Source organism: Mycobacterium sp. (assembly GCF_025965855.1).
In the GTDB taxonomy this organism is placed as follows: Bacteria; Actinomycetota; Actinomycetes; order Mycobacteriales; family Mycobacteriaceae; genus Mycobacterium.
Map to the genome: position 1 here is coordinate 1 of NZ_JAOPWB010000131.1, position 52,362 is coordinate 52,362.

Here is a 52,362-nt window from a genome sequence, read left to right on the forward strand (position 1 = left end):
GACCGCCGGTCGCACCCCTCTCGTCGGAGCTTCGGCACTGCACGGCGTATCCGGAACATCGTCCAGAAGCCACTTGGGCTCAACCCTTGGGTCCGGGAAGAGCTGTCCTGACCCGGGGCGTCTCTCGACGTTCGGGGTCAGTGGCCTGTATCCATGCAGACGCCTCACCTACCGAGGTGCTTGCCCGTCCATCTTGCACCGCGACCCATTGCGCGTCAAATTGGTTTACGCAACCATTACGTCGGTTTCTGTTAACCAACGGGTTCTCCGGCACGATCCATCGTCGGCCTATCTGCCGTCGAGGCCTACCCTCAGAACCATGGCCAATACTCTGCAGGCGCCGAAGGTCGCGACGGTGCTCGACCGGATGTACACGGAAACGAAAAATCAGATGTCGAGGTTGCGCGAAAGGCATGGTGATTTCGACCGGCCGATGAGCGCGCAGGAGCGCGCCGACGCCATGAGCGAGTTTTACATCCCGGTGACGCCGGAAGCGGGCCGCCTGCTCTACGCGCTGGTGCGCGCGACCCGGCCGGCAACGGTCGTCGAATTCGGCATGTCTTTCGGAATTTCCGCCGTGCACCTGGCCTCGGCGGTGCGCGACAACGGCACCGGCCGAGTGGTGACCACCGAGCTCAGCGCCACCAAAATCGCCGCGGCCAAGCGGACATTCGCCGAGGCCGGGCTGGACGACGTGATCACCATCCTCGAGGGCGACGCGCTGACCACGCTGGACAACCTCGACGGACCCGTTGATTTCGTCCTGCTCGACGGGTGGAAGGACCTCTACCTGCCGGTGATCGAGCTGCTCGAACCGCGGCTCAAGACGGGCGCGCTGATCGTCGCCGACAACACCAATGCCGCGGACACCCAGCCCTATCTCGACCGCGTGCGCAACCCGGGCAACGGATACGTCAGCTTCAACTTCCTCGTCCGAGAGAGTGACAGCATGGAAATCAGCTGTCGCACAGGCGATTAAGTTCTATCTCAGGGATTCCTCGAGCCACGGCGTCAGCCATTTCACCCCTTCGGGGGTGAGATGGACGCCGTCGCTGCGCACCTTGATGCCGTCGACCTTCGCCGTGTAAACCCCGTCCGGGCATAGCTTTTTGTTCAGGTCGAGGATCTGGACGCCTGCGTGCTGGGTAGCCGTTTTGCGCAGCATGGTATTCCAGAGGTTGACGCGATCGGGTTGGTCCTCCGGATACAAGCGACCGTCCGGCTTCTCACCGCCCCGGCTGTACGGCACGGTCGCCACCACCACACGAACACCGGTGGCGCTCAGGATGTTCAGCGCTCGTTGTAACTCCCCGTTGAGGTACGCGTCGAAGGTCGGATCGCCGATATGGGTCCATTGCCCCTCGTTGACGCGATCGACCGTCTCCCAGCGGCCGATGATCAACAGCGCGACGTCCGGCTGGTCCTGGCCGAGCTGCGCCGACCATCTGATGGGCCAGCCGTCGCATTCCGGTCTCTGTTCAAGGGTTTGGCCGATATACCGATACGGTGTGCCGCGGACCAGGCTGCAGCCGATCACGGTGTGGTCCGGGAACGCGAACCCGGGCGTCTGCGGGAGGTAGTGCATCCAGGTCCACCCGATCGAATCGCCGAACACCGAAACGGTGAAGGGCCGGTGGGGATCGCGGGGTGCGGGGTGGCTGCCGCCCGGCGGCGACGGCGAGACCGCGGCGACCGCCGAGACCCCCGGCGGCAGGCCCTCGCGTAAGCCGGGCCCGGTTCCCACCGGAACCACCAACAGCGTCACCGCGGCGGCGCTGGCCACGGTTGCCGCCGCCAGCGGCAGTAGCGGAACCCGCGCCGGCCGCCACCGGCGGATCGGCTGTTCGATCAGACACCATGACGCCGCGGCAATCGCCACGGTGGCGGCGCACCGGGCGGCGAACAGCGGCAGCCCGGACCATCCGGTGCGTTCACCGTTGAGGGCCAGAAAGATTGGCCAGTGCCACAGATACACGCCGTAGGAGATGTTCCCCAGCCACACCAGGGGACGCAGGGCCAGGATGCGGGCGATGACACCGCGCTGCTCGATCGCCACCGGGGCGACCACGATGACGGACGCGACCGCGACCCCGATCAGCAGACCGTGGCGAAACTCGCCGGCGCCGCCCGTCGCGAAGTGGGTCGCCGCCGCCAGCCCCGCCACGCCCAACAGCGGCAGAAAGCGGGCGACCCGCCGTCCCCACCGGCTGCCGATGAGGCACCAGCCGCGGTTCATCGATGGCCAATCCCTAACCAGCACAGCCGCTGCCGCGGCGCCGGTCAGCAAGGCCTCCGCACGGGTATCGGTGCCGAAATATATCCGGTCCCGCGTGGAGTCGGAGGCCAGGACGATGGCGACGGCCGCGGAGCCCAGCGCGCCCACGGTTGCGATCAAGAATGTGGCGAACCGGACCCCGCCGACGGTGGCCCGCCTGAAGTAGCGCCTGGCCCGCGCAGCCAAGAGAAGCGTCACCGCGATCAGCAGGACCGGCCAGACGAAGTAATACTGCTCCTCCACCCCGAGCGACCAGGTGTGCTGAAGCGGCGACGGTGGGGCGCCTTGGGTGAAATAGTCCGTCTTCTGGGCCACGAACCGCCAGTTCGCGACCCACAGGAATGCGGCGATCGCGTCGTTGCGTAACCCGGTGAGTGACTGGCTGGGGAGAAGTTCGCGCGCCGCGCCCACGGCAAGCACCATCAACACCAAGGCCGGCAGCAGCCGTCGCGCCCGGCGGATCCAAAAGCCGGTCAGCCCAATGCGACCGGTGCGCTGGAGCTCGTCCAGCAGCAGCGAGGTGATAAGGAATCCGCTGAGGACGAAGAAGATGTCGACGCCGATGAACCCGCCGCCCACGCCGGGGATGCCGCCATGCCCGACGAGCACCAGCGTGACCGCGATCGCGCGAAGCCCGTCCAGCGCCGGAATGCCGCTGCGCCGTTCCGGTTGATCCCAGATTGCGAGCCGGCCGGCGCGGCGCACCGGGGCGACCCACCGCGGCCGCCGAGCGGAACGCACCGGTGCGGGGGACCTCCCGCCCGGCTCAGTGTCCGCTGTTAAGGCGCCAGGACCACCCTGTCGCCCGGCGCCATGGTTGATGCCGATACGTCGCTGCCCCTCCTCTTGATCGCAGCAAGCCTAATTGCGACGCTGCCGGATCTCAGACAGGACACGCCAAGACACGCGAAGACACGCAACGGTTTTCCCGGTTGCGGCGGCCCCCATTTCGGGCTATGCCGGTCCGCCCGGGTTCGCCTGCGCGGGGGCCAGTCCGAGTTCGTCGAGCACCTCGGCGGTGTCGGCGCCCAGCTCCGGCGCCGGACCGGCGACTCGACCCGGTGTGCGGGAGAACCAGGTCGGCACGCCCGGGAACCGCACCGGGCCGTTCGGCGTTTCCACGGTCTCGAAGAAGCCGACGGCGTTGAGGTGCTCGTCGTCGAACAGGGTCGCCGGACTGGACAGCGACGCGGCGGGAATCTCCAGTTCGCGCAACAATTCGAGCCACTCCCTGGTGGTGCGCTGCGCCAGCGTCTCGGCCAGCAACGCGTACACGGTGTCGATTTGGCGCGCCCGCCGTTCGAGCGTGGCATACAGATCGCTGGCCCACGGGGGCCGTACGGCCTCCATGAACGCGGCCCAATGCTTGTCGTTGTAGATCAGCGCCGCGATGTAGCCGTCGCTGGTGCGGTACGGCCGGCGGTTGGGAGCCACGGTGCGGGGATAGACCGCGGGGCCCAGCGGCGGATCGAACATGGCGCCGTTGGCATGCTCGACCAGCATGAACGACGCCATCGTCTCGAACATGCCGACTTCCACCTCTTGGCCTTCGCCGGTGCGCTCGCGGTGGAACAACGCCATCATGGTGGCGTAGAGCGCCGTGAGCCCGGCGACCTTGTCGGCCAATATCGTCCCGACGTAATTGGGCTCACCGGTCAACTGCTCTTGCACGAAGGGCAGCCCGCACGCGGCCTGGATGGTGTCGTCATAGGCGGGCAGATCGCCGTTCGGCCCGCGCCGGCTGTACCCGTAACAGTTGGTGTAGACGATGGCCGGGTTGATCGCCGCCACGTCGTCGTAGCTGAATCCAAGCCGCGCGACCGCCTTCGCCCGCATCGAGTGGATGAAGACGTCGGCCTGTTCGATCAGCGCGCGCAAGACGGACTTGCCCGAGTCGGACCGCAGGTCGACGGTAATGCCCCGCTTGCCGCGGTTGACGTTGACGAACACGCCGCTCATGCCGCGGACCGGGCCGACCGAGATGTACCGCGTGTCGTCGCCTTGCGGGGGTTCGACCTTGATCACGTCGGCGCCCATGTCGGCCATGATCTGGGTGCAGTAGGGTCCCATCACCATCGCGGTGAGGTCGACGACGCGCACCCCCGCCAGCGGGCCGGACCGCTCGCTGGACCCGCGACTAAGCATGATGCGCGCCTTCCTTCCGTGCGGCCGTCTCGAAGCTGTACCGGATGTGGTCGGCATGCCCATCGGGGACCACCGGAAACACCAGCGGCGCATCGAGATAACGGACGGCATCGATCTGCTCGGCCACGTCTTCGATGGACCACGACGGGCGATGCGCGCCAGGCGTTTCGGCGACCACGGCCCTGGCCACCCGGCCGGCGATGGCAATCAGCATCTCGCCGGTCACGGGGCAGGTTTCGTGCGCCAGCAACCCCACCACCGGAGCCACGAGCTCGGGGTCCATCGGGGGATATGCCGAAATATCCAGGCCCTCAGCCATTCTAGTCACGGCCGACGGGATGATGACGTTGCAGCGCACGCCATCCGCGGCACCCTCCAGCGCGATGACGTTGGACAGGCCGATCAGGCCCGCCTTGGCGGCGGCATAGTTTGCGACACCGTGGTTGCCGTACAAGCCGCCGATCGACGAGGTCAACACGACGCGACCGTAGTGCGCGTCGCACATCAGCGGGAACGCGGGCCGCACGACGTGGAAGGCGCCGCGCAGATGCACGTCGATGACGGCATCGAAGTCCTCGTAGCTCATTTCCTTCAGCGACCCTCGCCGCACGTTGCCGGCGTTGTGGATGAGGATGTCGATCCGTCCGTAGTGGTCGAGGGCCGCTCCGACGATGGCCCGGCCGCCCTCGGCCGTCGCGACCGACTCGCCGCATGCGACCGCGTCGCCGCCGGCCGCCCGGATCTCGGCTACCACCTGTTGCGCGGGACCGGCATCCGTACCGGTCCCCGTGAGCGCGCCACCGGTGTCGTTGACCACGACCTTGGCACCGCGGGATGCCAGCAGCAGGGCGTAGGCCCGTCCGAGGCCCCGGCCCGCGCCGGTCACCACGGCCACGCGGTCGTCGAATCTCAGTTCAGCCATCACGATCCCAGCACCAGGCCACCCAGGTCGCCCTTGTCGCGCCACTCGGCCAACAGGTCGCCGAAGGCGTAAAAGCCCGGGCCATACGGTTCACCCAGGTGTGAGCGGATTCCCTCGCCCTCCTTGAGGCCGGCGCCGCCGCCTTCGTTATTGTAATAGCCCGGCGTGCATTCCAAGTCGAACTGGTTGTTGTCGATCGCGTTGTCCCGGACGGTTTTGCACCATTCGTCCTGCGCCTCCTGGGTGGGTTCGACGGTGGCCGCGCCGCGGGCCAGGGCTTCGGCGATGATGTAGGCGATGTGCTCGCCCTGCAGCTCATAGTTGGCGGCGATGTTGGCGGAGATGCCGACCTGGGTGAAGCCGGTGAAGAACTGATTGGGGAAGCCGCGGCTGGTCATTCCGTGGAGTGTCTTGTATCCGTCGCGCCAGTGGTCGAAGAGGGACAGACCGTCGCGGCCTTCGATCGCATCGATCGAGTAGCGGCGGCTGATCTCGGTGGTGATCTCGAATCCGCTGGCGTAGATGATGCAGTCGACCTCGTACTCAACCCCATTGGCTACCAGGGCCTTTTCCGTGGCATACTCAACGCCCTTTGTCGAGGACACGTCGACCAGCGTCACATTCGGGCGGTTGAAGGTCTGCAGGTAGTCGTCGTTGGTACAGGGCCGCTTGCAGAGGAACCGGTAGTAGGGCTTGAGCGCCTCGGCGGTCTCGGCGTCCTCGACGAGGCTCCCGACGCGGCGCCGCAGCCGCTCCATGACCTTGTAATCTTCCTCCTCCCGGATGGCCATGAACTGCTCCGGCGTCATCGACGCCGGATCATCCAGCGCGAGGACCCGCGACGCGGTGTTGCGGCCGACTTCGGTCCAGAAGTCGCAGACGTAGTCGGGCTGACCGAGCGCCATTCCCTCGAACGTCCAGGCGTGGAAATTGCGCTGCCGTTCCTTTTGCCAGCCGGGCTGCAACGATTTCACCCACTCGAGATCGGTCGGCACGTTGTTGCGCGCGCCCACCGACGATGGCGTGCGCTGAAAGACGTACAGGTGCTTGGCATACCGGCCCAGAAACGGAACGATTTGAATTCCGGTCGCTCCGGTGCCCACGACCGCGACGCGCTTGTCGGCGAGCTTGTCCAGCCCGCCGGAAACGTCACCGCCGGTGTATCCGTAGTCCCAGCGCGACGAGTGAAAGCTGTGGCCCTTGAATTCCTTGATCCCCGGAATCCCAGGCAGTTTCGGCCGGTGGAACGGACCGGAGGCCATCACCACGAACCGCGCCCGGATGTCGTCGCCCCGGTCGGTGCTGACCCGCCAGCGCTTGATCGCCTGGTCCCAGTGCAGTTCGCGGACCTGAGTGGAGAAGATCGCGGAATCGTAGAGCCCGTAGTGCTTCCCGATGCGACGGCAATGGTCGTAGATCTCGGCGCCGTCGGCGAACTTCTTCGACGGGATGAAGTTCAGCTCTTCGAGTAGCGGTACGTAACAGTAGGATTCGTTGTCGCACTGGATGCCCGGGTACCTGTTCCAGTACCAAACACCGCCGAAGTCTCCGCCCAGCTCGATGATCCGGACGTCCTCGACCCCGGCCTTCTTGAGGTAGGCCCCGCACAGCAGGCCGCCGAAGCCACCGCCGAGCACGGCGACGTCGATGTCCTCCGAGATCGGGTCGCGCACCAACGGCGGCGAATGCGGGTCGGTTTCGTAGTACCCGGCGAAGTCGTCGACGAGTTCGACGTACTGCTTGGACCCCTCCGGGCGCAACCGCTTTTGGCGCTCCTGGCGGTACTTTTCGCGGAGCGCCTCGAGATCGACATCGTCCGGCGTCTGCGTCGGCGGGCAATTCGGATCGGTCATGCGTGTCAAGCCAGAGCGTTCTCGGGGAGCGCCGCCGGGTGCAGGGGGGCCGCCATCTTCTGGACCGCGGGTAATACCTCCTTCGCGAACAGCTCCGTGCTCGCCATCGCCTCGGGATAGGGCATCGTGCCGAACTGCGGCACGATCGTCAGCTCGCAGAATGAGCACGCTTCCTGCGCGGCGGCGATCCGGTTGAAGATCTCCTCGGGCGTCCCGATCAGCAGGTTGGAGGCGTGATAGCCGGGGGTCTTGGACGGGCCGGCCTTGGCGTCACCGGTGACCGACGACGCGAGCACGGCGGTCGCGGTGGCTTCCCGGGCCGCATACGCTTCGTATCCCTTGACGCCCTTGAAGTTCGACGCGTCGGCGAATCCGTAGTGCACGGTGACGTCGCGGTTGGCGGTCCAGATCCATTCCTCGGATTCGGCGGGACTCCCGGTGGTGCAGTACATGAACATGACGTTTTTCGGCTGGCAGGGCGGCAGGCCCTCTTCCTTCCGGAAGGTGTTGACCTTCTGCACCTCTCGTCCGGCATCCTCGATCGGCTTGTTGCCGACGAAGAGCGGGACCATGCCGCGTCGCGCCAGGATCTCCAGCGACTCGGCGGTCGACGACGAGCTGTAGATGCGCGAAAAGAGGTCGCGGCTGCGGGGTTCGGGGCGAAGCGACATCTCGGGAACGGTGAAGATCTCCCCTTCGTAGGAGAACCGCTCCCCGGAGAACGCCAGCTGCAGGATGTCGAGGGTTTCGTTGAACCGCTGCCTGCTCTCCTCGCGGGGGACTCCGACGGCGTCGAACTCACCCTTCGAGACTCCGCGGCCGATTCCGATCGTCGTGTACCGGCCGTCGGAGAGGATGTCGAGGTAGGCGATCTGGTGCGCCAGCCGGACGGGATGCCACCACGGCGCGACGACGACGAAGGTGCCGAGGTTGACGCGTTCGGTGCGTCCGGCGAAGTAGCTCAACGCCTGAATCGGGTTGGGAGTCATGCCATACGGGGTCCCACAGTGCTCCGGCATCCAGATGCCGTCGAATCCGAGCGGTTCGGCCAGATCGGCGATCGCGAGCGTGGCCTGGACGCACTCCCAGTCGGGTGTCGCGGGCGGATGGCCGAAGTCCCCGGCCAGCACGCGGTCCCAGTCGTGGGAGTTGTGCGCTCCGAACCCAAGATTGACTTTCATCGATCGAACTCCCTTGCTAGTTCACTCGGAGCACCGGTGCCCATGTATTTGGCGAGGTTGCGGTGCAGGTTGGCGGTGCTTCGCTCCATGTACGGATTGGGCTTGGGGCCGCGGAATCCCAACGATTTCATGCCCTGTTGAACGGCGGCCATGTTGGAAAAGTCCTGCGGCAGCACGCTTCGCCAGCTCGGGTCGCCGGGCGGTGCGTAGACCCACTCGGTCTGCGGCTCTTCACCTTTGGGGTAAAGCTCATAACAGGAGGCTTCGAAGACGCACTTGTCCGGATCGTAGCCGTGGGGCCGCGCGCTGTAGCACAGCGCGGTGGTCAGGCCCTGTCCGATCTGGAAGTTGGGAAATATCTGCCAGGCGGTACCGCTCTTGGCCAGATGTTCCGGGTCTATCGTCGGCCACGTCACGCCGCGCGCGGCGTCGTCGCGGCGTGCCGAGGTCAGCCAGTGCTCGAGCACCTTGTGGGAGGGTGCATCCTCGGGCAACTCGTCGACCAATCGCCGCGCGGCGTCCACCAGTGTCCTGGTGGTGGTGGCGTTGGTTTCCTCCAAGGTGTAGACCTGCATCTCGGCCGTCGAGATGCGCGGGTCGGCACCGGTGCCGAGCCGGATCTTCGATTTCGTCTCTTCCAAGTCCGCGGGCGCGTCGTAGCCGATGTTGCTATGTCTGCCCTGCACCTGCGCCCAGCCACGAAAATTACCGAACTTGTTGAACTGCGGATGCGTGGTGGCGACGTGATAGGTCTCGTTGAAGGCCTCCATGGCGACCTTCCAGTTGCATTCGAAATGCAGCCATTTGCGCCACTTGCAGCGCATGTCCTGCAACCTGAAGGGATCGAGCATGGTGGCGGCGGGCTCGAGGTATTCCCGCAACGGTTCGCACGCCGGATCCATGTTGATCCATACCCAGCCGCCCCAGGTGTCGACGTTGACCGGGCCCAGATGGGTGTTCTCCGGGGTCAGTGCGCCCTGCCAGTCCTGCCGTTCGGGCACGTGGATGCAGGTTCCGTCCTGGTCGTAGGTCCAGCCGTGAAAACCGCACACGAACGACTTCTTATGGCCGCAAGCACTTTTGGCGCCGTCCGGGGTGTCCACCAGGCGACGGCCACGGTGCATGCACACGTTGTGGTGCGCCTTGAGCGTGTCGGGTCCGGTGCGGATCACGACGACGGAATCGTCGAGAATTTCGTAGGTGAGGTAGCTCCCCACCTTCGGCAGATCTTCGACGCGGCCGACCTGCTGCCACACCTTGCGCCATAACCTGTCGCGCTCGGCGCGGACGTATTCCTCGGAGAGGTAAGCCTCCACCGGAATCGCGACCGGCCCGGTCAGCTCCTGAGCCGCGGCCGCGCCGTTCTCCGTCATCGGATCCCTCGCTTTCTACCCGCCCCAGCGCGTTATCGCCGCGCGGAAGGCTTCGTCCTTGAGAAACAGGGAGGTGTTGTCGGCGTCCAGGTGCCCCCATCTGAGGTTCAGGCCGCCGTCCACCAGCAACGTCTGTCCGGTGATGTAGCTCGAGAGGTCCGACAGCAGAAACAGGATGGCGCCGGCCACTTCCTCCGGACAGCCGCGCCGCCCCATCGCGATGGCGCGTCGGTCGCGGTCGGGATCGTCGTCGACATAGGTGCCGGAGGCCGGTGTCTTGGTCACACCGGGGGCCACGGCGTTGACCCGGATGGCGGCCGCGTCCTCGGCCCCGTTCTCGTTGAAGGACAGTTCGAGCGCCATGGTGCGGGTCACCGCGACGATCGCGGCTTTGGCTGTGCCATAGGCGATGTGGAACGGCGCGGTGTTCATCCCGCTGATCGACGAGATCGAAACGATCGAGCCCGGGCGCCGGCGGCGCTTCAGTTCCGCGGCCACCGCCTGGCTCATGAAGAACATCGTCTCCAGGTTGCGGGTGAACAATTCGCGCCAGTCGCTGCGCGTCACACGGGTTGACGGCATCCAGGTTGACGGATCCGCGCCACCGGCGACGTTGACCAAGCCGTGCAGCTCACCCTCGGCCCGCCGCACCGCCTCGATCGTGGCGGACACACCCTCGTCGGTGGAAGCGTCGGCAGCCACGGGCACGATCGGGAGACCGTCGGCCAGCAGGGGCCCCAGGTGCCGATCGAGATTGTCTTGACCGCGGCTCACGGCGACGACGGTCGCGCCCGCCTGGGCAACCATGCGCGTGACCGTCGTACCGATACCGCCGCCGGCGGCACCGGAGACCACGACGATGCGCCCATCGAGCCTGAGAAGATCTCGGTCCATCGATATCAGATAATTGTCCGGACAAGATAATGGTGTGCAGTCATCAGAGAGCATGATTCTCCGCGCATGCCGCGCACGTCAAGGGCGCGCCGAGATTTCCTGGCGGCTATTGTCTGGACTATTGTCGGATTGCTATCGTGCGAGCAGTGATAGCTGGAACCGGATGCCGCTACCCGGCCGCGCGGCAGCCCAGCCTCGCCGAAGGCTGGAGCCTCACGCGGCTCACTCCCCCCAGCCGCCTCTTCGGGGCCAATGGTCTGCGCACCGGTCCCGACGGCCGGGTCTACATCGCGCAGGTGACCGGCAGCCAGATCAGCGCGCTCGACGTGACAACCGGCGGGCTGGACGTCGTCAGCGCCAAGGGCGGGGACATCGTCGGACCCGACGACGTCGCTTTCGACCCGTGCGGCAACCTCTACGCCACCGAGGTCATGGACGGGCGGGTGAGCGTGCGCGACACCGCGGGCCACACCCGCGTGCTGCGCGACGACGTGCCGGCGGCCAACGGCATCACCTTCCATCGTGGCCGCCTGTTCGTCGGCGAGTGCCGCGACGGCGGGCGGCTGCTCGAGCTTGATCCGGTCGGCGGCGCGCCGCGGGTCCTGCTGGACAGTGCGCCGTCGCCCAACGCCATGGAGGTCGGGCCCGACGGCATGTTGTACTTCCCGTTGATGGGGGCCAACGAGATCTGGCGTATCGACCCCGACGGCGGCGAGCCGCAACGCGTCGCCGGCGATCTGGGCGTCCCGGACGCGGTGAAGTTCGATTCCCGCGGCCGCATCGTTTCGACGCAGGTGCATAGCGGCCAGGTGCTGCGCATCGATCCCCGGAGCGGCGAGCGCACCGTGTTGGCAACCCTGAATCCCGGCCTGGACAACCTCACCTTCGTGGGCGAGCGGCTGTTCGTCTCGAATTTCACCGGCGAGATCCGCGAAATCCTCGGCAGCGGCGAGTCCCGGACGGTGCTGCCGGGCGGGCTGAATTGGCCGCTGGATCTGGCGGTGGGCGCCGACGGGAACCTTTACATCGCCGACGGTACGTACTTCTACGCGTTGGGTGGCGATGGCTCGCTGCGGACAGCCGGGATGTTGTTCAGTCCCGGCTATCCTGGCTTCCTCCGGGGTGTGGCGGCCACCGGAGCCGGCGAGTTCGTCGTCACCACATCCAACGGCCAGGTCGCCCGGTATCGGCCGGAGCGCGACGAAAGTGAGGTGTTGGCAGAGGGTTTCGACCAGCTGTACGGCGTGGCGGTTGCTCCCGGCGGCACCATCGTGGCCGCCGAACTCGGCTCGGGGCGGGTGCTGTCGATCCGGCCGGGTTCCCGGGTCGATGTGCTGGCGTCCGGGCTCCGCGACCCCGTCGGCGTGGCAATCGCTCCCGACGGGGCCTGCCTGGTCGCCGAGGCAGCGGCCGGGCGGGTGGCGAGGATAGACGGCGGCGGCGCAAAAGCCACTACAACCTTGGACGGCTTGCAGCGGCCCCAGGGCATCCTCGTGCTCGACGCGCAGCTCTATGTCGTCGACGCCGGCGCCCGGGAACTCGTAGAAATCGACCTCGGCAGCGGGGCGCGGCGCATCATTGCTTCGAACCTGCCGGTGGGCGCGCCCCCCGGCGTGGTCCCCAAGCCGTTGCGCGGAATGCCGCCGTTCTCCGGGCCGCAGGGGCCGTTCGCCGGGATCGCCGCCGGGCCCGACGGCACGCTGTATGTGTCGGCGGACGCCGAGGGCAGCGTGCTGGCGATCCGCCGGGAATCCTGAAGGGGCACAGTGTCAGAGACAAAAGTTGTCGACCACCGCTACCTACAGGTGGCCCGCACCCTGCGGAAAGAGATCGTGGACGGGGTATATCCGGTGGGCTCGCAACTGCCGACCGAACACGAGCTGTGCGAGCGGTTTACCGTCAGCCGCTACACCGTTCGGGAGGCGCTGCGCCGATTGCGCGAGGACAACCTGGTGTCGTCGCGACCGCGAACCGGAACCCTCGTCGTGCCGCGACCGTCGGCGGATTCCTACGTCCAGCACGTCATGTCGATCAACGACCTGCTGGCGTTCGCGACCGGTACGCGCTTCGCGATCGAATCCGTCGCGATGGTCGCGCTCGACGAGGAGCTGGCAGCCCGGACCGGACTCGCGGGCGGCGAGCAGTGGCTGACGGTGCGGGGTTTCCGGCGGGCCGAGGCCGCGCAGCCCGCCGAGCCCGCGTTGTGCCGCACCGAGTACTACATCAACCGGGCGTTTGCCGCGGTCGGCCGGCTGCTGCAGCGCCACGAAGGCCCTATCTTCCCGCTGATCGAGGACCTGTTCGGCCTGAGTATCGTTGAGGTTCATCAAGAAATCGCGGCAGTGCTCATTCCATCGGTGCTGGCGGACGGCCTCGACGTCGAGTCGGGGACGCCGGCGCTGCAGGTGCGACGCACCTACAGGACGTCCGACGGGCAGGTCGCGCAGGTCACGATCAACACCCACCCCGCGTCCCGCTTCCGTCATTCGATGACGATGCGGCGCATGAAAGGCTAGCCGGCACCGCTGCCATGCCGAGACACCACGAACGAAAGCTGATCGGCGGACGTTGGGTTCGTTGGGACGACGAACGCGCCGCCGACGCTTACGCGCGCGGCTGGTGGGTTCCGGGCACGCTGGCCGACTCGCTGCGCGAGGCCGCGCAGCGCACCCCCGAGCGAGTGGCGCTGGTCGACGGGGACCGGCGCCTGGACTGCCAGAGCCTCTGCCAACAGGCGACGGCGCTTGCGCATGCATTGCACTCCCGCATTCCGCCGGGCAGCGTCGTTTCCTTCATGCTGCCCAACTGGCACGAGGCCGCGGTGATCTACCTGGGGGCGACGCTGGCGGGCATGGTGGCCAACCCGATCCTGCCGTCCATGCGGGACCGCGAACTTCGGTTCATCCTCGAAGACGCCGACAGCCGCATCGCTTTCATCCCGGCGCATTTCGGCCGCCACGACTACACCGTGATGCTGGCCCGGGTGACGGCCCAGATCGAATCGCCGCCGGACGTCGTGGTGCTGCGCGGGGATCCCGGAGCCGGCCAGATTCCGTTTACCTCGCTGCTCGCACAACCGACGGCTCCCAGGCCGCTGCCGACGCTGAACCCCGACGCCGTGCGCATGATCCTCTACACCTCCGGCACCACCGGCCGTCCGAAAGGTGTTCTGCACACCCATAATTCGATTCATGCGCTGATCCGCCAGATCCGCGAGCACTGGCTCGTCGAGCGGGGTGATGGATTTCTGGTCGCATCGCCGATCGCTCACATCGGCGGGTCCATCTACGCGTTCGAATGCCCGCTGCTGCTGGGCACGACAGCCGTGCTGATGGATCGCTGGAACGCCGATGAAGGGGTCCAGCTGATGCAAGCCGAGCGGTGCACCCATATGGCGGGCGCGACGCCGTTCTTGGAGCAGCTGCTGGCCGCCGCGCAGCGCGCCGGCACCCGACTACCGGACCTGAGGGTTTTCGTCTGCGGCGGCGCGGCGGTGCCGCCGTCGTTGATCCGCAGGTCTGCAACGTATTTCGAGTCGGTGACCGTGACGCGCGTGTACGGATCGACGGAGGTGCCGGTCACCACGATCGGGTCGCCGCGGGACGTCGATCGCGCCGCCGACACCGACGGGCGCGTCGGCCTGGCCGACATCAGGATCGGTGTCGACGGGGAAATCCTCGCTCGCGGACCCCAGATGTTGGTCGGCTATCAGCACCGCGAAGACGAAGCCGACGCCTTTGACACCTACGGGTACTTCCGCACCGGCGATCTCGCGCGCTGGGTCGACGACGACCACCTCGTCGTCACCGGGCGGGCCAAGGACATCATCGTCCGCAATGGTGAGAACATCTCGCCCAAGGAAGTCGAGGACATCTTGGCGAACCATCCCGGTGTGGCCGAGATCGCCGTCGTCGGGCTGCCCGACGAGCGGACAGGGGAACGGGCGTGCGCCGTCGTCGTGCCGGCGGCCGCACCCGGCCCGGACCCCGGACTTGACGTCGCCGGTTTGCGCGCCTTTCTGGCCGACTCCGGCGTTGCGCGGTTCAAAGCGCCGGAGCAAGTGGTCATTTGGGACGTCCTGCCGAAAAACGACGCGGGTAAGGTGCTGAAGCACCAGATCAAGGCGGCGCTGATGGAAGCCGGCCAGTGAGAAGCGGGCAATGCAGGTGATGCGGGTAGCGATCGTAACCGGGGCAAGCGGCGGGATCGGGTCCGGTTGCGCGGTGAAGCTCGCCGGGATGGGCATGGCGGTGCTGGCGACCGGACGGAGCGAGGACAAGCTCGCCCAAGTCGAGAAAGAGATCGGCGACTCCGATCGGGTGGCCACGCTCGCCCTCGACCTGAGGGGCGACGATGCACCCGAGCGCGTCACCGATCTGGCCGTTGACCGATGGGGACGCATCGACTTCCTGGTCAACATCGCAGGGATCGGCAGTCCCAAGCCGGTGCACCAGACCGACGACGAATCATTGGACCATTTCCTCGATTTGATGCTGCGGGCGCCGTTTCGCCTGATTCGTGAGGTGCTTCCGCACATGCGGCCGGGGTCGGCGATCATCAACGTCACGTCGACATTCGCCGTCGTGGGCGGCCTTAGCGGCGGTGCGTACTCGGCGGCCAAGGGCGGCCTCACGGCGCTGACGACCCACATCGCCTGCCAATACGGGGCGCAGGGAATACGTTGTAACGCGGTAGCCCCCGGGGTTATTCAGACGCCGATGACCGAGCACCGTCTGCGGGACGAGGGCTTCCGCAGGATGAACACCGAGATGACGCCGCATCAGCGCTTGGGCACGGTCGAGGACGTCGCGAGCACCGTGGCGTTCTTGTGCTCGCCCGGGGGTGCCTTCATCAACGGCCAAACCATCGTCGTCGACGGCGGTTGGAGCTCGACGAAGTACCTTTCGGACTTGGGGCTGAACTCGGAGTGGAAGCCGCGCTGAATCAGCCGGATTCGAAGTGGCGCCTGATGCCCGCCAGCATCTCGATGTGCGCCTTGACGGCCTCGCGCGTCGTGACCGTGGCCAGCGGCCGGGGCGCGGCGATCCGTATCCGCTCGGTGATGCGGGTGCCGAGGTCGATCGGCGCAAAGCTCACCGTGCCGCGCAGGCGCACCCCCGGTGACTGATCGGCCTCGGTCAGCACGTCGCCGTCGGTGCGGACGTGCAGCCGCGCGCGATAGGTGATCCGCATCGTCAACGGCCCCAACGGAATCCGATCCGCCACCCGATAGCTCTGCAGGTAGCCCTCCGGCGTTTCGCTGCGCGACGTGGCCTGCACGGACACGATCAGCGGATGCACGAGTTTGATGTTGTCCAGATCCACGTAGAAATCGCGGACGTCGTCGGGCGGAGCGGGTACCTCCTCCGAGAGCGTTCGCTCGGCGCACGCGACCCACCAGCTCATGGCAAGCGACCTCCGTCAGCCCAGGATGAGATGTCCACCGAACTCCGCGAGGATATCGTTTGTGCGCCACCAGATCAGCACGGCGAATACGGCCAGGGCGACGATCGTCACCCCGGCTTGGATCAGGTTCCGCCGTTCCCTCGGAGGGTAAACGTACGCCGCCGCCACCACACTCCCGGTGACGAGCCCGCCCACGTGCGCCTGCCAGCTGATCAAGTGCGAACTGACCACCGGAACGACGAACGTGAAGACCAGGTTGATCCCGATGATCGCGACGACCCAGCGGACGTCGAGGGCCAGCCGCTTTCCGACCACGAACGTGGCGCCGAAGAGCCCGAAAATCGCGCCCGAAGCGCCCGCCGTCGCCGTGCCGAGCGGCGACACCAGGTAGACCAGTACCGATCCACCCAGCCCGCTCAGCGCGTACAGCGCGCCGAATCGCAGTCGGCCCAGCCAGGTTTCGAGCGGTGGGCCCACGACGTACAGCGCCCACATGTTCAGCAGCAGATGGGTTGCGCCGTAGTGCAAGAACGCCGATGTCACCACGCGGTAGAGCTGGCCGTCGGCGACGGCCGGGGGCCACAGGGCGAGCTGCCGTTCCAAATTCCCCGACGCCATCTGAAATACGAACACCAGCACGTTGATCGCGATGAGCGCATACGTGACCACCGGCGCGCCCGATCGCTCCCGCCCGCCGAAGCCTGTCGTGATCGTCCTGGGCTGTCCAATCGTCCGCGCACCCGTCTGGACGCACTCCACACACTGGTGGCCCACCGCGGCGGTGCGCATGCAGTCGCCGCAGATATACCGTTCACAGCGGTTGCAGCGGAGGTAGGTCTGGCGACCGGGATGCCGATAACAGGTCGGGGCCTCAGCCGGGGACTCCGGTGCACTCATCGCACCATTCTCGCCCGCTCGGGATTTTCCAGGCCGCCGTGGTGCCTTACTGTGTTTTCCGTGGGGTCACCGATGTGACTGAGGTCGGCGCGGGCGTGGTCGAGCGCTACCTGGAGTGCCTGGCCGCACACGATTGGGACGGCGTGGCCACCACCATTGCCGACGACGGACTGACCCGGGAGGGCCCGTTCTGTGACGTCGTCGAGGGCAAGCGGCACTACGTCGCCTACCTGCGCAAGGTATGCACCACCCTCAAGGGCCACCGGTTGGAGGTGCAGCGGGTCTCGCACGTGAACTCCCGGCTGTCCTACGTCGAGTTGACCGAGGCGTTTGAGATCGACGGCGTTGGCGCGACGTGGCCCGAATGCATCCTCTTCGAGCGGGCCGACGACGGCCTCATCTCTCGTGTCAGCGTGTTCTTCAAGCAGCGACAGGCCGACACCACCTAGAGCTCTATTCCCTCACCCGAGGAATTGACCTAACGTGTCATTTATGGAGGCAGACGGAACCCCGGAGTCGGTGCCGGTCGAGAAATTGCACTCGGGCGACCCGATCACCGATTGCGGTCAGCGGTACATAGTCCTCGAATCGAAAGCCGTCGGCGATAGTTGCGTGGTTCTCGAACTCGAGTGCAGAGTGGACCACCAGCTGCAGGTCATCGAGAAGTCTTTCGCGGCCGGCTACCAGGTTGACAGGGCGAACCACCGGATTCTGTAGACCGAATTTCCCAAGCCGAATATGCGCGAGTAGCCGGTCGACGGCTACCGCGCATTTGTGTTTTTTGGGCCTGCGCCGTTCGCCCGCCCCTCGAAATAGCTCCTCTGCCAACGCGTTTCAGTGTCACGACACCGCGATCGTGTCGAACCGACGGCACCAAAACCGGCCGGGATGGCCGCCGTCACCACGTTTCTCCGGGTTTCTCGCCCCCTGCGGGTTCGGCAGGTTTGGCCGGCCGCCCACCCGGTAGCCTTTCTGTCAGGAAGCGATTGCACCCCTGGTAACCGAGCGAATCCGACGCGCCCACTCGCTGGTGTTATCGCGCGGCCGTCCATCCGCGCCATATGTGGACAGGCCACTGACACGCCAGGATCATTAGGCGCGGTAGACATGTTTGAAGGGTGACGGAATGAGGATTCCGGGTGTAGCCAGCGTCGTCGCTGGCGCGACCGGCGGAGCCGCGCAGGTAGTACGAGCCGGCGTCTCCACTGCGGCCGGCGCCGCGGGTGCGGTGCAGATGTTCGCCAGCCCCGTGGTCGAGTTGGCCAGCCCGGTGGTTTCGTCGATGGCCCACACGACCGGCCGGGCGATCGGGATAAGCGCTCCGTCCGACCGCTCCCCTCACGGCGTCACGCCGCCGGTGCGCTGGCAGAGCGGGCGGCGAGTGCATCTTGACCTGGATCCGCTGCTGCCGTTCCCCAGCTGGCACGAGCACGCGGCCGTGGTGGAGGAACCGGTTCGCAGGATTCCGGGGGTGGCCGCCGCCCACATCGAGGGCGCGCTTGGCCGGCTCGTGGTCGAACTGGACAGCGATGCCGACAGCGACCGTGTCTTGGACGAGATTCGGGAAACCGTTTGCACCGTGGCCGCAGACCTGGCCTCCACCGGACCCAAGTCGGCATCCCGAACCGCGCCGTTCGCCGATCCGGGCAACCCGTTGGCGATTCTGGTCCCGTTCACCGCGGCGACCATGGATGTCGCGGCCATCGGCGCCGCGGTGACCGGCTGGTTGGGCCGGTTGCCCGTCGCGCCCCGAAGCACGCGCGCCGTGGCCGCCCTGCTCAATCATCAACCGCGGGTGGTCGCCTTCCTGGAGTCGCGGCTGGGCCGCGTCGGCACCGACATCGCGCTGAGCGCTTCGGCGGCCTTGGCCAACGGGCTTACCCAGGCCGTCGGCACGCCACTGCTGGACCTGGCACAACGCAGCCTGCAGATCTCGGAAGCGTCGGCGCACCGTCAGCGCTGGCGGGAGCGCGAGCCGGAGCTGGCCTCACCCAAGCGGCCACAAGCCCCGGTGGTGCCCGTCATCTCGTCCGCCGGCCCCAAGTCGCAGGCCCCGCGGCACAACTGGGCGGCCGCGGCCGCCGGTGAAGTTTCACACGTCATGGTCGGTGGAGCGATCGACGCGGCCATCGACACCGCGAAGGGTTCCATGGCCGGGCCGGTCGAGGAGTACGCCAACCAGGCCGCGAACGCATCGCTGATCGCCGCGGCCGGTGCGTTGCTGGCCGGGGGTGGCACCGAAAACGCCGCGGGCGCACTCCTGGCGGGCGTGCCGAGAGCCGCGCACGTGGGCCGCCAGACATTCGCCGCCGTACTGGGACGCGGCCTTGCCAACGACGGGCAACTGATCCTCGACCCGGGCGCCTTGCGTCGGCTGGATCGCGTGAAGGTGGTCGTCGTCGACGGGGCGGCGCTGCGCGGCGATGCCCGCGCCGTGCTCGAGGCCCGAGGCGACATACCCGGCTGGGATGAGGACCGTGTCTATGAGGTCGCCGACGCCCTCCTGCACGGTGAGGAGGCGCCCGAGCCGGACCCCGACGAGTTACCGGCCACCGGAGCGCACTTGCGATGGGTTCGGGCGCAAGGGCCGTCGGCGGCGCCCGCCCAGGGCCTCGAACATGCCGACCTCGTGGTCGATGGTGAGCGCGTCGGCAGCGTCGACGTGGGGTGGGAGGTCGACCCCTTCGCGATCCCACTGCTGCAGACCGCGCACCGGACCGGGGCCCGGGTGGTGTTGCGCCACGTCGCGGGCACCGAGGATCTGACCGCCAGCGTCGCCGTGAGTCATCCGGCGGGCACGCCGTTGCTGCAGTTGGTACGCGACCTGCGGACCGATCGCGGACCCGTGCTGCTGATCACCGCCGTGCACCGGGACTTCGCGTCGACCGACACGTTGGCGGCCCTCGCCATCGCCGACGTCGGAGTGGCCCTCGACGATCCGCAAGCCGCGACGCCGTGGACCGCCGACGTCATCACCGGCACCGATCTCGCCGCGGCGGTGCGGATTCTGTCGGCCCTCCCGGTGGCCCGGGAAGCCACCGAGTCGTCGGTGCGCCTGGCCAAGGGCGGCAGCACCCTGGCCGGGCTGTTGCTTGTCACCGGCGACCCCCGCACGGTCAACCCGTTGGCCGTGCAGCGCTGGCTCAATCCGGTCAACGCGGCCGCCGCGGCCGCCTTGGTGGCGGGCGCCTTCTCGGCCAGCAGGGTTCTCCGGCTGCCCGATCCCACCCCGCAACCGCTCACCGCGTGGCATGCCCTCGACCCGGAGATCGTCTACTCCCGCTTGACCAGCCGCACGCGCCCCCTGGCCGTCGAGCCCGGCACCGCGCCCTGGCGACAGGTTCTGGACGACCTTTCCTATAGCCCGCTCGTCGCGCCGCTGCGGGGCCCGGCCAGCCGGGTGGTGCGGCTGCTGGGCGCGACGCGGGCCGAGCTTGCGGATCCGCTCACGCCGATCCTGGCCGTGGGAGCGGCGGCCTCGGCGATCGTCGGCAGCAACGTCGACGCGCTGCTGGTCGCCGGCGTCATGACCGCCAACGCGATAGCCGGCGGCGTGCAACGGCTGCGTGCCGAGGCGGCGGTCGCCGAGCTGTTCGCCGAGCAGGACCAGCCCGCCCGCCGCGTAGTCCTCCCCACGGTGGCGACCGCGCGCCGACGGCTCGACGCCGCCCGCTCCACCGAACGGACGGTCACGGTGAGCGCGAAATCGCTGCGCCCCGGCGACATCATCGACCTGGCCGCGCCGGAGGTGGTGCCGGCCGATGCGCGCCTGCTGGTGGCCGACGATCTCGAAGTCGACGAGTCCTTCCTCACCGGTGAGTCGCTGCCGGTGGACAAGCAGGTCGAGCCCGTCGCCGCGGCCGACGCCGACCGCGCCAGCATGCTGTTCGAGGGCAGCACCATCGTGGCCGGGCATGCCCGGGCGATCGTCGTGGCGACCGGCGCCGGAACCGCGGCGCAACGCGCGATTTGGGCGATCGCCGACGTCGAGTCGGCGGCCGGCGTGCAGGCCCGGTTGCGGGAGTTGACCAGCAAGGTGCTGCCGCTGACCCTTGCCGGCGGCGCGGCGGTGACCGGTCTGGCTTTGGCGCACCGCGGGTCGCTGCGTCAAGCGGTCGCAGACGGCGTCGCGATCGCCGTGGCGGCCGTCCCCGAGGGCCTGCCGTTGGTGGCCACCCTGGCCCAGCTCGCCGCCGCTCAGCGGTTGTCGCGGCGGGGGGCCCTGGTGCGCACCCCGCGCGCCGTCGAAGCGCTGGGGCGGGTCGAGACGGTGTGTTTCGACAAGACCGGAACGCTCACCGAGAACCGCCTGCGCCTCGTCAGCGTGGTGCCGCACGGGGCCAGCGCCGACGGCCCCTTCCCCGAACCGGGTGACCCGCAAGCCGCCGAGGTGCTGCGCATCGCCGCGCGCGCGTGCACCCAGCCGCATAACGGGCAGGGGCACGCGCACGCCACCGACGAAGCCATCCTGACCGCCGCCAAATCCCTTGACGGTCAGGGGGATTCGGATTGGACCGTGCTCGCGGAGGTGCCGTTCGAGTCCAGTCGCGGCTACTCCGCTTCGGTCGTCACCCCGACCGCCGGCGCGGGGCAGGCGATGCTGATGGTCAAGGGTGCCCCCGAGGAGATCCTGCCGCGCTGCCGGTTCACCGATCGGGACGGCGACCGGGAGCATGCCGAGTCTTTGGTCTTGCGCCTCGCCGAGCAGGGCCTGCGCGTGCTGGCGGTGGCGCAGCGCCGCTGGGACGGCGGGACCACCGAGGAAGACACCGACGCCGACAAAGTCGACGCCGCCGCGCACGACCTGGAGTTGGTCGGCTACGTCGGGTTGGCGGACACCGCACGCCCATCAGCGCGGCCACTGATCGAGGCGCTGGTGGAGGCCGGGCGCAGAGTCGTGCTGATCACGGGCGACCACCCGGTAACCGCCCGTGCGATCGCGCGTCAACTGGGGCTGCCGTCGGAGGCGCGTGAGGCTACCGGGGCTGAGCTGGCCGCCCTCGACGAGGACAACCGGGCCAAACTCGCCGCCGACGTCCAGGTTTTCGCCCGCGTCAGCCCCGAGCAGAAGGTGCAGATTGTCGCTGCGCTGCAGCGCAGTGGGCAGGCGGTCGCGATGGTCGGCGACGGCGCCAACGACGCCGCCGCGATCCGCATGGCCGACGTCGGCATCGGCGTGAGCGGTCGCGGTTCGTCGGCCGCGCGCGGGGCCGCCGATATCGTCTTGACCGACAACGACCTCGGCGTCCTGCTCGACGCGTTGGTCGAAGGCCGCGGCATGTGGGGCGGTGTGCGCGACGCGGTGAGCATTCTGGTCGGCGGCAACGTCGGTGAGGTGCTCTTCACCATCATCGGGACCGCGTTGGGCACCGGCAGGGCTCCGGTGGGCACGCGCCAACTGCTCCTGGTGAACCTGCTCACCGACATGTTTCCCGCGCTCGCGGTTGCCGTCACCCCGCAATACCCCCAGCCCGACGACCCCGAAAACGGCCGCGCCGGAGCCGATCGCGACGCCGAAGAGATGCAGCGCGCGTTCCAGATTGCGGCGCTGTCCGAACCCTCGCCCTCGCTCGACGCGCCGCTCATGCGCCAGATCGTCACCCGCGGCGCCGTCACGGCCGCCGGGGCGACGGCGGCCTGGGCCATCGGGCGTTGGACTCCGGGCACCGAACGCCGGACGTCCACAATGGGTCTCACCGCGCTGGTGTCGACGCAGCTCGCGCAGACGCTCCTGACCCGCCGCCACAGCCCGCTCGTGGTGGCCACCGCCCTCGGCAGCGCGGGCGTGTTGGTCGCCATCGTCCAGACTCCGGGCGTGAGCCAGTTCTTCGGCTGCACACCCTTGGGGCCGGTCGCCTGGTCCGGCGTGGTCAGCGCGACGGCCGGCGCCACCGCCGTGTCGGTGCTGGCGCCCAACTGGCTGGCGAACAGGGTCGCCGCCCTGGAGCCCAAAGAGAAGCAGTAGGCGACTTCTAGGTCGACAACTCCTTGCGCACCACCTTGCCCGCCTGATTGCGCGGAATGCTGCCGACGATGTTGATGTCTCGCGGCTGTTCGAAGCGGGAAACCTTGCCCTTCAAGTAATCCCGCAGCCCGTCTGGGTCGATGTTGCGCCCGGTCTGCAGGACCACGAAGGCGGCCAGTCGATGACCGAACTGCTCGTCGGGAACGCCGATGACCGCGTTGTCGGCGACGTCGGGGTGCTCGGCGAGTGCGTTCTCGACCGCGCGCGGGTAGACGTTCTCGCCCCCGGAGATGATCATGTCGTCCTCGCGGCCGACGATGTAGAGCCGTCCCGCGTTGTCGAGATAGCCCATGTCGCCCGTGCTGGTCATGCTGTCGACGACGGCCTTTGCTTCCCTGATGTCGGAGCCATCCGCGTAGCCCTCACTCGCCAGCTCGCCGCCGACGAAGATGCGGCCGGTGACGCGCGGGCCGACGGGTCTGTCGTTCTTGTCGAAGATGCGCACCGGGCAGCCGGCGACGGGTTTTCCGACGGTCTCGGGAGCCTCCCGCAGGTCGGCCGGGGTGGCCAGCGAGCCGATGCCGACTTCAGTTGAGCCGTATCCGTTGTAGAGGACGTCGCCGTAGGCATCCATGAACCGCTGCCCGAGGTTGGGATCGAGCCGGTCCCCACTGGAGAGCACCACGCGCAGGTAGGGCAACGGGTTTCGCGCCCGCACCCGCTGCGGCAGATCCAGGATGCGCGCGAGCACGACCGGCACCGCGGTGAAGGCGTCGGCGCGATGCAGCGATGCCTGCGCGAGCACGGCTTCGGCGTCGAAGTGGCGATTCGTCAGGACCGTGCCGCCGAGGGCCACCGTCAGCATCAGCATGCCAAGCCCCAAACCATGAAACATCGGCATCGCCACCGAGATCCGCGACCCGGTCCGCAACCCGGTGCGATCGAGGATCGTCACCCAGACGCCGACGGCCGAACGCAGCTGCGGTGTGCGCGGCACACCCTTGGGCTTGCCGGTCGTGCCGGACGTCAGCAGGACGATCCGGCCGGGCGCGGCCACGTCGGGTCTTGAAGGCCGCCGGCCTTCCCCGGGCGCACCGACGTTCGCCGGGTCGACGAGGAAGACCGATGCGCCCGCCTCCCCGGCGGCCCGCACCCGCTCCGCGAACTCGTCGTCGGCGACCACCGTCGTGATCCGGTGTGCGCTCAACGCGGCGGCCAGCGCGTCGGTGCGGAAATCCGTATTGACGAGCACAACGTCGGCGCCGATCAGCGCGGCGGCGAAGAAGCCCTTGACGAACCCCTGGCCATTGCGGCACATCACCCCGACCGCTTGACCGGGACCGGCCCCACCGCCGGACAACTCCCGGGCAAGGGATTCCGTTTCCGACCGCAGCTCGCGATAGGTGAGGGCGCCGTCGTCATCGATGATTGCGGCCCGGTCGGGCCACCGAGCCGCCGTGACCGCCAGCAGGGTGTAGGGATTCGTGCCGCCGCGGCGCGCCTCGCGAATGAGCCGCACCCCCGCAACCGCGGAAGGCGGGCTGAGCAGTCGGGAGCGCAGCAGCGCCCGGACCGCGGTGGTGACCACGCTGTCCGTCATCGTTGGGCCTCTGGGGTATCGGCGTTGGCGAAGAAGCGCCGGTGCCACAGCCGGGCCGCGTGATCGGCGGGCCCGGCCAGCATTACCGAGGCCAGCTCGGCCGGCCACACCCAGGGCGGTTCGTTGGTGCGGGGCCGCTCGATCACCGCCTTGGCGATCGCGTCGGCGGCCTCGTCCGGGGACAAGCCGGGAAGCCGGCCCAGGATCGGTGTGGGCGCGATCATCCTGGTACGGACCAGCGCGAAATAGACCGACGTGACATCCACACCGTCGGCGTGCAACTCCGGTGCGACGCTGCGCAGCCAGCGGTCGAACGCGCCCTTGGAGGCCTGGTAGGCGCCCCATTGCGGACCCGGTACGACCCGCACCCCGACGCTCGACACGTTCACGATGTGCCCGCCGCCGCGCTCGCGCATCGCCGGGAGCAGGCCCAGCAGCAGCCAGATCGGTCCGAGGTAGTTGATGTCGATGGTGCGCTGGAAGTCATGCGGGCGGTCGTACTGATCATGCAGCGAGCGGCGCAACGACTTACCGGCGTTGCTCACCACGACGTCCACGGGGCCATGGTCCTCGGTGACCTGCTTCGTCAGCTCGCTGACCGCGGACTCGTCGGTGAGGTCGGTCGGGTAGGCAACTGCCCGGCCGCCGCCGGCGTTGATGGCCGCAGCAAGGTCCTCGAGCCTTTCCGCCGACCGGGCGACGACCAGCACCGTCGCTCCTGCGGCGGCCATCTTCCGGGCCGTCGCTTCGCCGATTCCATACGACGCACCGGTCACCAGCACGGTCTTGCCGGAAACGGTGCCGCGCAGCCTATCGGGATCCGAGACCCGCGCCGGGTTGGCCAATCGATCAGCGGCCGCCGCCAAGGCCCCTTCGAAGGCCCTGGCAAAAGGCCGCGCTATCACGTTCACGTTCACTGCCGCATTCACTCCGAATTGCGCGCCGAGAGGCGAGAGGCGGCGCTGGCTCGACCGTGTGCCTCGACTCGGACTATAGTCAGCAGACCACATCGGGGTCCGGGCCCGCGCCCCCGGCTCGGCGTTCCGGGGCTCTCGCGGATCGTCGTCGGCGCACCGCAGCGCCGTCGGCCGGACGTTTTACGGATATGAAATAATTGGCAGGAAAATCACTGTTTAGGCAAGCGATCAGATGGGCACAATTGCGGCATGATTGCACGTCACCTCCCTCGTTTCCTTGGTTCAGCAGTAGTCGCGGCGTCGTGCCTTAGCGCTTCGGTCCTCGCCGCTGCTCTCCCCTCCGCCTCCGCCCAATGTCCGGACGTGCAGGTGGTGTTCGCCCGCGGTACCGGCGAGCCGCCCGGTCTCGGCGCCACCGGGCAGGCGTTCGCCGACAACCTGCGCTCGCGCGTGGGCGCAAAGTCGTTCGACGTCTATCCGGTCAACTACCCCGCCACCCAGGAGTGGGAGACCGGCCTCGACGGCATTAGAGACGCGGGCGCGCATGTGGTTTCGATGGCGCACGACTGCCCCAACACCAAGATGGTGCTCGGCGGCTTTTCCCAAGGCGCGGCAGTAATGGGCTTCGCCACCTCGTCCGCCGTGCCGGATGGCGTCGATCCCGCGACCGTGCCGAAACCCATGGACCCCGCCGTGGCCGACCACGTGTCCTCCGTCGTGCTCTTCGGAATGCCGAACGTCCGGGCGATGAACTTCCTCAACCAGCCTCCGGTCTCGATCGGTCCCCTGTATCAGGCCAAGACCATCAAGGTGTGCGCGCCTGAGGACCCGGTCTGCTCCGACGGCATGAACTTCGCCGCGCACGACACCTATGCGGAAGACGGGGCGATGATCGACAAGGGGGTGGCCTTTGCGGTCAGTCATCTTGGCGAGGGTCCCGGCGGCCCAGCGACGGTCGCCGCTTCTCCAGGTGGCTTCGGCAGCTGACCGTTAGTCCCTGACGAAGCCCTTGTTGCGCATCAGGAGATCCGCCAGGAACCCGTCGTGCGGGATTTCGGGTGCCGCGTAGAACGTCGGGTGGGGTCCGCAGTAAACGTTGGCGACGGTCGGCTCGGCGACCAGGTCGTCGACGAGCCGCTCGTCGCCGGTGATGGCGGTGATCACCAATGAATGCCGCAGCGGTTCGACGCCGGCGCCGCGCGACCACGACGACACCCACACGCACGGGAACGGCAACTCGGTGTTGAGCGTGTCAGTGAGCTGGCCGGAGCCGGGTTCCTCCACCAGGTGCACCGCGGGACGCAGCGCCACACAGCCCTCGAGGCCGTGGCCGACCGGGGCAATCACCTGGTCGGCACCCAGCAGCGGCGTCGTTCCCGCGGCCTTGACGGCCAGATATTTAGCCAGCGCCTCCGCCTTTTCGAGGGGCTGGGTGGGCAGGATGGCGCGCTCGTCCTCGCTGGGCAGCGGCTGGATGGCCGCCAACCGCTCGGCGATCGCATGGGCTAACGGGGCAGGGTCGCCCTCGTAGAGCACCGCGGTGGCGTTGACGCACGCCATTCCGCCCAGGTTGGCGATCGAGTCGACGACGAGGTCGATGTGGTCGCGCCAGTCCTGGTCGGCCGTGATGAGGATCTTCGTGCGGCCGGGGCCGTTCACCATCACCGCGGGATCGTTGGCGTACTTGTCCACCACGTCCTGGCCGCCGTACACCATGGCAAGGTCGGCCGAGCGGATGATCTCGTCGGCGCCGCCATGGTCGGTGGGCAAATAGACCGCGTCTTCGGGACGAAACCCCGCCTGGCGCAGGGCATTCACCAGCCGATGCGCGGTCAACGGCTCGCGGCGCGATGGGCGCACCACCACCCGGTATCCCAGGGCGAGCGCCTGGGGCCACAGGGCATGCACGCCCGGGCCGTTTCCGGCGGCGTGGACGGCGAACACCTCCCCGCGGCGCGCCCAGACCGCACCGCCGCCGCGGATGCGCTCCTCGCGCCAGTCGAGCGCGGCGCCCGCGGGCCGGGCCGGTCGCACCGCATCGAATGCCGAGGCGACGGCGTCCGCAACGCCGCGTGCGCCGGCCCGGGTGACCGCGATCGGCAAGCCGGAAATGCCGCTGGCAAGCCGCACGTACTCCTCGAAGTCCAGTCCGCCGATGACGGTGGTGGCGAAGGCGTCGGCCGCGCCGGCCAGCGCCGCTTCGCGCTGCGCGACCGGCGGCGGGCGGGTTTTCCGCTGCGCGCCGATGGTGCGCGAAACATACAGGGGCGGAACGATACTCAGTTCGGCAACCGCGATGCCGGAGGTGCTCATGACGATCTCGCGGTTGCGGGTGCGATACTCGCCGCCCACACCGAGCGCGTCGATGCGCACCAAATCGGTTGTGAGGCGCACCTGTTGGCGTCCCATGATCAGTAGACGCCTTCGATGACGGCCTCGCCCTCGAAGGTGGTGACCGGCCGCACCTCACTGACGGAATCGCCGAGTTGGCCCGCCGGCCCGGGCATCCGCACGGCCAGGTCCCGCTCCGGGTTGTTGGGTATGAACATGCCCTTGCTGATGTGGTTCATCACCACCTGGCCTTGTTGCCCGTATGGCACTCGTTCCCCGGTGTCGGGGTCGACAACCCAGAACACGACATACGGTGTCCGCGGGTCGAAGACGAACGAGTCGCCATCGGTGGTCCGGGTGACCGCTTGCGAAAGCACCATGGTGCTGCCGAAGGCCATGGTGATCGTCGTGTCGGGGAAGATGTCGCGGAGCAGGTCGAGCGTGTCGGCGTCCACATGGGCACCGCTGAGCAACAGGTAGCGGACCTTGTCATTCACCAGGTCCACCACGCGGTCGTTTCGGGCGATGGCCTCGAGCAGCGGCGGAGTGGTGTGCAGATTGGCGACGTTCTGCGTCTGCAGAATGAACACGGCCTGCTCGATGACGTGGTCGATGTAGGCGGCGACTTCGGCGGCGGCGTTGCGGGCCGCGAGTTTCTTCACCCAGCGGGGGTCGACGTCGATCGGATGGAAGACCGCGCCCAGCCGCTCGGAGACCAAGCGGGAGAAGTAGCCGACGCCGTGGGGCCCGCTCGGCATCAGGCACAGGAAACCCCGGCCCCGGACAAAGCCGCCGGCGGCGAAGTCCTCGGTTTGCCATTCGACGACCTGCGCGATCCAATCCGGCATCTGCACAGTCCGTTTCGGAGCGCCGGTGGTACCGCCGGATTCGAATACCTGGGGCACCGGCGGGGGTGATCCGTAACCGCGCGGAATGAGATCCTCGACCGGCGCGCTGCGCAACTCGTTGACGAGGTTGGGGAACAAGCGTAGGTCGGCAAAGGTGTTGACGTCGGCCAACGGGTTGAAGTTCAGCGTCCGGGCGGTTCGCAACCAGAATGGGGACCCGGTGTCCTCGCCGAAGTGCCACGCCATGGCGGCGCGCAGGTACGCCTCGGGGTCTGCAATCCGAACCGATCGGGGCACGTCCAACAGCGAAAAGTCGCCCATGCCGTCGATCCTGTCGCATTGCTGACCGGCGCGACAACCGTGCGGGAGCGCGCCGGGCATACGGGCGTTGAACGTTGCCCCATGCCGCGGCGAACTCTTTGTGGCCAGCCGGTTTTCAGCTGTCGATTGCTTGGCCGACAGCCGCCGTGATCGCCTCGTTGAAGACGGGATACATGTCGTGATACACGCCGTCGCGTTCGGCGAACCGGAACCCCTTGACGCGCTCGACGAGGATCTCCTCGGCCTGCGGCTGCGTCTGCAGCAGCGTCATCGTTTCGGTGATGTAGTCATCCAGCGGCATCGCGCGGGCATCGAATCCCCGCTCCCCCTGCAGCGCGGTCTGCACCTGCGGCGGGACTATTTCGATCACCTGGACCGCAGTCCCGCGGAGCTGGAAACGCAGCGACTGGGTGTAGGAATGCAGCGCCGCCTTGGTCGCGCAATACGTCGGCGTGAGCGCGCTGGGCATGAAGGCCAGGCCCGACGTGACGTTGACGATCGCCCCCCGCGGCCTCTTCAGCAGCGACGGCAGCAACGCCGCCGTGACCCGGATCGGGCCCAGCAGATTGATGGCGACCGTCAGCTCCGCCACGCTGGGGCCGGTCGTGGTGAGGTCCTCGACGCGCTGCACGCCGGCGTTGTTGATGACGACATTCAGGTCGGGGTAGTGGTCGGTCAGCTCGGTGGCGAACCGGCGGATGTCGGCAGGATCGCCCTGATCCAGCGACAGCACCTGGATGCCCGGGTTGTCCTTCGCCACGGCCTGCAGCGGCTCACGCCGTCGGCCGGCGATAACCACCGTGTTGCCGAGCCGGTGCAACGCCTCGGCCAGGCCGCGACCGATTCCGGTGCCGCCTCCGGTTACCAGCACCGTGTTGCCCGTCAGCTGCATGGCCGCTCCCCTCCTTCGGATTCAGTACCGAATAACCACCGATCTTTTCCCACCCCATCACTTTCGTGCTTTCGGGGACCGATGGGTAGACCCGACGCCAGTTCGAACGACCTCGGGAAGCCAGCCCTGCGCCGGATTCCCGTCGACGCGGGCGTGCCTACCGCGGAGAACTGCACGTGAGAGGGCCGCCGGCGGCGGCGGCGGCGGGCACGCTCCTTATGCGCTGGGCGCATGCAGCCGATACAGATTATTCATTTCACAGATAGGCGAAACTGGCGCAGGGTCGAGGGCGACCGTCCCCGACGACAGTGAGGAAGGCCGATGCGCTACATCGCCTTGGAGGAAGCGTTCTTCATTCCGGAACTGGCTGACCTGCAGCCGGCCCATCAACGACTGATGCAGCTGATGAAACCCGAATTCGCCGACCGGTACCAACGCCGGCTGCCCGATTTCACCGAATACCGGCTGACGGAGATGGACGAGGCCGGCATCGACATGCAGGTCTTGTCGCTGACCTCCCCGGGTGTGCAGGTCGACATCGACGCCGAGCCGGCGCGCGCCAACGCGCGGTTCGCCAACGACTATCTCGCGAAAATCATTGCCCAACATCCCGATCGGTTCCGTGGGTTCGCCGCGCTGCCATTGCAGGACCCCGCCGCCGCGGCGGCGGAGCTGGAGCGCGCCGTCACCCAGGACGGTTTGTGCGGGGCGCTGGTCAACGATTGCATCAGCGGGCCCGGGGGGCGATATTTGGACGCTGCCGAATACGACGAGTTGTGGTCGGCGGTGGAATCCCTCTGCGTACCGCTGTATTTGCACCCCGGAGCGCCACCGGCGGATCATTGGCGCGTCATCGACGGGCGCCCGGAACTTTATGGGGCGACCTGGAGTTGGGCGGCCGAGGTCAGCGGGCACGCGCTGCGGCTTGTGTTCGGCGGCGTGTTCGACCGGCATCGGGGAGCGACGCTGATCCTGGGGCACATGGGCGAATTCCTGCCGTTTCAGCGCAGCCGGCTGGACTCCCGCTACGCCACCCTGGAGATAGAAGCGACCACGACTCCGCTGGAGCGCCCGCCGTCGGCGTACCTCGGCACCAACGTCGTCTTCACCAACAGCGGGGTGTTCTCGCCGGCGGTGATGCTGGGAGCGGTGCTGGAGGTCGGCGCCGACGCGGTGATGTTCTCGGTCGACTACCCCTACGAGTCGTCCCACGAGGCGGTCCAGGGATTCGAGCGGACGACGCTGCAACCCTCCGACCGGGAGAAGATCGCCCACGGCAACGCCGAACGGCTGCTGCGCATCGGTTAAGCCGCATGGTTATGGAGCTTGCGCGGGTCCACGCCCGCGCGGCGCCACGCCTCGGCCGCCCACGGCAGGTAGACGAACCAGAGGGGAAGCCGGTTGACGAGCGGATTGAGCGCGCGCACGACGGCGGCGAACCGCTGGAATCGCTTCTCCTTCTTCACATCCCACTGCAGTTGGCACACCTCGCGCATCTGCGGCGGCAGGGTTCCGACCAGGACCAGGCGGGTGTAGGCGTTGAGCGGCGCGGACACGATCTTCCAGACGGGCCTGGGGATCCAGCGCGGGCCCGGTATCCCTTTCCGGATGTAACCGGTGCCGTACATGACGGTCTTGTGCGGGACGAACCGCTCGAGCATCTCGTCCCAGTACGCGACGAACTCGTCATACGTCTGTGGCTGGCCGCGGTCGCTGACCCCGTAGAGGCTGTACCAGACCTTGCCCTCGTTGAAGATCCGTTCCTTTTCCGCGCCGGACAACCGGCGGATGAACGTGTCGGTGGTGTAGATGACCTGATCGACGAAGGTGGCGTGCGCCCAATAGAACAATTCCGGGTTGAGCGCGTGATACCGAGAGCCGTCGCTGATGGTGCCCTTGATCGGCCTGTGGAAATCGCGGACCTTGCGGCCCCACTCGTGCGGGTCGTCGGAGTAGACGGTCTTCATCAAGGGCGGTGCGGTTCGTTTGGCCCGGCCCAACGTGTCGCTGAAGATCACCGAGTGATCGAGCACGCCCTGGGCGAGTTGCTCGATGCAGTTCTCCACGCCGGCCGTGCGTTGGAACCCAAAGAATTGGGTGCGGTGATCTCCATAAAACTTCCATGTCAACGAGTTGGGCCCGAGCCGCGCGGCGTCAGCCATTTCCGCCGGCCCATCAGTGGGCATGGGCACGGCTTCCCGAACCCCACTGTCGAAACGGGCAGCCGCGTTCGGCTGCGCCAACTGGTCATGCCGGGCGGTCATGCCGGCCTCCTTACGAGCCCTCAAGCTATGAACCAATGACACAAATTAGTTTCTTTGTTCCGAAGCCTAACAACCTGTCGGTGACGTCCGCAAAGCAGGTGAGTGCGACACTGAGTTGGATAGGGGCCGCCAATCATGAAGTCCCAGATGGGCTCGGGCACGCGCGCGCAACGGGCCGAGTCGAACACCGACGTCGACCGCACCATCCTGGACACCGCGCGAACGGTCTTCGAGACCTACGGCGTGCGTCGCGCGAACATCGAAGACGTCGCGGCCCGGGCCGGGGTCAGCCGCAGCACCATCTACCGACGCTTTCCGACCAAGGATGACCTGTTCGAACACGTGGTGCGGCGGGAGGCCGAGCTCTTCTTCGGCACGCTCGACGCGGCCACTACCGGCTGCAACCCACAGGAGGCCGTGATCGAGGCGTTCGCGCTCGGGGTGCGGCTGGTCCAAGACTCTCGCCTCTATTCGCGGATCGTCGAAAGCGAACCCGAGTTGTTCGGAATGTTTTCCCGGTCCCACGTCTTCCCGATTCGCCAATTCGCCGACGGGATCGCGCACACGCTGAGGCGTTGCGGAGCCGACATCCCCGATCCCGACCTGGCCGACATCGCCGACATCCTGCTGCGCGTCGCCCTGGGCATCATCGTGTTTCCCACCGACCGACTCGACACCTCGGACCAGGCGGCCGTCCGCGAATACGCCGCCCGCTACCTGGTCCCGATCATCGGCCGCTAGCAGAGCACGACTTGGCTCCGACATGGCTCCGGCTTGTCGGAGGCCTGCATTAGCCTTTAACGCGTGCCTGGACTTTCTGGGACACCACGAACCCGATACGCCAGTTGCGGGGAAACCGACATCGCCTACCAGGTGTTCGGCGATGGGCCGATCGACCTGCTGCTGCTGCCCGGGCCGTCGATTCCGATCGACTCGGTCGACGCCGAGCCGTCGATGTACCGCTTTCACCGACGGTTGGCGTCTTTCGCCCGCGTGATCCGGCTCGACCAGCGCGGGATCGGGCTGTCGTCGCGCGTGCCCTCGACTGATGTGATCGGGCCGGAATTCTGGGCGAAGGACGTCGTCTCGGTCATGAACGCGGTGGGATGCGAGCGGGCCACGGTCGTGGCGCCGGGCTTCACCGCAATGACCGGGCTCGTGCTGGCGGCCGATTACCCCGAACGAGTGAGCAGCCTGGTGATCATCAACGGCGGGGCCCGCACTCTCTACGCTCCCGACTACCCGATGGGCCTCGAAGTCGACACCACCGATCCATACACGACGATCCTGACCGACCCGGATGCGGTCGATCAAGGCTTCGACATGCTGCGCATCATCGCGCCGAGCGTCGCAGACGACGACGCGTTTCGCGCTTGGTGGGACGCGGCCGGCAACCGCGCCGCCTCGCCCAGCATGGCCCGCGCAATGATCACGACCATCCGGCACGCCGACGTGCGCGACACGCTGCCGCGCATCACCGCCCCGACTCTGATCCTGCATCGCGTCGACTGCGAGTTCACTCCCGTAGGGCATGGTGAATATCTCGCCGAGAACATCGCCGGATCGCACTTCGTGGAGCTACCGGGTGAAGACACCCTCTACTGGGTCGGCAACACGGCTCCGATGCTCGACGAGATCGAAGAGTTCATCACCGGCATGCGGGGCGGTTCCGATGCCGAGCGCCTGCTGACCACGATCGTGTTCACCGACATCGTCGGCTCCACCGAACGGGCCGCCCTGCTCGGCGACGGCCGCTGGCGCGACCTGCTGGACAACCACGACACCATCATTCGACACGAACTGCAGCGGTTCGGCGGACGTGAGGTCAACACCGCCGGCGACGGGTTCGTCGCCACCTTCTCCAGCCCCAGCGCCGCGCTGGCCTGCGCCGACGACATCGTCGACGCGGTGCGTGTGCTGGGCATCGAGGTGCGGGTGGGCATTCACGCCGGCGAGGTCGAGGTGCGCGGCGCCTTGAAAAACGATATCGCCGGCATGGCCGTGCACATCGGTGCGCGGGTGGCGGCGCTTGCCGAAGCCAGCGAGGTGCTGGTGTCCTCGACGGTGCGCGACATCGTCACCGGCTCGCGCTACAGGTTCGCCGACCGCGGCGAGAGCGCGCTCAAAGGCGTGCCGGGTCAGTGGCACCTCTGCGCCCTGGTGCGCGAGCGCGCCACCGTCAGGCGGTAACGAACCCCACATCGGGGACGGTCGAGGCACCCGACGGCTCGGCGTAGGCTGCCAGCAGGGGTGTGTCGGAGCCGGAGCTCGCAAGTCCCCCGCTCGATTCTTACTGCACGGCTTGATTTTTGATCGAAGGAGTACGCGTGACCGACGTGCATGTCTCGTTGCCGCCCGCGCTGCGCCGAGCGCTGGATCTGCTCGCCGATCCGCCGGCGGATCCGGACGTGAGCAAGGGCTACCTGGATCTGCTCGGCGCCGGATCGGCCGAGGACGACGCCGTCCCGAAGAACACGGGCCCCATCCAGGCGGCGTGGGCGTCACCGATCGGGTCGATGTTGTACGACAACGCGCAGGCCCTGTCGCGCAGGCTGATCAGCGCGTGGCAATTGCCCATCGAGTGGTTGAACATCCCGCCGGGCGGTGTGGCGTTGGACGTCGGCTCGGGTCCCGGCAACGTCACCGCGTCGCTGGCACGCGCGGCCGGTCCCGAGGGGCTGGCGCTGGGTGTCGACATCTCCGAGGCCATGCTGGCCCGCGCCGTCCGCAACGAAGCCGGGCCACAGGTCGGCTTTATCAAGGCCGACGCGCAACGACTTCCGCTGCGCGACAACACCGTTGACGCCGTCGTCTCGACGGCCGCGCTGCAGCTGGTTCCGAATCCGGCGACGGCCCTCACCGAGATGGCCCGGGTGCTGCGGCCGGGCGGCCGGCTGGCCATCATGGTCCCCACTGTCGGGCAGGCCGCCAGGTTTTGGCAAAAGCTGCCGAACGTCGGGGCGCACGTGTTCGACGACGACGAGATCGGCGACATCCTGGAAAACAACGGATTCGTCAGCGTGCGGGTCAAGAACTACGGCACGTTCCAGTGGGTGCGCGGCAAAAACGGCTGAGTCTTGAGCGCCTTTCAGTCCCGTTTGAAAGCCGGGTGGCCGCGCGCCAGCAGCGGCAACAGCAGCTCGGGCGGCGCGACCCGGAAGAAGGCCGAGGCCACCCGGTTGACGCGGCCCGGGACGACGACGGCCTTGCCGCCCGCGAGACCGTCGATTCCGGCCTGCGCAACCTTATCGGCGGGAATCCACATCACCCGTGGCAGGGCCGATTCGGCCTCCTCCGTGGAGAAACCGGCCGCCTCGCCGAAGCCGGTATCGACCGGCCCCGGGCACAGCGCGGTCGCGCTGACCCCGGTGCCGCGCAGCTCACCCCGCAGGCTGTGGGTGTAGGACAACACGAACGCCTTGGCGGCGCCGTATGCGGCCTGGCCGGGCAGCGGACCGAAGCCGGCCATCGACGCGACGTTCAACACGGCGCCCCGACCGCGGTCGACCATTCCCGGCAGGAACCGGCTGCACAGGTCCACCACGGCGGCCACATCGACCTCCACGAGATTGACCTCTTGCTCCGGAACGGATTTCGCGACGAGACCGAGCGTCGATAGTCCGGCGTTGTTGACCAGGATGTCCGGAACCAGACCGAGAGCCGCGACGCGGTCCGTCAGGCCCGCCCGCGCGGTCCGATCGGACAGGTCGGCCGGCAGCGGGTGCGCTTGCCGACCCAACCGCCCGGCCAGCGCTTCGAGACGGTCGGCGCTGCGAGCCACCAGCACCACCTGATAGCCGCGCCGAGCGAGTATCCCCGCGAACTGTTCGCCGATTCCGGAGGAGGCGCCGGTGACGATGGCGGCGCGGTCGGTTCCCGGCGGTGGGAGGGCCATGTCAACCGTCACTTGCCTGGGCGAGCACGGCGAGCCGGTCGATCGACTCGCGCAGCATGTCCGACGTGGTCGAGCTTGCCGTGGCGAACCGGGTGCTGTCGGTCAGCTCCGTCCAGTCGTAGGTGTGGGTCACGCTGGTGAGTGTCGCGTTGATCGGGTGGAGTTCCCAGCGCCACAGGTGGCCGGGCGGCTGCTTTTTGGGCTCTGCTGGGCGCCAGGCGATCTTGTTGCCCTCGATGAATTCCACGACGTGGTTCTCCCGCACGGCGCCGTTGGTCAGCGTCGTCTTGAACACGTCACCCGCCTGGTGGACGCGCTGGCCCGCGGCCGACGAGGCGAGGTTGTTGTTGCCGTCCCAGCTCGGCTGGCGAGCGGGATCGGCGATCAGGTCGAAAATCCGCTCGGCGCTCGCCGAGATCACGCGGGTCGCGCTCACGATGCGTTCGGGTTCCATGTCGCCATCCAAACATGCCGGCCGGGGCGGCGTGGAGGTGACTTTCATCAGACGGCTGGGGACCTTCGGCCGTCGCAGCGCCCGTGGGTGGACTGCGATTGTGGCCTTGCCGGGACAACCCGGTGGCCTGTCCGAAGTGCAGCACGCCCACTTTTGGGTGAGGCCCCCACGGCCTGCTTGACCCACCTTCACGAGACGGGGATCTGCCTTCGGACAGGCCATTTACGTCGCGCACAATTGCCGGGTCAGCCCACTCGGAGCGCCTCGACCGGTCCGGATAGCGCGGCCTTGATGTACCGGGTGTCATCGTCGGCCAACACCTCTGCGTCCCCCCGCTCGATGCCGTCGACGATCTGCCGCGCAACCTGGCGCGGGTCGTTCTTCGGCACGTCGAAGCCCGAGGTCATGTCTGTCTCGGTAAAGCTCAGATGCACACCGGTGACCAGGGTGCCCTGCTTTTCGAGCTCGATACGCAACGAGTTCGTCGCGGACCACAAGGCCGCCTTGGAGTCACCGTAGCCGCCAAAGCCGGCCACCCAGGACAGGATCGAAAGGGTGTCGACCAGCGCTCCGCCGCCGTTGTCGGCCAGGATCGGGGCGAACGCCCTGGCGACCCGAAGCGCACCAAAGTAGTTCGTCTCGAACACTGCGCGCACTTCCTCGATGTCGCTCCCGAGCAACTTCGACGCACCGATGATGCCGGCGTTGTTGATGACAATATCGGCGTCGGACGCGGTACTGGCCAGCGCCGCAACCGAGTCCGACTTGGTGACGTCCAGCTCGACACTGACCACCCGAGGGTCCTCGCTGCGCTTGGGCGCCCTCGCCGTGGCGTACACCTTCGCCGCGCCCCGCCGCAGGAACTCGTCCACGATGGCCTTGCCAAGACCGCGCTGGCCGCCGGTTACCACGACCGTCGACCCTTTGATGTTGACCATGATCCGCACTCCTTGACGTAGCTAAAATTGTTTTGTCTCTGTCACCGTAGTTGACCACAGCGACATAGACAAGTATGTTTTGGATATGTCCTCAGGATGGCGTGCATCACAGCGTTACGAGCTCGCCCCGGCCCCCGGTGGGCTGGGCCTGGTTCAGGACTTCCTCAACACGACGGGTATCGAGGGATACGGGCCGGACCTGCTGGACAACGCAGCCGTTGCGGGCGACTGGGCGGACAGCGCGGTGCGGACGTGGTCATCCGTGCGCGGCTTAGAGGTTCAGGCGCCGCCGCTCGGCGACGCGGACGTAGCGAAGCTTCGCGCCCTGCGCGACACGATCGCGGGGCTGGTCACGGGAGAACCACAGACGGAACGAGGTACGGGCGCCGCTTCAGCCTCCTTGACGCTGTCGGAGACCGGCGAAGTACGGCTCGAACCCGCCGGAATCGGCTGGCGTTGGCTGGCATCGGCGGTGTGGGGAGAGATTCTGCTCAGCCAGCGGGACGACACCTGGCGGCGGATCAAGCAGTGCCACAACCCCCGGTGCGCGTCGACGTTTTTCGACCGCTCGAAGAACAACAGCGGGGTGTGGCACGACGTGAAGACGTGCGGCAACGCCGCAAATTTACGGGCTTCGCGGGCCCGCCGACGCGAACGCGACCGCGCGACGCAAAATCGCGGGGGCTAGTTCGGCGCGGAGACCGTCAGCAGCGCTCGACCCCCTTCGGCATGATCCGCCGGTGGGAACCCGCTTGGCGCGGTCCGCTTCTCAGCACCGCCTGCAGGGCGTCACACGCCCGTGCCTTGATCGGTGCGACTACGTCGAGGTTGGTCGGCCTCTGGCTCATCCAGTGCTGCATTGTTGGCACAGTTCCAATCCCTTGTCCATTCGGTCGGTTCGCCGACTCATTGAATTGCACCCCAGCGGTTTTACGGGCGCGCCGCGCCGCGGTAAACGCCGCAAAAAGCCGTCTTGTGGCGTCAGGCACATTCGCGGCGCCGCGACGGGCTCGTCACAACTCATTTCTGAACCGCCGCAGATAACCGAACAGCCGGCGCGCCGGTAGGCCATTCGGCCAGTCGTCGGCGCGGAAGTACGCGCCGGACCCGCCATCAACGAACACCACGCCGCGGCAAAGGAAATCGGCGGGATCTCCGTTCCAGCTTCAGGCGCCCCGACACTGAAACGTTGGCGACGACCCGCCGAGAAACGTCTCCGTGTGTACAGTTTCGCGGTGCCTCCGCGACACGGCTGGCCGTCAGGTCGTGGCGGCGGCGCGCTCGACGTCGAGAAGCTGCTCGCCCCGGCGCTCCGCGTCGTAGGCCTTGCGACCGCCTCGCAGGCCGAACAGCCGTTTCGATATCAGCAGGTAGATCACGGCGGCCACGTTGATCGTGAAGGTGACCAAGCGGGTCATCGTGATGCCCTTGGTGAGGTCATGGACTTCCAGCGGTAAGAAGACCGAGGTGGCCACCACCGCGAAGTACTCGCCCCAGCGCTTGAGCAACCAGAGGCCGACGCCTTCGATGACCTCGATCAGCGCGTAAGCGGCGAGCATCAAGGTCAGCAGGGCCAATGTGGATGGCTTGGTGGCCAGCGCCTTTTCCAGCTCGTGCACGATCGTCATCTGATCGACCTTGAAGCCGGCGGCGCGAAAGATCGGTAGGTCACGGTCCAGGGTGGCCTGGATGGCCCCCCGCGCGCCGCGAAATTTCCACACGGCATACGCCGCCAACGTGATCACCACCGCGCGAAACAGCCGTTCGACCGCCAGCGTACGGATGATGATGGCCTGGCGTAATGCCTTGCCGCGCATGATCATCGGCGCGTCTTCGGCGGGGCCACGGCCATGTGGTTCGCCGAGGATGAATTCACCGCAACGCAGGCAGCGCCAGACTTCGCCCAGCCCGGTGCTGCCGCTGAGCCGGTCGGCGAGGGCTTCCTCGTCCGGCGCGTACGTCACGTGCCCCGCCAGCGCGCAGGTGACCAATTCCCACCGGTTGTTGCCGCGATCTTTGCGCATGGCCGATCATTGAATGCCGGTACCGAATCGCGCAAGAGGGCGCGCACACCGGGGCGTCAGAAGCGCACCTTGCTGCGCCGACGTTGAGCGCTGGGGCTGACTGCGCCGAGCAGTGCGGCGAACTCGGCGACGGCGATCTCGTCGAGGTGATCGACCGCGGCGATGATGTCGGCGCGCAGCGCTTCTCCGCAGAAGGGTTCGGCAAGCCAGTGGAACTTGTCGACGACACGTCCCCAGGACATCGGCCGGGTGGGCGATCCCTCGTAATCGCTCTGCTCGCGGCTGAATTGCCGGCCGTCGCGCGTGACCACGCGCACGCGGGTGGCTGTGCGTTGCGGGTAGTCCGCGGTCAGGTCCGGAGCGGCCTTGACGTCGACCCGCGCGAGCAGGTCCTGAACGTCGCCGCGCACAACCCGTTCGGTCTCGAGCTGCTCGGGACCGACTCCGCCGTCAAGCAGTGCCACCGCGCTGAGGTATTTCAGGTTGTAGTCGGCCTGCTCCTTGGTCCGCGGGTGATCCTTGTCGCCGTAGGCTCCCCCGCCCGCGATGTCGTACGCACCCTGGAAGACCTCAAGGGTCACCCGCGCGACGTCTTCGCCACGCAGGTCATTGTCGCTGCGAATCGCCAAGATCGCGTCGATGATGACCTGCCCGTGAATAAGCGAGCAAAACTGCTTCAGATAGGTCTGCTCGACGCAGGTGAGCGCCCGGTCGGCGGTGTGGAAGTCAATGGGCTGATCGAAGAGTTGCACCAGGCCGTGCGGCCCTTCGAACAGCGACTTGGGGCCGGTGACGCCACGGCCGGCCAACATCGTCGTGTACACGGCGCGCATGCCGGTGATCGCGGGCGAGATGCCCTTCCACTGCGAAACCGGCTCGGTGTGCACGGCCGCGAGGGACACGTTGTCGGCCGCGGCGGCGGCGACGGCGTTGGCGGTCCGCTCGGCGTCCAACCCCAGCAGCTTCGCCGAGCCGGCTGCGACCGAAATCGCCAGCTGCAGCGCGTGATTGAGCCCGCGTGCCATCACGGGAACCTGGGCGCTGAACCGGCACTGGATCTCGTAGGCGACCGCGAGGGCCAGCAGGAAATCCGCTCCGTTGGCGCCGACGTGCTCGGCTACCGACAGGACCGCACCGAAGTTGTCGGCGGGATGGCACAGTCCACCCACCGTCAGATAGGTGTCGAGCAGATCCGGGTAGCGCACCAGGACCGCGTTGAAGAACGCGGCCTGATCGACCGAGGCCCGGCCGCCGCCGACGAGTGTTGCCGTGGGAACACCGCTGAACTGGTCGGCGTGTTCGCGAAGCGTGGCGATCGGCTCACCGTCCAGGGAGCCGACGGCGCAGGCAACGCTGTCCAGCACGTTGCGTTTCAGCAGGGCCAGGGCCGGCCCGCTCAGGTCCGCCGGCTCGGCGCCGACGACGAAGCCGGCGAGATCGTCCACAACGTAGTTGTGCGCCACGGCCTTTCGTCCTTCCGTCGATTCCATCATTGAAGCGCCGCGAAGACGCGCCGTCGAGCGGCCGGAATGAATTTCCTCGGCGACCGCGCCCTGCTAATGCCTCTCCGTCAGGATCCGGTTCGGCGCGGCCATTTGGTGCTGTGCGCTGTCGAGTTGCCGCGCCGCGGTTTTGATGGTGTATCGCCCGGACACGGCGACCATCACCGAGCCGGTCGCGGTCGGGCCGACGTCATCGAAGGCGTGCGCAATTCCGAAGTCGTCCAGCAGGACTCGTTCGTCGGGACCTATCGGATGGGCGAAGTCGAGTGCCTTGGCGACCTGAGCGACGATGCGCACGGCGCGCTTTCCGGTACCCAGCACTCGCTCGATGCGGTACCTGCACACCACTGACCCGTTTGTCAGCACCCAAACACCCTACGGTCACCGTCTATCCGTACGGCTAACCTAGACGGCGCGATCCACCCCGCGCTGTTGCGACTTCGTGATCGCCGCCGTCTCGTCGGTCAGCCTTTTCCCGATTGCCCGGATCTGCGTTGCGCTGAGGGGGCACAGCGGATGCACCGCCACCATCAGGGCGATTTGTTGGCGATGGTCGAAAACCGGTGCGGCGATGGTGGCGACGGGCTGTTTGCGACGACCGGGGTTGTCGTCGGAGAGGAAGCCGATGGTGGTGAACTCGACCAGTAACTGGTCCAGGATGTGCCGGACCGGGGTCGGCATTTCGTTGCTATCCAGCGTCGCGACCGCCTGGACGGCCTGGGCCAGCGCGGGCGTCGTCCAGTCGACGTCGAATCCGCGTTCGCGCGTGTGCTCCAGGACGTGTTCGAGGCGCCGAATGCGATCGGTGTTGTCGCCCGCACCGCGACGGATCCACGCCCGTTGTTCCTCCTCGGTATCCCAGGCCGCAAGCGCCACTCCGAACGGAGGGGAATAGGGGATGCGATCACCTGGTATCCCCGCCGGCTGGGTGGCGGGATCGCCCTCGAAGGCGGTGACCACCAACGAGTCACCGAATCGCTCGACCACCGAACCGGCGTAGCCCACCTCCCGGGAGAGTCGCATCGCCGCGGAACGAGCGGCATGCGCAAGCGGGCGAGCGGTATCGGTCCGCGCCGCCACGACGGCGAGCGCGGGGCCAAGAGCGAAAGTCTTCGAGACGGCGTCTCGGCTGGCCCAGCCGCGGTCGCACAGCGTCTTCAGGATCGCGTGGGCTGTCGCCTGAGTGAGATCGAGCTCGCGCACGATGTCGGAGAATCGCAGCCGCGCGTTCCCGGACCGGGCAAGCAGCTCGACAACGTCGAGCACCCGTGCGGTCGGCGCCGACGGCGATCCGCGAATGTCTTGACTCCTTTGTGGCGGGGTTCATACAGTTACACCGTTCGTTCGAGATCTTATATCGATTATTCGAGAAATTAAACGAGGCTGATGCATTGCGCGCCGTTGTACTGAGGGACGGCCGGCTAGAGGTCCGCGAGACACCGGACCCCGCACCGGGGCCGGGCGAATTGCTGCTCCGGACATTGAGCACCGCGATCTGCGCATCCGATGTGCACTTCATGGACCACCCGGAGCTGGCCGTCGACGACCCGACCGGTCGTTCGCTGTACGACACGGACCGCGACGTCGTGCTCGGGCACGAGTTCGTCGGCGAGGTCATCGGGCATGGACCCGGCTGCACCGACCAGTTTGCGGTCGGTTTGCGGGTGACGGCGATGCCGGTGCGCCTGGTCAACGGCGGCGCCGGCGGCATGCGCATCATCGGTCAGCACCCGGCGGCCCAGGGGAGTTTCGGTGAGCTGCTGGTGGTTTCGGAGGCGGCGGCCAAATCGGTTCCGGGTGACGTCTCCAGCGACGCAATCGCGCTGACCGACGCGTTCGCCGTCGGTGAGTTCTACGTTCGGTCGGCGCAGATCCAACCGGGCGAGATCGCCATCGTCATCGGCGCGGGAGCGATCGGTCTCTCGGCGGTCGCCGCCCTGGCCGGCCGCGGCATCGAACCGATCATCGTGGCCGATTACAAGCCCGACCGCCGCGAACTGGCCCGCGATCGCTTCGGCGCGCACGTCGTCGTCGATCCCGCCGAGAAGTCGGCGTTCGATGCGTTCCGGGAGGTTCGCGCGCAACGCGGATTGCCCGGCCCGGCCGTGGTGTTCGAGTGCGTCGGCGCAGCCGGCTCATCCAGAAGATCGTCGAATCGGCCGAGATGGCCACCCGGATCTATTGCGCGGGCGGCTGGTACACCGGTGACATGCTCGACATCACCACCGCCACTCGCCAAGGCGTCACAATGCAATTCGGCGGGGGTCCGCACCCGCAGGACTGGTACGGAACCCTCGACGCCATCGCGTCGGGACGGCTGGATCCGCCACCGAGCGTGGGCAAGGTCATCGGCTTAGACGAAGTCCCCGACGCGCTCGACCGGGCCCGCAGGTCCGACGGCCCGCCGCGCATCGTGGTTCATCCGAATGGAGATGTCGCATGACCGAACGAGGTGATCGCCAAGACATCTCGGAGTTGCTGGTGCGCTACGCCACCGGGATCGACCGGCGTGACTGGGCACTGTTCAGGACCGTGTTCACCGACGACTGTGAACTCGACTACGGCGAGATCGGCGCGTGGAAAGGCGTCGACGCGGTCACGAGCTTCATGGAACAGGTGCACGCGTTGGCGGGCCACACGATGCACCGGCTGAGCAACCAGGCCGTCACGGTCGACGGGGACAACGCCGCGGCCCGCACGTATATCGACGGACTGATCATGACCGCCGACAACACAGCCGGCGTCAACGCGATCGGTTTCTATGACGACGAGATCATTCGCACCGAAGACGGGTGGCGCATCGCGCGCCGCCGGTACACCCAGGTTCGCCTGAGCACGGTTGGGAACCCCTAAATGACATTCGCCACCAAGTACGGACCGTGGGCGCTGGTCGCCGGCGCTTCCGACGGTCTGGGTGCCGCGTTCGCCGCGGGGCTCGCCGAGCGCGGCGTTAACGTCGTGCTGCTGGCCCGCCGCCAGTCGGTGCTGGATCAGGTTGCGGCAGAGATCAATTCGCGGTCTCCCGTCGAAACACGGACCCTGGCGATCGACCTCGCGGAGCCGGGCGCGGCATCGGCGGTCGCCGCGGCCACGGGCGACCTCGAGATCGGGTTCCTGGTCTATTGCGCCGGTGCCGACCCGAATTACCAACCGTTCCTTGCCAACCCGATCGAGGCCGCCGAGGCGATGGTGCAACGCAACTGCGTGGTGCCGATGCAGCTGTGCCACCACTTCGCTCCCGCCATGGTCGAGCGACGCTGTGGCGGGATCGTCATCTTCGGGTCCGGCGCCGGACTGGCCGGCGGGGCTAACATGGTCGCCTACGGCGCCTCCAAGGCGTTCGACATGGTCTTCGCCGAGGCGTTGTGGGCCGAATTGCACGACAAGGGCGTCGACGTCCTGGGCCTCATTCTCGGCAAGACCGACACACCCGCACTGCGCCAGCTCGAACACAGCCGCGGCCAGATAACCTCGCTCGACGACATGCCACCGGGCTCCGCCACCGTCGACGACGTGATCGCGGAGGCTTTCGACAACCTCACGAACGGCCCGACCTGGTTCGTCGGCGATGTCATGCGTGCTGCCGAGCAACTGACAAGTTCACTGACCCGCAACCGGATCGTCGAGCTCTTCGCGCAGGCCGCGGCCGCGGCGATGGGCCCCCCGGGTTAACCGGTTCGCCGAGTGTGAATTTCGCGACGCGACACGCCGAGCGGCTGTCGCCAGATTCACTCTCGGCACACCGGCAGTCACCGCACCCGACGTCGAGCACCCGCCGGGCCGTGCGGGGAACCTTGGACTCCAGCAGCGCGTCGTAGTGGATGTTGATGTTCCACGGTTGTCCGGCGGAGTGCACCGCCCCGCAGTTAATCGAGCTATCTGTGCATCCGTTGATCGGCCGGTGGCGCAAAACCCGCCGGGTCCGCGGGGCGGGCGGCTCAAAACGCCACCACAACGGCGCGAAAGGTTTGCCAAAGTTTCAGATCAGCCGAACCGAACTTTCCGCATCCGCCGATGTGGCCAGCGAAGACGGAATCCGTTGCGCTGCCGCTTCGCTCACCTATCACGTTGCTGGCCCATGGTTTCGCGGGTAACTTTTGGGAGGCAGGTCGCCACGGCATGCGAGCCGAAACACTTACCAATGATCGGCCCCCCTCCGCGAGTTGAAGGATGACGATGCGCGCCACAGACAGGCCCGCTGCCACGGCGCCGGCGACATCGCGCGCGCGGGCGCTCACCTTGATCCGTTCGGCACTGATCACCGCGATGTTCATCGCCCCGGCGGTGGTGATCCGAATCGTCGGCCTGCATCTGGACCCGGTCGCCGCCCTGCTGGTCTACGGGGCCGCGGTTGTCGCGGCCAGCTTCCTGCTGGCGTGGGCCGCCGAAGCCGCGCAGATCGATGTCTCCGGCGGGCTGGCGATCGCGGTGCTCGCGCTGGTCGCGGTGCTGCCCGAATACGCCGTCGACCTCTACTACGCCTACGTGTCCGGCCACAATCCGGATTACACCCAATACGCCGCCGCCAACATGACCGGGTCCAACCGGTTACTGATGGGGGTGGGCTGGCCGGTCGTGGTGCTGGTCAGCATCGTCGTCGCCCGAAGAGCGGGTGCGGGCAAATCGGCCGGCGTGACGCTGGAGCCGGCCAATCGCGTCGAACTCGGCTTTCTGCTGATCGCCGGCGTGGCCGCATTCGTCATGCCGGCGACCGGGGAAATCCACATGGCGCTGGGGCTGGCGTTGCTGGCCTGGTTCGGCTTTTACCTCTATAAGATCGGCCACGGCGACGTGGAGGAACCAGACCTCATCGGTACCGCCGCCGCGCTCGGAGAGCTACCCGATCGCATTCGGCGCATCGCCGTCATCGGTCTCTTCGCCGCATCGGGCGCCGTGATTCTGCTGTGTGCCAAGCCGTTCGCCGACAATCTGGTCGCGGCGGGTACCGAGTTGGGCATCGACCGGTTCCTGCTTGTCCAGTGGCTTGCCCCGCTGGCCTCCGAGGCTCCCGAGTTCATCATCGCGGTCATCTTCGCCTCCCGCGGCAAGGGCAAGGCGGCGATCGCCACGCTCATCTCCTCCAAGGTCAACCAGTGGACGCTGCTGATCGGCTCGTTGCCCGTGGCCCACCTGCTCGGCGGAGGCGGGTTCTCTCTGGTGCTCGACCCCCGCCAGGTCGAGGAAGTGCTGCTGACAGCCACCCAGACGCTGATGGGGGTCGCGCTGATCCTGGGGCTGCGTTTCGGCCGGGCCGCGGCGTGCACGCTGCTGGGGTTGTTCTTGGTCCAGTTCGCGCTCGTCTCGACGCAGGGGCGGCTGCTGCTGTGCGGTGTCTACACCGCCGTGGCCGTCGTGGGCCTGATCATCAACCGCGGCCACCTGGTTGCCACGTTCCGGGCCCCGTTTGTCGGCAGGGCCATCCGGCGCAGCGGCCACCCCCATCATGCGGAAGACGGTGCCGGCATCCCGACGTAGCTGTGGGGGATGGCTTGTATAGCATCGCGAGTTGACCTATACCGTCTCGGATTTGGAGCGCCGGTGGCTCGCGAAGTGTTGGCCGTATTGGGTGTGGGCGGCATGGGCCACGCGATCGCCCACCGCCTTGGGGCCGGCAAAAAGATTCTGTTGGCCGACAACAACGAGGCAGCACTGGCGTCGGTCGCCGAGGCGCTCTCCGCGGACGGCCACCAGGTCGACAGCCGCCGGGTCGATGTCTCGTCGCCCGAATCGGTCCGCAGGCTCGCTGAACACGCGGCCTCACTCGGCGCCGTCACCCAGGTGGCACACACCGCGGGCCTGTCCCCGTCGCAGGCCTCCGCCGAAGCAATCCTTGCCGTGGACCTTTTGGGCACCGCGCTCGTGCTGGACGCATTCGGAGAAGTCATCGCGCCGGGTGGAGCAGGGGTCATGATCGCCAGCATGGCTGGGCACATGTTTCCGCCGCTGACCTCCGAACAGGAAAAAGCCCTGGCCCACAACCCGCCCGGCGAATTGTTGCATCTAGACTTCATCAGCAAAATCACTGACCCGAATTTTGCCTATCCAATCGCGAAGCAGGCGAACCATATTCGAGTTCGCGCCGCCAGCGCACACTGGGGTCGCCGGGGGGCGCGGGTGAACTCCATCAGCCCGGGCGTCATCTCCACGCCGATGGGACAGCAGGAACTCGCCTCCCCGGTCGGCGAGGGCATGCGCGCGATGATCGCCATGTCCGCGACGGGTCGCATCGGGACGCCGGACGATATCGCCGCGGCCACCGCCTTTCTGCTCGGTCCCAACGCGTCGTTCATCACCGGCACCGACCTGCTCGTAGACGGCGGTGTCATCGCGGCCATCAAGGCCGGCAGCCCGGCCTGAGCGACATCAGACGAGGTAATACAGCTCGGCGTCTCCCGGCGCCGTCAACGGCTCTTTCAGTTTCAGTTCGGCAAGGTTGTTGTGGGCGTATCGCACCGCTTTGAGCGTCGCGGAGTATTCCTCGTCTTCCTCGGGGAAGACGTGCTCCGCAGGGAACCAACTTTGGAATCCAACGTTTTTCAGGAGGGTGAGCGTATCGGTACGCACGCCCGCGAGCAGGATGGTGATGCCGCGCGCAGCCTCTTCCCGGAGGAAATGCTCGATGCGCTCGATGCAGACGACGTCGGGATGGCGTACCCGTTTGAGCCGCAACACCACGAACTGGACGTCGTCATTCGCGATCCGCTGCCTGATCTCCAACAGGTAGCGGTCCAATTCCGGTGCGGCGCCGAAGAACAGCTCGCCTTCCACATCGTAGATGACGATCGAGGGATCCGGCGGATCGCCCGGGATGCGTTCGCGGACAACACGTTCGGGTGTAACGATCAGTTCTTCGGCTTTCAGCTTGGCCGCGCGGGGCACGAACAGCAGAATCGACAGGACCACGCCCAGCAGAACCGATTTGTCCAGATCGATCGCCACTCCCGTGAACGCGGTGACGATCACCAAGCCCGCGTCGTAGCGCGACGCCTTCAGCGTATAGATCAAGCGCTTGAAATCGACGAGCCGCGCGGCCGTGACGAGCAGCAGTCCGGCCAGCGCCGCCTGCGGCACATAACGCAACAGGGGTGCGAACAACAGCAGCGCCGCGGCCGCGGTTGCGGCCGAGACGATCCCGGAGAACCGGGTCCTCGCGCCGGATTGGAAGTTGATCGCCGATCGTGAGAGCGAGCCCGAGCCCGGCAGGCTCTGGAAGAACCCGCCGGTGAGGTTGGCCACGCCTTCGGCCATGATCTGCCGGTTGTAGTCGATCTCCTGTTGGGTTTGGTAGGCGATGGCTTTGGCGATGGACAGCGCCTCGATGATGCCGACGAACGCGATCGCCAGCGCGCCCGTCGACAGCTCCGGCAGCCAGCCGGCGTGGACCTCGGGGATGTGCGGGGTGGGTAGGCTGCGCGGAATCTTTGCGGCCACCGCGACCGCGGTATGGCCGTTGGCACCCGGAACCGACCATCCCGCGAGGTAGGCGATCAGGGCGGTGATGATCAGCACGGCGAGCATGTCGATCTGCGGCCATCCGTAGCGTTGCACCAGCTTGCGCACGACGACAGCCAGGACCACCGCGGCGACGCTGAGTATCAGGGCGCGGTAGTTGATTGCATCGCCGTGGGTCAGGGCGAGCCACACCCGGCGCAAGACCTGCATGTGCCCGTTGCCCTTGTCGCGCACACCCAGCGCATTGCCCAGCTGCCCGACGGCGAGCAGAAGCGCCGCCGCCGCCATGAAGCCGATGATGACCGACTCCGAAATGTAGCGGGTCAGGTTGCCGAGCTTGAACAGGCTGATCACGATCTGGAAGCCGCCGACCAGCACGGCCAGCAGGAACAGCCCTTCGAAGAGTTGGGTGGTGTTCTCCGAATCGATAAAGGCAAGGGCCGAGAAGACCAGCAGCGAGATGGCGCTCGTCGGCCCGTTGATCAAGTGCGACGACGAGCCGAAGATCGACGCGACGATCGTCACGACGATCGCCGAGTAGACCCCGAACCTTGGATCCACGCCGGCGATCAACGCATACGCCATCGCCTGGGGAAACGAGATGGCGGCGACGGTAAGACCGGCGATCAGATCGTGCCGGCCCTTCACCAGGTCGTAATTCAGAACCAAACCCACGTTGCGTTCGGTCTTTCCGCTAAGTCGCCGACGCCGTACCCGGCGGGACCGAGATCGAGTCGAGGATTCCGTTGGTACCGAAGAATTGCTCGCGCGCGTCGCTCCAGTCTTTGGCGATGGCGCCGATCGGGAACAGCGCAAGAGGGGGCAGCCGGTCGACGTGTTTGGCCAGGATCTCCGGCTTGAACGGGCGGTAACCGTATTGCGCCACTTGCTCTTGTGCGGCGTCGGTGAACAAGTAGTTGAGATAGGCCTTGGCGTAGGTCGCCGTCTTCTGATCGGTGACGTTTGCGTCGACCCAGGCCACGGCTGGTTCGGCAAGGATGCTGACCGGTGGATAGACGAGCTGCAATTCGTCTTTGTTGGCGGCGACTTCTCTCAGCGCCTCGTTCTCCCATGTCAGCTGCGCGTCGCCGATCTTCGCCAGAGAGAAGCTGTCACCGGCACTGCGGGCACCGGCGTCGGAGACCGCCACGTGGTGCAACAGCGCCCGCACGTAGTCGGCCGCTTGGGCCTGGCTGCCGCCGCGGGTGGTGACCGAGCCCCAGGCCGCGAGGACGCTCAGCTGGCCGTTGCCCGAGCTGCGCGGGTTCGGTGACACCACCGACACGTCTCCCTTGGTCAGGTCCGGCCAGTCGTGAATCGCTTTGGGATTGCCCTTGCGGACGACAAATACGATGGTCGACGTGTACGGCACCGAATTGTTCGGCAGGCGCCGTTGCCAGTCGGGGGCGATCAGGCCCCGCTTGCTCAGCGTCTCGACGTCGCTGATCAGCGCGAGCGACACGACGCTGGCCTTCTGGCTGCCGTCGAGAACGCTGCGCAGCTGGCGGCCCGAGCCGCCGTGCGACTCCTTGATGTGCAAGTCGATTTCGTTGTGCGCGCGATATTGCGGGATGAACGCCTTGTCGATCGCCGCGTACAACTCGCGGGTCGGGTCGTAGGAGACGTTGAGGATTTCGTTGTGCCCGTGGCCAGGAGCGTTCTTGATCACGATCGCCGTCGCGGCAAGGACGATCGCGACGACACCGACGACGTTGAGCCAGCCAACGCGCAACCGAGGGCGGAAACGCTCGAATGTCGGACGCGCTTTTAGCATCCAGGCGTCCTCTCACGGCAAAACCCCAGACGATTTTCGTCTGGCACCGACAATTTCAAGGATGTTAACGATCGGGCCACTTCGGCACAGCGTTGAGAATCAGCCTGAAGCTAAGTGCAAAAAGGGCGGCCATACCTATGCTGGGCAGATGCCGCAACGGGCGTTGCGTGACCGCCTGATCGAACTGGAAGTACCCGACGAGGATGTGGCGCGCGGTCGGGCGCTGCGCAAGACCGTCCCCCGGCGCGCCCTCGCACAGCTGACTCCCGCAAACCGGTCGGCCACGGAAATCCTCGTTGCCCAAAATGCCGGCCGGCTAAGCGGACTCGTCCCCCTGCGGTTCGCCCGCATGCTCGCCGACCCGTTCTCGTTCTACCGAGGCTCTGCGGCGGTCATGGCCGCCGACCTCGCCGCCGGCCCATCGAGCGGAATCGAAATCATGTGCTGCGGTGACGCTCACGTGTCGAATTTCGGCCTGTACGCCGCGCCGCACCGCTCGATCGTTTTCGATCTGAACGACTTCGACGAGGCCGCGGTGGCGCCCGCGGAGTGGGACGTCAAACGGCTGGTCTCCAGCGCGATCATCGGGGGCCGCCATGCTGGGTACCGCGCCAAAGCCATCCGCCGTTGCGTCGAACGGGCGCTGGTGGGCTACCAGACCAGCCTCGAGGCGATGCTCGAGGAAATGGACGTTCTGGACCGCTACTACCTGCGGGTGGAACCCGAGCACTACACCGGGAAGGTGTCCAAAGGCCTGCAGGCAGTGATCCAGAACACGATGTCCCGGGCACGCACCCGAACGTCGGCGCGTGTCTTCAAGCAGATTACGGAGATTGGGGCCGACGGAACCCCGCGGCTGCGGGAGGCGCCCCCGGTCTTGCAGCACGTTGACGAGGAGACCGAAGCGCCAGTGCTGGAGGCGGTTCAGGAGTATCTGGCCGTAGTGCCGGCTGACGTGGCGCTGCTGCTGTCACACTTTCGCATCACCGATGTCGCGCTGCGCGCAGTGGGCGTCGGCAGCGTCGGAACCCGGTGTTACCTGGTGATCTTGGTCGGCCCCAACGGCACGCCGCTTATCCTGCAGATCAAAGAGGCCGCGCGATCGGTGCTCGAAGAATACGGCGGGTGGACCCAACCGGAGAGCCTCAACGCGGCAGTCGAGGCCAAAGGTCAGGGCGTGCGCGTCATCGATGGCCAGCAAATCCTGCAGGCGATGTCGGATGTGTTCCTCGGGACGACACGCAAGGACGGCCGCGACTACTACGTCCGCCAGTTCCAAGACATGAAGGGCAGCATCGACATCGAAGGCATGTCGGCCGCCACCTTCTCCGAGTACGTCGTCGCCTGTGCGGTGCTGCTGGCGCGCGCGCACTCGCAAAGCGCGAATGCGTCAATCTTGCGCGGTTACGTCGGCACCAGTAACGCCGTGCAGGAAGCGGTCGCCGAGTGGTCGTACGCGTACGCCGACAAGTCTCTCGACGACTTTCATCAGCTGCGCGCGGCGGCCGCGGCCGGCGACATCGAGGTGGCCGACGATCCCACCCGGTAGCGATCGGTGCGGTGCAGCCACTCGCGGGGGCGCAGCCGCCTGGTGCGGCGGGCGTATTCCAGCTCCGTGTAGGGCCATTGGGTCACGATGCGGCCGGTGGGAGAACGGAAGTAGCTGTCGCACTGGGTCCAGACGGTGCGCTCAAGATCCGCGGAAAGCTCGTCGTTGTAACGCCTTTCGGCCTCAGGGCGTACATCGACGTATCCGCCCCGCCGCGCCACCCGGCTGACGGCGCTGGCCACCAGGCGCGCGCCCGCCTCCAGGATGTAGACGATCGAGTTGCCGCCTTGGTTGGTGTTGGGGCCGTACAGCATGAAGAAGTTCGGGAAGCCCGCGACGGCCACCCCCAGGTAGGCGCTCGGGTCCGCGCCCCAGCGCTCGTGCAGCCGCTGACCCCCGATGCCGACCACATCGATGCCCGACAGGTAGCGGGACGTCTCAAATCCGGTGGCCAGCACGATCGCGTCGACGTCGACCAGCCGGCCGCCCGCGGTGAGCACCGACGTCTCGGCGACCTGAGCGATGGGATCGGTGACCAGCTCGACGTTGTCCGCCTGCAACGCCCGGTAATACTCGTCCCCCAGCAGCACCCGCTTGCAGCGGAACGGATAGTCCGGCGTCAGCGCGCGGCGCAGCCGCCCGTCGCCCACGGTGCGTTCCAAAAACGACGTCGCGACGTGCGTGCGCGCG

Annotated in this window: 43 protein-coding genes, 4 pseudogenes and 1 riboswitch; of the genes and pseudogenes, 20 read left to right on the forward strand and 27 right to left on the reverse strand. The window is 67.2% G+C overall.

Annotated elements, in window-relative coordinates; all coding sequences use genetic code 11:
- Nucleotides 1–8: 8 nt before the first annotated feature.
- Nucleotides 9–183, reverse strand: a riboswitch (M-box (ykoK) riboswitch).
- A 136-nt stretch (nucleotides 184–319) separates the two neighbouring features.
- Nucleotides 320–979 carry an O-methyltransferase gene (locus JWP83_RS09850; RefSeq protein WP_297729404.1) on the forward strand — a complete coding sequence of 220 codons (660 nt, stop codon included), beginning with the start codon at nucleotides 320–322 and terminating at the stop codon, nucleotides 977–979.
- A gap of 3 nt (nucleotides 980–982) precedes the next feature.
- Here JWP83_RS09850 and JWP83_RS09855 read toward each other — a convergent pair whose 3' ends face one another.
- The 7 genes from JWP83_RS09855 to JWP83_RS09885 form a co-directional block, all read right to left on the reverse strand.
- Nucleotides 983–3,016: an acyltransferase family protein gene (locus JWP83_RS09855; RefSeq protein ID WP_297729407.1), complete on the reverse strand. Its 2,034-nt coding sequence runs from the start codon at nucleotides 3,014–3,016 to the stop codon at nucleotides 983–985.
- Nucleotides 3,017–3,229: 213 nt separating this feature from the next.
- Complete coding sequence (locus tag JWP83_RS09860) at nucleotides 3,230–4,420, reverse strand: CoA transferase (RefSeq protein WP_297729410.1); 1,191 nt, start codon at nucleotides 4,418–4,420, stop codon at nucleotides 3,230–3,232.
- A complete protein-coding gene (locus tag JWP83_RS09865) occupies nucleotides 4,413–5,342 on the reverse strand; it encodes an SDR family NAD(P)-dependent oxidoreductase (protein WP_297729413.1) in 930 nt (309 codons plus the stop codon). The genes JWP83_RS09860 and JWP83_RS09865 overlap by 8 nt, the downstream gene beginning before the upstream one ends.
- Nucleotides 5,342–7,195, reverse strand: a complete 1,854-nt coding sequence (locus JWP83_RS09870) for an NAD(P)/FAD-dependent oxidoreductase (RefSeq protein WP_297729416.1) — start codon at nucleotides 7,193–7,195, stop codon at nucleotides 5,342–5,344. The genes JWP83_RS09865 and JWP83_RS09870 overlap by 1 nt, the downstream gene beginning before the upstream one ends.
- 5 nt (nucleotides 7,196–7,200) lie before the next feature.
- Nucleotides 7,201–8,376 carry an LLM class flavin-dependent oxidoreductase gene (locus tag JWP83_RS09875; RefSeq protein ID WP_297729419.1) on the reverse strand — a complete coding sequence of 392 codons (1,176 nt, stop codon included), beginning with the start codon at nucleotides 8,374–8,376 and terminating at the stop codon, nucleotides 7,201–7,203.
- Nucleotides 8,373–9,749: an aromatic ring-hydroxylating dioxygenase subunit alpha gene (locus JWP83_RS09880; protein ID WP_297729423.1), complete on the reverse strand. Its 1,377-nt coding sequence runs from the start codon at nucleotides 9,747–9,749 to the stop codon at nucleotides 8,373–8,375. Before JWP83_RS09880 ends, JWP83_RS09875 begins: the two co-directional genes overlap by 4 nt.
- Before the next feature lie 15 nt (nucleotides 9,750–9,764).
- Entirely contained in the window at nucleotides 9,765–10,643 is an 879-nt protein-coding gene (locus JWP83_RS09885) for an SDR family NAD(P)-dependent oxidoreductase (RefSeq protein ID WP_297729426.1), read from the reverse strand.
- Nucleotides 10,644–10,789: 146 nt separating this feature from the next.
- Between JWP83_RS09885 and JWP83_RS09890 the strand changes: the two genes are divergently transcribed.
- From JWP83_RS09890 to JWP83_RS09905, 4 genes are read left to right on the forward strand one after another with little or no spacing between them, the layout of a single operon-like run.
- Nucleotides 10,790–12,400 (forward strand): SMP-30/gluconolactonase/LRE family protein, encoded by a 1,611-nt coding sequence (locus tag JWP83_RS09890; RefSeq protein WP_297729429.1) that lies wholly within the window; start codon nucleotides 10,790–10,792, stop codon nucleotides 12,398–12,400.
- A gap of 9 nt (nucleotides 12,401–12,409) precedes the next feature.
- Entirely contained in the window at nucleotides 12,410–13,159 is a 750-nt protein-coding gene (locus JWP83_RS09895) for a GntR family transcriptional regulator (RefSeq protein ID WP_297729432.1), read from the forward strand.
- Between the two features lie 14 nt (nucleotides 13,160–13,173).
- Nucleotides 13,174–14,793 (forward strand): AMP-binding protein, encoded by a 1,620-nt coding sequence (locus JWP83_RS09900; RefSeq protein ID WP_297729436.1) that lies wholly within the window; start codon nucleotides 13,174–13,176, stop codon nucleotides 14,791–14,793.
- 10 nt (nucleotides 14,794–14,803) lie between these two features.
- A complete protein-coding gene (locus JWP83_RS09905) occupies nucleotides 14,804–15,586 on the forward strand; it encodes an SDR family NAD(P)-dependent oxidoreductase (RefSeq protein ID WP_297729439.1) in 783 nt (260 codons plus the stop codon).
- A gap of 1 nt (nucleotide 15,587) precedes the next feature.
- On the opposite strand, the gene JWP83_RS09910 is transcribed toward JWP83_RS09905, so the two are convergent.
- Together JWP83_RS09910 and JWP83_RS09915 are read right to left on the reverse strand one after the other, a co-directional pair.
- Nucleotides 15,588–16,049: an SRPBCC family protein gene (locus JWP83_RS09910; RefSeq protein ID WP_297729442.1), complete on the reverse strand. Its 462-nt coding sequence runs from the start codon at nucleotides 16,047–16,049 to the stop codon at nucleotides 15,588–15,590.
- A gap of 15 nt (nucleotides 16,050–16,064) precedes the next feature.
- Nucleotides 16,065–16,946, reverse strand: coding sequence for a rhomboid family intramembrane serine protease (locus tag JWP83_RS09915; protein ID WP_297729445.1), 882 nt, complete (start codon nucleotides 16,944–16,946; stop codon nucleotides 16,065–16,067).
- Between the two features lie 74 nt (nucleotides 16,947–17,020).
- Between JWP83_RS09915 and JWP83_RS09920 the strand changes: the two genes are divergently transcribed.
- From JWP83_RS09920 to JWP83_RS09930, 3 genes are all read left to right on the forward strand, one after another.
- Nucleotides 17,021–17,395, forward strand: a complete 375-nt coding sequence (locus JWP83_RS09920) for a nuclear transport factor 2 family protein (protein WP_297729448.1) — start codon at nucleotides 17,021–17,023, stop codon at nucleotides 17,393–17,395.
- Nucleotides 17,396–17,438: 43 nt separating this feature from the next.
- The gene (locus JWP83_RS09925; protein WP_297729451.1) at nucleotides 17,439–17,663 is read left to right on the forward strand and encodes a hypothetical protein; all 225 of its coding nucleotides are present in this window, start codon (nucleotides 17,439–17,441) and stop codon (nucleotides 17,661–17,663) included.
- 409 nt (nucleotides 17,664–18,072) lie between these two features.
- Nucleotides 18,073–22,911, forward strand: coding sequence for a cation-translocating P-type ATPase (locus JWP83_RS09930; RefSeq protein ID WP_297729454.1), 4,839 nt, complete (start codon nucleotides 18,073–18,075; stop codon nucleotides 22,909–22,911).
- A gap of 7 nt (nucleotides 22,912–22,918) precedes the next feature.
- Here JWP83_RS09930 and JWP83_RS09935 read toward each other — a convergent pair whose 3' ends face one another.
- Complete coding sequence (locus JWP83_RS09935; protein ID WP_297729456.1) at nucleotides 22,919–24,511, reverse strand: AMP-binding protein; 1,593 nt, start codon at nucleotides 24,509–24,511, stop codon at nucleotides 22,919–22,921.
- The gene (locus tag JWP83_RS09940) at nucleotides 24,508–25,422 is read right to left on the reverse strand and encodes an SDR family NAD(P)-dependent oxidoreductase (RefSeq protein ID WP_297729524.1); all 915 of its coding nucleotides are present in this window, start codon (nucleotides 25,420–25,422) and stop codon (nucleotides 24,508–24,510) included. The genes JWP83_RS09935 and JWP83_RS09940 overlap by 4 nt, the downstream gene beginning before the upstream one ends.
- Nucleotides 25,423–25,677: 255 nt before the next feature.
- Between JWP83_RS09940 and JWP83_RS09945 the strand changes: the two genes are divergently transcribed.
- Complete coding sequence (locus tag JWP83_RS09945; protein WP_297729459.1) at nucleotides 25,678–26,415, forward strand: cutinase family protein; 738 nt, start codon at nucleotides 25,678–25,680, stop codon at nucleotides 26,413–26,415.
- Nucleotides 26,416–26,418: 3 nt separating this feature from the next.
- Here the strand turns inward: JWP83_RS09945 and JWP83_RS09950 are convergent, their stop codons facing one another.
- The 3 genes from JWP83_RS09950 to JWP83_RS09960 all read right to left on the reverse strand — a co-directional run bounded on the left by JWP83_RS09950 (nucleotide 26,419) and on the right by JWP83_RS09960 (nucleotide 29,820).
- Nucleotides 26,419–27,804, reverse strand: a complete 1,386-nt coding sequence (locus JWP83_RS09950) for an aldehyde dehydrogenase family protein (protein WP_297729527.1) — start codon at nucleotides 27,802–27,804, stop codon at nucleotides 26,419–26,421.
- A 35-nt stretch (nucleotides 27,805–27,839) separates the two neighbouring features.
- The gene (locus JWP83_RS09955) at nucleotides 27,840–28,928 is read right to left on the reverse strand and encodes an AMP-binding protein (RefSeq protein ID WP_297729462.1); all 1,089 of its coding nucleotides are present in this window, start codon (nucleotides 28,926–28,928) and stop codon (nucleotides 27,840–27,842) included.
- A 115-nt stretch (nucleotides 28,929–29,043) separates the two neighbouring features.
- Nucleotides 29,044–29,820, reverse strand: coding sequence for an SDR family oxidoreductase (locus JWP83_RS09960; protein WP_297729466.1), 777 nt, complete (start codon nucleotides 29,818–29,820; stop codon nucleotides 29,044–29,046).
- Between the two features lie 321 nt (nucleotides 29,821–30,141).
- On the opposite strand from JWP83_RS09960, the gene JWP83_RS09965 reads away from it, so the two are divergent.
- Complete coding sequence (locus tag JWP83_RS09965) at nucleotides 30,142–31,128, forward strand: amidohydrolase family protein (protein ID WP_297729469.1); 987 nt, start codon at nucleotides 30,142–30,144, stop codon at nucleotides 31,126–31,128.
- Here the strand turns inward: JWP83_RS09965 and JWP83_RS09970 are convergent.
- Nucleotides 31,125–32,084: an oxygenase MpaB family protein gene (locus tag JWP83_RS09970; protein ID WP_297729471.1), complete on the reverse strand. Its 960-nt coding sequence runs from the start codon at nucleotides 32,082–32,084 to the stop codon at nucleotides 31,125–31,127. The two genes, JWP83_RS09965 and JWP83_RS09970, sit on opposite strands and share 4 nt — an antisense overlap.
- Nucleotides 32,085–32,219: 135 nt before the next feature.
- Here JWP83_RS09970 and JWP83_RS09975 point away from each other — a divergent pair, with 135 nt between their 5' ends.
- The 3 genes from JWP83_RS09975 to JWP83_RS09985 all read left to right on the forward strand — a co-directional run bounded on the left by JWP83_RS09975 (nucleotide 32,220) and on the right by JWP83_RS09985 (nucleotide 35,158).
- Nucleotides 32,220–32,825 (forward strand): TetR/AcrR family transcriptional regulator, encoded by a 606-nt coding sequence (locus tag JWP83_RS09975; protein WP_297729474.1) that lies wholly within the window; start codon nucleotides 32,220–32,222, stop codon nucleotides 32,823–32,825.
- 63 nt (nucleotides 32,826–32,888) lie between these two features.
- Nucleotides 32,889–34,274, forward strand: coding sequence for an adenylate/guanylate cyclase domain-containing protein (locus JWP83_RS09980; RefSeq protein WP_297729477.1), 1,386 nt, complete (start codon nucleotides 32,889–32,891; stop codon nucleotides 34,272–34,274).
- A 137-nt stretch (nucleotides 34,275–34,411) separates the two neighbouring features.
- Nucleotides 34,412–35,158: a methyltransferase domain-containing protein gene (locus JWP83_RS09985; RefSeq protein ID WP_297729480.1), complete on the forward strand. Its 747-nt coding sequence runs from the start codon at nucleotides 34,412–34,414 to the stop codon at nucleotides 35,156–35,158.
- A 14-nt stretch (nucleotides 35,159–35,172) separates the two neighbouring features.
- Here the strand turns inward: JWP83_RS09985 and JWP83_RS09990 are convergent, their stop codons facing one another.
- From JWP83_RS09990 to JWP83_RS10000, 3 genes are all read right to left on the reverse strand, one after another.
- The gene (locus JWP83_RS09990; RefSeq protein WP_297729530.1) at nucleotides 35,173–35,979 is read right to left on the reverse strand and encodes an SDR family oxidoreductase; all 807 of its coding nucleotides are present in this window, start codon (nucleotides 35,977–35,979) and stop codon (nucleotides 35,173–35,175) included.
- 1 nt (nucleotide 35,980) lies between these two features.
- Complete coding sequence (locus JWP83_RS09995) at nucleotides 35,981–36,433, reverse strand: SRPBCC family protein (protein ID WP_297729483.1); 453 nt, start codon at nucleotides 36,431–36,433, stop codon at nucleotides 35,981–35,983.
- Nucleotides 36,434–36,678: 245 nt separating this feature from the next.
- Complete coding sequence (locus JWP83_RS10000) at nucleotides 36,679–37,371, reverse strand: SDR family oxidoreductase (protein WP_297729485.1); 693 nt, start codon at nucleotides 37,369–37,371, stop codon at nucleotides 36,679–36,681.
- A gap of 85 nt (nucleotides 37,372–37,456) precedes the next feature.
- Between JWP83_RS10000 and JWP83_RS10005 the strand changes: the two genes are divergently transcribed.
- On the forward strand, nucleotides 37,457–38,059 hold the full coding sequence (locus tag JWP83_RS10005) for a CGNR zinc finger domain-containing protein (protein WP_297729488.1): 603 nt from the start codon (nucleotides 37,457–37,459) through the stop codon (nucleotides 38,057–38,059).
- A 325-nt stretch (nucleotides 38,060–38,384) separates the two neighbouring features.
- Here JWP83_RS10005 and JWP83_RS10010 read toward each other — a convergent pair.
- The 5 genes and pseudogenes from JWP83_RS10010 to JWP83_RS10030 form a co-directional block, all read right to left on the reverse strand.
- Nucleotides 38,385–38,525: pseudogene (locus JWP83_RS10010) on the reverse strand (NAD-dependent epimerase); the annotation flags it as partial.
- A 105-nt stretch (nucleotides 38,526–38,630) separates the two neighbouring features.
- Complete coding sequence (locus JWP83_RS10015) at nucleotides 38,631–39,395, reverse strand: DUF2127 domain-containing protein (protein WP_297729491.1); 765 nt, start codon at nucleotides 39,393–39,395, stop codon at nucleotides 38,631–38,633.
- 56 nt (nucleotides 39,396–39,451) lie between these two features.
- Nucleotides 39,452–40,840: an MmgE/PrpD family protein gene (locus tag JWP83_RS10020; protein ID WP_367185616.1), complete on the reverse strand. Its 1,389-nt coding sequence runs from the start codon at nucleotides 40,838–40,840 to the stop codon at nucleotides 39,452–39,454.
- Nucleotides 40,841–40,951: 111 nt separating this feature from the next.
- Nucleotides 40,952–41,263, reverse strand: a complete 312-nt coding sequence (locus JWP83_RS10025) for a hypothetical protein (RefSeq protein WP_297729496.1) — start codon at nucleotides 41,261–41,263, stop codon at nucleotides 40,952–40,954.
- Between the two features lie 39 nt (nucleotides 41,264–41,302).
- Nucleotides 41,303–42,163, reverse strand: a complete 861-nt coding sequence (locus tag JWP83_RS10030; RefSeq protein ID WP_297729500.1) for a helix-turn-helix domain-containing protein — start codon at nucleotides 42,161–42,163, stop codon at nucleotides 41,303–41,305.
- A 125-nt stretch (nucleotides 42,164–42,288) separates the two neighbouring features.
- Between JWP83_RS10030 and JWP83_RS10035 the strand changes: the two are divergent.
- From JWP83_RS10035 to JWP83_RS10045, 3 genes and pseudogenes are all read left to right on the forward strand, one after another.
- Nucleotides 42,289–43,340: pseudogene (locus tag JWP83_RS10035) on the forward strand (zinc-binding dehydrogenase).
- Nucleotides 43,337–43,750 carry a nuclear transport factor 2 family protein gene (locus tag JWP83_RS10040; RefSeq protein WP_297729505.1) on the forward strand — a complete coding sequence of 138 codons (414 nt, stop codon included), beginning with the start codon at nucleotides 43,337–43,339 and terminating at the stop codon, nucleotides 43,748–43,750. The pseudogene JWP83_RS10035 and the gene JWP83_RS10040 overlap by 4 nt, the downstream one beginning before the upstream one ends.
- Nucleotides 43,751–44,569: an SDR family NAD(P)-dependent oxidoreductase gene (locus tag JWP83_RS10045; protein WP_297729509.1), complete on the forward strand. Its 819-nt coding sequence runs from the start codon at nucleotides 43,751–43,753 to the stop codon at nucleotides 44,567–44,569.
- 76 nt (nucleotides 44,570–44,645) lie between these two features.
- Here JWP83_RS10045 and JWP83_RS10050 read toward each other — a convergent pair.
- Nucleotides 44,646–44,753, reverse strand: a pseudogene (locus JWP83_RS10050) (SAM-dependent methyltransferase); the annotation flags it as partial.
- Nucleotides 44,754–45,163: 410 nt separating this feature from the next.
- Between JWP83_RS10050 and JWP83_RS10055 the strand changes: the two are divergent.
- Together JWP83_RS10055 and JWP83_RS10060 are read left to right on the forward strand one after the other, a co-directional pair.
- Nucleotides 45,164–46,372 (forward strand): sodium:proton exchanger, encoded by a 1,209-nt coding sequence (locus tag JWP83_RS10055; RefSeq protein ID WP_297729534.1) that lies wholly within the window; start codon nucleotides 45,164–45,166, stop codon nucleotides 46,370–46,372.
- 63 nt (nucleotides 46,373–46,435) lie between these two features.
- Nucleotides 46,436–47,254 carry an SDR family oxidoreductase gene (locus JWP83_RS10060; protein ID WP_297729513.1) on the forward strand — a complete coding sequence of 273 codons (819 nt, stop codon included), beginning with the start codon at nucleotides 46,436–46,438 and terminating at the stop codon, nucleotides 47,252–47,254.
- Nucleotides 47,255–47,260: 6 nt separating this feature from the next.
- Here the strand turns inward: JWP83_RS10060 and JWP83_RS10065 are convergent, their stop codons facing one another.
- Both JWP83_RS10065 and JWP83_RS10070 read right to left on the reverse strand, forming a co-directional pair.
- On the reverse strand, nucleotides 47,261–49,024 hold the full coding sequence (locus JWP83_RS10065) for a SulP family inorganic anion transporter (protein WP_297729516.1): 1,764 nt from the start codon (nucleotides 49,022–49,024) through the stop codon (nucleotides 47,261–47,263).
- Nucleotides 49,025–49,043: 19 nt separating this feature from the next.
- Entirely contained in the window at nucleotides 49,044–50,123 is a 1,080-nt protein-coding gene (locus JWP83_RS10070; RefSeq protein WP_297729519.1) for a sulfate ABC transporter substrate-binding protein, read from the reverse strand.
- A 148-nt stretch (nucleotides 50,124–50,271) separates the two neighbouring features.
- Between JWP83_RS10070 and JWP83_RS10075 the strand changes: the two genes are divergently transcribed.
- Nucleotides 50,272–51,672: a DUF2252 domain-containing protein gene (locus JWP83_RS10075; protein WP_297729521.1), complete on the forward strand. Its 1,401-nt coding sequence runs from the start codon at nucleotides 50,272–50,274 to the stop codon at nucleotides 51,670–51,672.
- Here JWP83_RS10075 and JWP83_RS10080 read toward each other — a convergent pair.
- Nucleotides 51,612–52,362 (reverse strand): annotated as a pseudogene (locus tag JWP83_RS10080) (NAD(P)/FAD-dependent oxidoreductase); the annotation flags it as partial. The gene JWP83_RS10075 and the pseudogene JWP83_RS10080 sit on opposite strands and share 61 nt — an antisense overlap.

Coding starts and splice junctions, on each gene's coding strand:
- JWP83_RS09935 (WP_297729456.1), bottom strand. CDS start 24,511: ATGACGGACAGCGTGGTCACCACCGCGGTCCGGGCGCTGCTGCGCTCC.
- JWP83_RS09965 (WP_297729469.1), top strand. CDS start 30,142: ATGCGCTACATCGCCTTGGAGGAAGCGTTCTTCATTCCGGAACTGGCT.
- JWP83_RS09955 (WP_297729462.1), bottom strand. CDS start 28,928: ATGGGCGACTTTTCGCTGTTGGACGTGCCCCGATCGGTTCGGATTGCA.
- JWP83_RS09975 (WP_297729474.1), top strand. CDS start 32,220: ATGAAGTCCCAGATGGGCTCGGGCACGCGCGCGCAACGGGCCGAGTCG.
- JWP83_RS09925 (WP_297729451.1), top strand. CDS start 17,439: ATGGAGGCAGACGGAACCCCGGAGTCGGTGCCGGTCGAGAAATTGCAC.
- JWP83_RS09900 (WP_297729436.1), top strand. CDS start 13,174: ATGCCGAGACACCACGAACGAAAGCTGATCGGCGGACGTTGGGTTCGT.
- JWP83_RS10045 (WP_297729509.1), top strand. CDS start 43,751: ATGACATTCGCCACCAAGTACGGACCGTGGGCGCTGGTCGCCGGCGCT.
- JWP83_RS09930 (WP_297729454.1), top strand. CDS start 18,073: ATGAGGATTCCGGGTGTAGCCAGCGTCGTCGCTGGCGCGACCGGCGGA.
- JWP83_RS09880 (WP_297729423.1), bottom strand. CDS start 9,749: ATGACGGAGAACGGCGCGGCCGCGGCTCAGGAGCTGACCGGGCCGGTC.
- JWP83_RS09875 (WP_297729419.1), bottom strand. CDS start 8,376: ATGAAAGTCAATCTTGGGTTCGGAGCGCACAACTCCCACGACTGGGAC.
- JWP83_RS09885 (WP_297729426.1), bottom strand. CDS start 10,643: ATGGACCGAGATCTTCTCAGGCTCGATGGGCGCATCGTCGTGGTCTCC.
- JWP83_RS10075 (WP_297729521.1), top strand. CDS start 50,272: ATGCCGCAACGGGCGTTGCGTGACCGCCTGATCGAACTGGAAGTACCC.
- JWP83_RS09870 (WP_297729416.1), bottom strand. CDS start 7,195: ATGACCGATCCGAATTGCCCGCCGACGCAGACGCCGGACGATGTCGAT.
- JWP83_RS09970 (WP_297729471.1), bottom strand. CDS start 32,084: ATGACCGCCCGGCATGACCAGTTGGCGCAGCCGAACGCGGCTGCCCGT.
- JWP83_RS09945 (WP_297729459.1), top strand. CDS start 25,678: ATGATTGCACGTCACCTCCCTCGTTTCCTTGGTTCAGCAGTAGTCGCG.
- JWP83_RS09990 (WP_297729530.1), bottom strand. CDS start 35,979: ATGGCCCTCCCACCGCCGGGAACCGACCGCGCCGCCATCGTCACCGGC.
- JWP83_RS09995 (WP_297729483.1), bottom strand. CDS start 36,433: ATGGAACCCGAACGCATCGTGAGCGCGACCCGCGTGATCTCGGCGAGC.
- JWP83_RS09905 (WP_297729439.1), top strand. CDS start 14,804: ATGCAGGTGATGCGGGTAGCGATCGTAACCGGGGCAAGCGGCGGGATC.
- JWP83_RS10015 (WP_297729491.1), bottom strand. CDS start 39,395: ATGCGCAAAGATCGCGGCAACAACCGGTGGGAATTGGTCACCTGCGCG.
- JWP83_RS09910 (WP_297729442.1), bottom strand. CDS start 16,049: ATGAGCTGGTGGGTCGCGTGCGCCGAGCGAACGCTCTCGGAGGAGGTA.
- JWP83_RS10055 (WP_297729534.1), top strand. CDS start 45,164: ATGTTCATCGCCCCGGCGGTGGTGATCCGAATCGTCGGCCTGCATCTG.
- JWP83_RS10005 (WP_297729488.1), top strand. CDS start 37,457: ATGTCCTCAGGATGGCGTGCATCACAGCGTTACGAGCTCGCCCCGGCC.
- JWP83_RS10040 (WP_297729505.1), top strand. CDS start 43,337: ATGACCGAACGAGGTGATCGCCAAGACATCTCGGAGTTGCTGGTGCGC.
- JWP83_RS09960 (WP_297729466.1), bottom strand. CDS start 29,820: ATGCAGCTGACGGGCAACACGGTGCTGGTAACCGGAGGCGGCACCGGA.
- JWP83_RS09850 (WP_297729404.1), top strand. CDS start 320: ATGGCCAATACTCTGCAGGCGCCGAAGGTCGCGACGGTGCTCGACCGG.
- JWP83_RS10000 (WP_297729485.1), bottom strand. CDS start 37,371: ATGGTCAACATCAAAGGGTCGACGGTCGTGGTAACCGGCGGCCAGCGC.
- JWP83_RS09915 (WP_297729445.1), bottom strand. CDS start 16,946: ATGAGTGCACCGGAGTCCCCGGCTGAGGCCCCGACCTGTTATCGGCAT.
- JWP83_RS10070 (WP_297729519.1), bottom strand. CDS start 50,123: ATGCTAAAAGCGCGTCCGACATTCGAGCGTTTCCGCCCTCGGTTGCGC.
- JWP83_RS09865 (WP_297729413.1), bottom strand. CDS start 5,342: ATGGCTGAACTGAGATTCGACGACCGCGTGGCCGTGGTGACCGGCGCG.
- JWP83_RS09860 (WP_297729410.1), bottom strand. CDS start 4,420: ATGCTTAGTCGCGGGTCCAGCGAGCGGTCCGGCCCGCTGGCGGGGGTG.